This is a genomic window from Paenilisteria portnoyi (genome assembly GCF_014322795.1).
Taxonomy (GTDB): domain Bacteria; phylum Bacillota; class Bacilli; order Lactobacillales; family Listeriaceae; genus Listeria_A; species Listeria_A portnoyi.
Genome location: NZ_JAASTT010000001.1, coordinates 1 through 57671, shown reverse-complemented (window position 1 = coordinate 57671; position 57671 = coordinate 1). Strand labels below are relative to the sequence as shown.

At 42.1% G+C, this 57671-nt stretch carries 60 protein-coding genes (1 of these 60 running past the window's edge); 7 read left to right on the top strand and 53 right to left on the bottom strand.

Features of this window, described 5'->3' with window-relative positions; translation table 11 throughout:
- The 5 genes from HCJ66_RS00300 to HCJ66_RS00280 all read right to left on the bottom strand — a co-directional run.
- Positions 1-356: the 5' portion of a GNAT family N-acetyltransferase gene (locus HCJ66_RS00300; protein WP_187131353.1), read on the bottom strand. 454 nt of this gene lie to the left of the window's left edge; only the first 356 of its 810 coding nucleotides appear in the window; the start codon lies at positions 354-356; its stop codon lies off the left edge, out of view.
- A gap of 63 nt (positions 357-419) precedes the next feature.
- Positions 420-1346, bottom strand: a complete 927-nt coding sequence (locus HCJ66_RS00295; protein ID WP_187131352.1) for a manganese-dependent inorganic pyrophosphatase — start codon at positions 1344-1346, stop codon at positions 420-422.
- A 24-nt stretch (positions 1347-1370) separates the two neighbouring features.
- Positions 1371-2267 (bottom strand): deoxyribonuclease IV, encoded by an 897-nt coding sequence (locus tag HCJ66_RS00290; protein ID WP_187131351.1) that lies wholly within the window; start codon positions 2265-2267, stop codon positions 1371-1373.
- A gap of 5 nt (positions 2268-2272) precedes the next feature.
- Complete coding sequence (locus tag HCJ66_RS00285) at positions 2273-3592, bottom strand: DEAD/DEAH box helicase (RefSeq protein WP_187131350.1); 1320 nt, start codon at positions 3590-3592, stop codon at positions 2273-2275.
- Positions 3593-3788: 196 nt separating this feature from the next.
- Complete coding sequence (locus HCJ66_RS00280; protein WP_187131349.1) at positions 3789-4475, bottom strand: SGNH/GDSL hydrolase family protein; 687 nt, start codon at positions 4473-4475, stop codon at positions 3789-3791.
- A 230-nt stretch (positions 4476-4705) separates the two neighbouring features.
- Between HCJ66_RS00280 and HCJ66_RS00275 the strand changes: the two genes are divergently transcribed.
- Positions 4706-5701 (top strand): 4-hydroxy-3-methylbut-2-enyl diphosphate reductase, encoded by a 996-nt coding sequence (locus HCJ66_RS00275; RefSeq protein WP_187131348.1) that lies wholly within the window; start codon positions 4706-4708, stop codon positions 5699-5701.
- Positions 5702-5741: 40 nt separating this feature from the next.
- Here the strand turns inward: HCJ66_RS00275 and HCJ66_RS00270 are convergent, their stop codons facing one another.
- From HCJ66_RS00270 to recO, 10 genes are all read right to left on the bottom strand, one after another.
- Positions 5742-6071, bottom strand: coding sequence for a hypothetical protein (locus tag HCJ66_RS00270; protein ID WP_246438482.1), 330 nt, complete (start codon positions 6069-6071; stop codon positions 5742-5744).
- Between the two features lie 12 nt (positions 6072-6083).
- The gene (locus tag HCJ66_RS00265; RefSeq protein ID WP_187131347.1) at positions 6084-7205 is read right to left on the bottom strand and encodes a Nif3-like dinuclear metal center hexameric protein; all 1122 of its coding nucleotides are present in this window, start codon (positions 7203-7205) and stop codon (positions 6084-6086) included.
- A complete protein-coding gene (locus HCJ66_RS00260; RefSeq protein WP_187131346.1) occupies positions 7202-7897 on the bottom strand; it encodes a tRNA (adenine(22)-N(1))-methyltransferase in 696 nt (231 codons plus the stop codon). Before HCJ66_RS00260 ends, HCJ66_RS00265 begins: the two co-directional genes overlap by 4 nt.
- Positions 7898-7955: 58 nt before the next feature.
- On the bottom strand, positions 7956-9077 hold the full coding sequence (rpoD, locus tag HCJ66_RS00255) for an RNA polymerase sigma factor RpoD (protein WP_181675483.1): 1122 nt from the start codon (positions 9075-9077) through the stop codon (positions 7956-7958).
- A 177-nt stretch (positions 9078-9254) separates the two neighbouring features.
- A complete protein-coding gene (gene dnaG, locus HCJ66_RS00250; protein WP_187131345.1) occupies positions 9255-11138 on the bottom strand; it encodes a DNA primase in 1884 nt (627 codons plus the stop codon).
- Between the two features lie 6 nt (positions 11139-11144).
- Positions 11145-11588 carry a YaiI/YqxD family protein gene (locus tag HCJ66_RS00245; RefSeq protein ID WP_181675481.1) on the bottom strand — a complete coding sequence of 148 codons (444 nt, stop codon included), beginning with the start codon at positions 11586-11588 and terminating at the stop codon, positions 11145-11147.
- Positions 11589-11737: 149 nt separating this feature from the next.
- Positions 11738-12562: a pyruvate, water dikinase regulatory protein gene (locus HCJ66_RS00240; protein WP_036094160.1), complete on the bottom strand. Its 825-nt coding sequence runs from the start codon at positions 12560-12562 to the stop codon at positions 11738-11740.
- Between the two features lie 36 nt (positions 12563-12598).
- On the bottom strand, positions 12599-14668 hold the full coding sequence (gene glyS, locus HCJ66_RS00235) for a glycine--tRNA ligase subunit beta (protein ID WP_187131344.1): 2070 nt from the start codon (positions 14666-14668) through the stop codon (positions 12599-12601).
- Entirely contained in the window at positions 14661-15551 is an 891-nt protein-coding gene (gene glyQ, locus HCJ66_RS00230) for a glycine--tRNA ligase subunit alpha (RefSeq protein WP_181675479.1), read from the bottom strand. The genes glyS and glyQ overlap by 8 nt, the downstream gene beginning before the upstream one ends.
- Positions 15552-15945: 394 nt before the next feature.
- The gene (recO, locus tag HCJ66_RS00225) at positions 15946-16725 is read right to left on the bottom strand and encodes a DNA repair protein RecO (protein ID WP_181675478.1); all 780 of its coding nucleotides are present in this window, start codon (positions 16723-16725) and stop codon (positions 15946-15948) included.
- A gap of 123 nt (positions 16726-16848) precedes the next feature.
- Between recO and HCJ66_RS00220 the strand changes: the two genes are divergently transcribed.
- Complete coding sequence (locus HCJ66_RS00220; protein WP_187131343.1) at positions 16849-17544, top strand: DUF4352 domain-containing protein; 696 nt, start codon at positions 16849-16851, stop codon at positions 17542-17544.
- 57 nt (positions 17545-17601) lie between these two features.
- Here the strand turns inward: HCJ66_RS00220 and era are convergent, their stop codons facing one another.
- From era to lepA, 16 genes are all read right to left on the bottom strand, one after another.
- The gene (gene era / locus HCJ66_RS00215; protein WP_181675476.1) at positions 17602-18510 is read right to left on the bottom strand and encodes a GTPase Era; all 909 of its coding nucleotides are present in this window, start codon (positions 18508-18510) and stop codon (positions 17602-17604) included.
- A complete protein-coding gene (locus HCJ66_RS00210) occupies positions 18510-18905 on the bottom strand; it encodes a cytidine deaminase (RefSeq protein WP_187131342.1) in 396 nt (131 codons plus the stop codon). The genes era and HCJ66_RS00210 overlap by 1 nt, the downstream gene beginning before the upstream one ends.
- 15 nt (positions 18906-18920) lie before the next feature.
- The gene (locus HCJ66_RS00205; RefSeq protein WP_181675474.1) at positions 18921-19307 is read right to left on the bottom strand and encodes a diacylglycerol kinase family protein; all 387 of its coding nucleotides are present in this window, start codon (positions 19305-19307) and stop codon (positions 18921-18923) included.
- Positions 19285-19764 carry an rRNA maturation RNase YbeY gene (ybeY, locus tag HCJ66_RS00200; protein WP_187131341.1) on the bottom strand — a complete coding sequence of 160 codons (480 nt, stop codon included), beginning with the start codon at positions 19762-19764 and terminating at the stop codon, positions 19285-19287. Before ybeY ends, HCJ66_RS00205 begins: the two co-directional genes overlap by 23 nt.
- 11 nt (positions 19765-19775) lie before the next feature.
- Positions 19776-21911 (bottom strand): HD family phosphohydrolase, encoded by a 2136-nt coding sequence (locus HCJ66_RS00195; RefSeq protein ID WP_187131340.1) that lies wholly within the window; start codon positions 21909-21911, stop codon positions 19776-19778.
- 28 nt (positions 21912-21939) lie between these two features.
- Entirely contained in the window at positions 21940-22875 is a 936-nt protein-coding gene (locus HCJ66_RS00190) for a PhoH family protein (protein WP_425487913.1), read from the bottom strand.
- A gap of 274 nt (positions 22876-23149) precedes the next feature.
- Positions 23150-23596, bottom strand: a complete 447-nt coding sequence (locus HCJ66_RS00185; RefSeq protein ID WP_187131339.1) for a GatB/YqeY domain-containing protein — start codon at positions 23594-23596, stop codon at positions 23150-23152.
- A 20-nt stretch (positions 23597-23616) separates the two neighbouring features.
- On the bottom strand, positions 23617-23790 hold the full coding sequence (rpsU, locus tag HCJ66_RS00180; protein ID WP_036061859.1) for a 30S ribosomal protein S21: 174 nt from the start codon (positions 23788-23790) through the stop codon (positions 23617-23619).
- A 223-nt stretch (positions 23791-24013) separates the two neighbouring features.
- The gene (locus tag HCJ66_RS00175) at positions 24014-24757 is read right to left on the bottom strand and encodes a 16S rRNA (uracil(1498)-N(3))-methyltransferase (protein ID WP_187131338.1); all 744 of its coding nucleotides are present in this window, start codon (positions 24755-24757) and stop codon (positions 24014-24016) included.
- Positions 24758-24762: 5 nt separating this feature from the next.
- Entirely contained in the window at positions 24763-25704 is a 942-nt protein-coding gene (gene prmA, locus HCJ66_RS00170; RefSeq protein WP_187131337.1) for a 50S ribosomal protein L11 methyltransferase, read from the bottom strand.
- Positions 25705-25779: 75 nt separating this feature from the next.
- Positions 25780-26919, bottom strand: coding sequence for a molecular chaperone DnaJ (dnaJ, locus tag HCJ66_RS00165; RefSeq protein ID WP_181675467.1), 1140 nt, complete (start codon positions 26917-26919; stop codon positions 25780-25782).
- A gap of 144 nt (positions 26920-27063) precedes the next feature.
- Positions 27064-28905, bottom strand: coding sequence for a molecular chaperone DnaK (gene dnaK / locus HCJ66_RS00160; protein ID WP_187131336.1), 1842 nt, complete (start codon positions 28903-28905; stop codon positions 27064-27066).
- A gap of 54 nt (positions 28906-28959) precedes the next feature.
- Complete coding sequence (gene grpE / locus HCJ66_RS00155; RefSeq protein ID WP_187131335.1) at positions 28960-29541, bottom strand: nucleotide exchange factor GrpE; 582 nt, start codon at positions 29539-29541, stop codon at positions 28960-28962.
- Between the two features lie 14 nt (positions 29542-29555).
- Positions 29556-30593 (bottom strand): heat-inducible transcriptional repressor HrcA, encoded by a 1038-nt coding sequence (hrcA, locus tag HCJ66_RS00150; protein ID WP_181675464.1) that lies wholly within the window; start codon positions 30591-30593, stop codon positions 29556-29558.
- 135 nt (positions 30594-30728) lie between these two features.
- Positions 30729-31856, bottom strand: a complete 1128-nt coding sequence (gene hemW / locus HCJ66_RS00145; protein WP_187131334.1) for a radical SAM family heme chaperone HemW — start codon at positions 31854-31856, stop codon at positions 30729-30731.
- A gap of 85 nt (positions 31857-31941) precedes the next feature.
- Positions 31942-33765, bottom strand: a complete 1824-nt coding sequence (gene lepA / locus HCJ66_RS00140) for a translation elongation factor 4 (RefSeq protein ID WP_187131333.1) — start codon at positions 33763-33765, stop codon at positions 31942-31944.
- A 242-nt stretch (positions 33766-34007) separates the two neighbouring features.
- On the opposite strand from lepA, the gene rpsT reads away from it, so the two are divergent.
- On the top strand, positions 34008-34262 hold the full coding sequence (gene rpsT, locus HCJ66_RS00135; protein ID WP_181675461.1) for a 30S ribosomal protein S20: 255 nt from the start codon (positions 34008-34010) through the stop codon (positions 34260-34262).
- A gap of 123 nt (positions 34263-34385) precedes the next feature.
- Here rpsT and holA read toward each other — a convergent pair whose 3' ends face one another.
- From holA to HCJ66_RS00075, 12 genes are all read right to left on the bottom strand, one after another.
- Entirely contained in the window at positions 34386-35423 is a 1038-nt protein-coding gene (gene holA, locus HCJ66_RS00130) for a DNA polymerase III subunit delta (protein ID WP_187131332.1), read from the bottom strand.
- A 72-nt stretch (positions 35424-35495) separates the two neighbouring features.
- On the bottom strand, positions 35496-37733 hold the full coding sequence (locus HCJ66_RS00125) for a DNA internalization-related competence protein ComEC/Rec2 (protein ID WP_187131331.1): 2238 nt from the start codon (positions 37731-37733) through the stop codon (positions 35496-35498).
- 30 nt (positions 37734-37763) lie between these two features.
- Entirely contained in the window at positions 37764-38327 is a 564-nt protein-coding gene (locus tag HCJ66_RS00120) for a ComE operon protein 2 (RefSeq protein WP_187131330.1), read from the bottom strand.
- 70 nt (positions 38328-38397) lie between these two features.
- On the bottom strand, positions 38398-39015 hold the full coding sequence (locus tag HCJ66_RS00115; protein WP_187131329.1) for a ComEA family DNA-binding protein: 618 nt from the start codon (positions 39013-39015) through the stop codon (positions 38398-38400).
- A 104-nt stretch (positions 39016-39119) separates the two neighbouring features.
- Complete coding sequence (locus HCJ66_RS00110) at positions 39120-39851, bottom strand: class I SAM-dependent DNA methyltransferase (RefSeq protein ID WP_187131328.1); 732 nt, start codon at positions 39849-39851, stop codon at positions 39120-39122.
- A gap of 55 nt (positions 39852-39906) precedes the next feature.
- Positions 39907-40263, bottom strand: a complete 357-nt coding sequence (gene rsfS / locus HCJ66_RS00105) for a ribosome silencing factor (RefSeq protein ID WP_187131327.1) — start codon at positions 40261-40263, stop codon at positions 39907-39909.
- Between the two features lie 3 nt (positions 40264-40266).
- Positions 40267-40842 (bottom strand): bis(5'-nucleosyl)-tetraphosphatase (symmetrical) YqeK, encoded by a 576-nt coding sequence (yqeK, locus tag HCJ66_RS00100; RefSeq protein WP_187131326.1) that lies wholly within the window; start codon positions 40840-40842, stop codon positions 40267-40269.
- On the bottom strand, positions 40835-41404 hold the full coding sequence (locus HCJ66_RS00095) for a nicotinate-nucleotide adenylyltransferase (protein WP_187131325.1): 570 nt from the start codon (positions 41402-41404) through the stop codon (positions 40835-40837). The genes yqeK and HCJ66_RS00095 overlap by 8 nt, the downstream gene beginning before the upstream one ends.
- 15 nt (positions 41405-41419) lie before the next feature.
- Complete coding sequence (gene yhbY / locus HCJ66_RS00090; RefSeq protein WP_187131324.1) at positions 41420-41710, bottom strand: ribosome assembly RNA-binding protein YhbY; 291 nt, start codon at positions 41708-41710, stop codon at positions 41420-41422.
- On the bottom strand, positions 41710-42531 hold the full coding sequence (gene aroE, locus HCJ66_RS00085; protein WP_187131323.1) for a shikimate dehydrogenase: 822 nt from the start codon (positions 42529-42531) through the stop codon (positions 41710-41712). The genes yhbY and aroE overlap by 1 nt, the downstream gene beginning before the upstream one ends.
- A 19-nt stretch (positions 42532-42550) precedes the next feature.
- Positions 42551-43651 carry a ribosome biogenesis GTPase YqeH gene (gene yqeH, locus HCJ66_RS00080; RefSeq protein WP_036081700.1) on the bottom strand — a complete coding sequence of 367 codons (1101 nt, stop codon included), beginning with the start codon at positions 43649-43651 and terminating at the stop codon, positions 42551-42553.
- Positions 43648-44169, bottom strand: coding sequence for a YqeG family HAD IIIA-type phosphatase (locus HCJ66_RS00075; RefSeq protein WP_187131322.1), 522 nt, complete (start codon positions 44167-44169; stop codon positions 43648-43650). Before HCJ66_RS00075 ends, yqeH begins: the two co-directional genes overlap by 4 nt.
- A gap of 185 nt (positions 44170-44354) precedes the next feature.
- On the opposite strand from HCJ66_RS00075, the gene HCJ66_RS00070 reads away from it, so the two are divergent.
- Positions 44355-46160 (top strand): M3 family oligoendopeptidase, encoded by a 1806-nt coding sequence (locus tag HCJ66_RS00070; RefSeq protein WP_187131321.1) that lies wholly within the window; start codon positions 44355-44357, stop codon positions 46158-46160.
- Between the two features lie 204 nt (positions 46161-46364).
- Here HCJ66_RS00070 and mtnN read toward each other — a convergent pair whose 3' ends face one another.
- From mtnN to mltG, 6 genes are all read right to left on the bottom strand, one after another.
- Positions 46365-47069, bottom strand: coding sequence for a 5'-methylthioadenosine/S-adenosylhomocysteine nucleosidase (gene mtnN, locus HCJ66_RS00065; protein ID WP_187131320.1), 705 nt, complete (start codon positions 47067-47069; stop codon positions 46365-46367).
- A gap of 66 nt (positions 47070-47135) precedes the next feature.
- Positions 47136-47771: a YrrS family protein gene (locus tag HCJ66_RS00060; RefSeq protein ID WP_187131319.1), complete on the bottom strand. Its 636-nt coding sequence runs from the start codon at positions 47769-47771 to the stop codon at positions 47136-47138.
- Between the two features lie 499 nt (positions 47772-48270).
- Positions 48271-48747 carry a transcription elongation factor GreA gene (gene greA, locus HCJ66_RS00055; RefSeq protein ID WP_187131318.1) on the bottom strand — a complete coding sequence of 159 codons (477 nt, stop codon included), beginning with the start codon at positions 48745-48747 and terminating at the stop codon, positions 48271-48273.
- Between the two features lie 185 nt (positions 48748-48932).
- The gene (udk, locus tag HCJ66_RS00050; RefSeq protein WP_036079211.1) at positions 48933-49565 is read right to left on the bottom strand and encodes a uridine kinase; all 633 of its coding nucleotides are present in this window, start codon (positions 49563-49565) and stop codon (positions 48933-48935) included.
- Entirely contained in the window at positions 49562-50212 is a 651-nt protein-coding gene (locus HCJ66_RS00045) for a class I SAM-dependent methyltransferase (protein ID WP_187131317.1), read from the bottom strand. Before HCJ66_RS00045 ends, udk begins: the two co-directional genes overlap by 4 nt.
- Positions 50213-50296: 84 nt before the next feature.
- Positions 50297-51364, bottom strand: coding sequence for an endolytic transglycosylase MltG (gene mltG, locus HCJ66_RS00040; RefSeq protein WP_187131316.1), 1068 nt, complete (start codon positions 51362-51364; stop codon positions 50297-50299).
- Positions 51365-51540: 176 nt separating this feature from the next.
- On the opposite strand from mltG, the gene HCJ66_RS00035 reads away from it, so the two are divergent.
- On the top strand, positions 51541-52164 hold the full coding sequence (locus HCJ66_RS00035; RefSeq protein ID WP_187131315.1) for a DedA family protein: 624 nt from the start codon (positions 51541-51543) through the stop codon (positions 52162-52164).
- A 263-nt stretch (positions 52165-52427) separates the two neighbouring features.
- Here HCJ66_RS00035 and HCJ66_RS00030 read toward each other — a convergent pair whose 3' ends face one another.
- From HCJ66_RS00030 to alaS, 4 genes are all read right to left on the bottom strand, one after another.
- Positions 52428-52721 carry a DUF1292 domain-containing protein gene (locus HCJ66_RS00030; protein WP_036079223.1) on the bottom strand — a complete coding sequence of 98 codons (294 nt, stop codon included), beginning with the start codon at positions 52719-52721 and terminating at the stop codon, positions 52428-52430.
- 19 nt (positions 52722-52740) lie between these two features.
- A complete protein-coding gene (ruvX, locus tag HCJ66_RS00025; protein WP_181675444.1) occupies positions 52741-53157 on the bottom strand; it encodes a Holliday junction resolvase RuvX in 417 nt (138 codons plus the stop codon).
- Complete coding sequence (locus tag HCJ66_RS00020; protein ID WP_036061807.1) at positions 53154-53423, bottom strand: IreB family regulatory phosphoprotein; 270 nt, start codon at positions 53421-53423, stop codon at positions 53154-53156. The genes ruvX and HCJ66_RS00020 overlap by 4 nt, the downstream gene beginning before the upstream one ends.
- A gap of 127 nt (positions 53424-53550) precedes the next feature.
- Entirely contained in the window at positions 53551-56181 is a 2631-nt protein-coding gene (alaS, locus tag HCJ66_RS00015) for an alanine--tRNA ligase (protein WP_187131314.1), read from the bottom strand.
- Between the two features lie 402 nt (positions 56182-56583).
- Between alaS and HCJ66_RS00010 the strand changes: the two genes are divergently transcribed.
- Both HCJ66_RS00010 and HCJ66_RS00005 read left to right on the top strand, forming a co-directional pair.
- Entirely contained in the window at positions 56584-57009 is a 426-nt protein-coding gene (locus HCJ66_RS00010) for an EVE domain-containing protein (RefSeq protein WP_187131313.1), read from the top strand.
- Positions 57010-57024: 15 nt separating this feature from the next.
- The gene (locus HCJ66_RS00005) at positions 57025-57519 is read left to right on the top strand and encodes a cysteine hydrolase family protein (protein ID WP_187131312.1); all 495 of its coding nucleotides are present in this window, start codon (positions 57025-57027) and stop codon (positions 57517-57519) included.
- Positions 57520-57671 lie beyond the last annotated feature (152 nt).

Genomic DNA, 57671 nt, shown 5'->3' with positions numbered 1-57671 from the left:
TCTGAAATCACCTCTAAACGCGATTCATCCACGCCCTGCTCTCGGTAACTTTCAAAAAGCCGCTCCAAAAGTTGATTCGATATCCCCATTTTTCTAAATCTCGGCACAACCGCGAGTCCGCCAATCCACGCCATTCTAGTATTTGTAAAGTCGCGCGTTCCCGTCAATATAATCGCCGCAGCTTCGCCATCCACTTTTGCGATTAACGACTCGTGTGGTGATTGTTGCAATTTCTCCATTCTGGCAGTGAAACTCGCTTCGGTCATATCAGCCGGTACGAGATAATCTGCAAATGCCTCATTCCATAGCTCCACCTGTTCCACCAATGATAGGCTATCCAAACGATCTATCTCCAATATAATCGCCCCTTCCTATAGAAAAAGAAACAGCCTATAAAACTAAGCTGCTTCTCTATGTTACTATTTCGCAAAAATCTCTGTCAAAATTGGCACAACTTGCTTCTTACGCGATACAACACCGGCTAGCGGTGCCACATTCGTCGCAAAAACAACGCCATACGCCGCTTCGACTTTATCAGTTTTGCTACCAAGCGCAATGGCTACAGAATCATTCGTCAAAATATTGGTGATGACGAACAAATACAAATCAAGACCTTTATCAGCGATCCGTTTGCTCATTTCTGCTTCCACTTCTGTTTGGCGCACCAACACATCTTTTTCATCGACAACATTGATTTGTGCGATTTCTACTTTCGAACCGCCCATTTCGAATTCTTTGGCGTCCAGCAATAGTTCAGGAACCGTTTTAGTCGTCACATCTGCACCAGCTTTTAACATGTCCAAGCCATATGTAGCTGTTTCAACGCCTGCAATAGCTGCTAATTTTTCAGCGACTTCCTTATCTTCCGGTGTACACGTTGGTGATTGGTACAACAAAGTATCGGAAATAATCGCCGAAAGCATAAGACCCGCCGTCGTTTTCGAAATTTCGATGCCTTTTTCCTGGAATATTTTGGAAAGAATTGTTGCTGTACAACCAACTGGCTCCGCGCGGTAATACAAAGGATCTGCCGTTTCAAAATTCGCGATACGATGATGATCGATAACTTCTACTACAGTAACATCTTCAATATCAGCTACGCTTTGTTGCTTCTCATTATGATCTACTAAGCTAACCGTTTTTACTTCATTCGCAACCGTTTCAACAAGGCGCGGCGCTTCTACCTTGAAATAATCAAGGACGAAAGCCGTCTCACTATTGATTTCGCCAAGACGAACTGCTTCAATATCTTGACCTTGCGCTTTCTTTAGTTCAGCATAGGCAATCGCCGAACAAATGGTATCTGTATCCGGGTTTTTATGTCCAAAAACGAGTGATTTTGTCATGTTTTTATCTCCTTTATTAGCGCCTTATTCGGCCGCCATGATTTTCGTTAACAAATCTGGATCAAATGTTTGGCTACGTAGCATCGCAATTTCATGCTTATACGGAGCTTTCTTATTCTTCTTATCTTCACCAACGTACGGCGTTTCCAAAATTTTAGAAATGTCGTCCAGCTGTGGATGATGCACGATATAATTCAGCGCGTCAAAGCCAATATGACCGAAGCCAATATTCGCGTGACGATCTTTATGCGCGCCTCGTTCATTCTTACTATCATTGATATGTAACACTTTCAAGCGATCCAAACCAATAATTTTATCAAACTGGTTCAAAACGCCGTCAAAATCGTTCACAATATCATAACCAGCATCATGCACGTGACACGTATCAAACGTCACAGAAAGTAACTCATTATGCGTCACACCGTCCATAATCGCTGCGATTTCTTCAAACGTTCGGCCAATCTCTGTGCCTTTTCCAGCCATCGTTTCCAGAGCAACTTGCACGTTCTGATCCGGTTTCAACGATTCATTCAAGCCTTTAATAATCTGCTTGATGCCCATTTCTGCGCCTTCACCAACATGTGCGCCAGGATGAAGAACGATTTGTTTCGCGCCAAGAGCCGCCGTACGTTCCACTTCTGACTGCAAAAAAGTCACGCCGATTTCAAATGTTTCTGGTTTCACGGCATTTCCAATATTAATAATGTAAGGGGCATGCACCACGATATCCGTGATGTCATGCTCTTTCATATGCGCAAGTCCCGCTTCAATGTTCAAGTCTTCAATCGGTTTTCGTCGTGTATTTTGTGGCGCGCCCGTGTAGATCATGAATGTATTCGATCCATAAGACGCTGCTTCCTGACTTGCGGCAAGCATCATATCTTTACCGCTCATCGAAACATGTGAGCCTAATCTTAACATGCTAATTACCTCCCGCGTTTGTTCATTTTTCTTTCGCGACGTTTAATTTCATTCATTTTGTAGTTCAGTTTCTTTTTGTAGTTTGGTTTGCCTTTTTCTTTGGCTTTTTTACGCATACCGATTTCGCGTGGATCCGCTGCTTCGCGCTTCGCTTCACGTTTTTGACGACGATTACGGTCATCCGCATCAACAAATTCGCCATTTTTAAGATCGATGTGCTTGAATTCGATATTCATTTTTTCCAATTGGTTCAGTGCATCCTCATCCGATGGTTCGTAAATCGTAAGCGCGATACCAGAGTGCCCCGCGCGACCTGTACGACCCGTTCTATGGATATAAAAATCAAGATCGCTTGGTAATTCGTAGTTAATGATATGGCTGATTCCTTGAATATCAATACCACGTGCCGCTAAATCAGTCGCCACAACATATTGGTATTCCAAGCTTTCCAATTGTTTCATTGTACGTTTACGCTCGCGAGCTTCGACTCCGCCATGAATCTTAGCAACTTTCAAACCGCGTTCTGTCAAGCCTTTCGCCACTTCATCCGCCATTGCTTTCGTGTTTGTGAAAACGACTGCTAAATATGGTTGGTAAGCTACGAGCGCGTCTTTTAGAATATCGATTTTATTCTTACTACGACGGGCAATCAGTTGATGCGCCACATCCGTATTCGCCAAAGCTTGAGGCTGAATATGCTCATAACGCGGATTTTCCATGTATTTCTTCAAGAAAGGTTTCAATTTTTGCGGGATTGTTGCTGAGAAAACAAGCATTTGCAGGTTCTCAGGCATTTTGCTCGCAATTTGATCGACATCCATTAAGAATCCCATATCAAGCGTCATATCGGCTTCATCGATAACAAAGACTTGCGTTGTATGAACGAGTAGCGCTGTTTCACGAATTAAATCATTAATTCGACCAGGCGTACCAACAACAATATGTGGCTGCTGCTTCTTCAAACGATCGATCGTTCTTTGTTTATCCGTACCACCAATAACGAGTAGCGAACGAATGTCGTCATCGCTATATTTGATGAGTTTTTTGATTTCGTTATGAATTTGTGTTGCGAGCTCACGACTAGGCGCTGTAATAACTGCCTGCACGCTATCTTTGTCCGCTCTAATTTTGTTGATAATTGGCAGTAAGAAAGTATGCGTCTTCCCAGTTCCCGTTTGAGATTGCCCCACAACGCTTTCGCCTTTCATAATTGCCGGAATTAATTTCTGTTGTACCTCTGTTGGTTCATAAAAACCTAATTTATCAATGGCAAGCTGAATAAAAGGTTGAAAATGAAATTGATCAAACCTTGTTTTTTTGTTCATTTTTCCACTCCGTTCTGTTCCTAAACGTTAGTATAGCACACAATAGGGTATACAGTCACTAGTAAAGTTGGAGAATCTACTTCATAACACCGCTTCAACCTATCTAACCCAAAAAGCCTTCTCAAAAGTTAGACAAATTTCCTAACTTGTTGAGAAGACTCCATACTTTCATTTTAATTCAGCAAAATTGGACCAATTATAAACTTTTAATAAATGGCTCCATTATTTCTGCAAGATGCTGATGCCCTTGCGTATTCAAATGAACGCCATCCGGAGCACCATACTGCCTACCTTCAGAGCTACCCAAGTTAAGCGAATCAATTTCATATAAGTTCAAATGCTTAATATTATAGCGATCACAAATATCAATCTCCGCATTAACATACGCATAATCTGGGATACTGATATGATTTACGGGTGGGAAAAAGGTCCGGCTGTACATCGAGATAAAGCCGATTTTTTTATTAGGATATTTTTTAACCAAGCCTTTTAGAAGCGTATCGAGCGCACCGTAATACGTGCTATTCGCAGTATCATTTAGCGTACCGAGCTCCACATTTCTGCCATAGTCATTAAGACCTCCAAAAACAGTAATCAAATTCGCACTATCATCCATAGATATGTAACGTTCACTCATTGGTAAGGAAAGATTCGATATCGTAGAGCCACTCTTACCATAATTATTGACTTTTTTAATCTTCATGTCTTCCTGAATGTAGTCAAAATACCTTTTAGTTGCCGTTGTATTATTTGGATCTGTCAAGCTATCCCCCAAGACATTCCAAGTTGTGTTCGTCCAATCCGTTACCTCGGCCGCATTAACTTTACCTGTACCCATCGTTAAAGTTAATAGCAATGCCATTATTAATACTAGTTTCTTCATCTTTTCCACTCCTCATTATAATTTGCCTCTATAGTCGAAAATAACCATAAAAAACGATTCATTGTAGCATTAAAAAAACAATTGGACAAGGGGAATTTAGACGTTTTTCATCCAGTAGAACTCCGCTAGTTGAAACCATGCGAAATCTGGCTTATAATAGATAAGTAGTCGGCATTTTTGTTGTCCTGCCTAACTATTGCTACACCTTGAGAAATTTAGGAGGTTTAACATTGGAAATTATAAAGATTGCCCCTCGTGGTTATTGTTACGGCGTGGTGGATGCGATGGTGATTGCGCGTAATGCTTCACTCGATCCGAACCTGCCTCGCCCTATTCATATACTCGGCATGATCGTTCATAATCAACATGTCACAGAAGCTTTTGAAGATGTGGGGATTGTCACGCTTGATGGTCCAAATCGAGAAGCTATTTTAGACCAAATCGATAGTGGTACCGTCATTTTCACAGCACATGGTGTTTCGCCGGCCGTAAAAGAACGCGCCAAAGCGAAAGGTCTGACAACGCTTGATGCCACGTGCCCCGATGTGACGCGAACTTACGATTTAATTTTAGAGAAAAAGCATGAAGGTTTTCATGTCATTTATATCGGCAAAAAAGGCCATCCAGAGCCAGAAGGTGCGGTTGGTGTCGCGCCAGATATCGTGCATCTCGTTGAAAATATGGAAGATGTCGATGCGCTGTCACTTACTAACGAGAAAGTTTTTGTGACCAATCAAACGACGATGAGTCAGTGGGACGTGATGGATTTGATGGATTATATCCAGTCGGTCTATCCGCAAGCTGAGCAACATCAAGAAATTTGCATGGCGACACAAGTTCGTCAAGAAGCCGTGGCCAAACAAGCAAAAGGCGCGGATGTGACGATCGTTGTCGGCGATCCAAGAAGCAATAACAGCAATCGTTTAGCCCAAGTATCCGAAGAAAAAGCGGGTGTTCCGGCACATCGAATCGCTAACATTGAAGAGTTGAATCTTGATTGGATTAAAGACGCGAAGAAAGTAGCCGTCACTGCTGGAGCGAGTACACCAACGCAAATCATTCGGGAAGTTCTCGTTTTCCTAGACGCCTATGACCCAGAAGATGCTACAACTTGGGAGCGCAATCATGATGTTGACCCAGTCAGCATTTTACCGCGCGCCCGTAAGAAAAATATTGAAAAACAACGCGCTGCCCGTTTAGAACACTTAAAAAACGGCGGCAAGTGAAAAAAGGATTAGAGCGCGAAATATCTGCTCTAATCCTTTTTTACATGTATAGAATAATTAAACATACTACATTAGCAAACGCTGTGCAAAATGGTCCTACTGTTTTCAACGTATTTTTGATGCGAATTCCAATAATCCCATCAAAAAGTTGCACAAGAATCATCGCCATCGCGACAGCACACAGATACGCATCTACATGATAAAAGAAAGGTACAGTCGTAGCAATAAGTAAAGCCAAACTCCTCGACACAGCATACATCGCGTTTGAAAGAGTCTCCGTCGTCGCGCTCCGATATGCATCAATGGAAAAGCCGAAACTTACAGCGGCGCTAATAAAAGTCATCGCTGCACAAAAATAAAAAATCATCATGTCCATATCCTCTTAATAAAATGTAAATGGATTCGTATTTCGCTCTGATACAATGAGATCCACTTCATATCCATTCAGCTCGCTCGCCTCGTCAAATTGCTTTAATAGGCTCGCTTTCATCACTTTTTCCATATAGTGCCCAGCATCAATTGTCGGCAAATCAATCGCCATCAAGTCATGCCCTGTATGATAGTAAATATCCCCCGTAATGTAGACATCAGCCCCAGCGCGCTTGACATCATGAATAAACTTATTACCATCTCCACCAATAATCCCCACTTTTCGCACAGAACGATTCGTTTCCCCAATCACTCGCACGCTATCAATTGAAAGTTTTTCCTTCACAAAACCAATAAAAGCCTCTAAATCAATTGTTTTCGGCAAATTTCCAATCCTGCCCAATCCCATTGCAGACGTAACATTCTCAATTGGATAAATATCAATCACTGGAACCTCATATGGATGCGATAATTTCACCGCTTTGACGATTCGATCCATTTCAGAATGCGGAAAAATTGCTTCAATTTTGATTTCTTGCACCGTTTCAAGATCCCCTGGTCGCCCAATTGTGGGGTTGGCTTGATCACTAGGCAAGAACCGGCCTGTTCCTTCAATCGAGAAAGTGCACTCGGAATAACGGTCTGAAAACCGCCCTGCACCATTATTAACTAGTGCTAGACGAATAGTCTCCTCCGCAAAGTCGGGCGTATAAACCGCTATTTTGCTATAAGTTTCTGTATATGTAGGAACAATGATTTCAGTTTCGCTCAGCCCAAGCAAATCACTAATCGCGTCATTCACACCACCGTTCACAATATCTAAGTTCGTATGCGCAGCGTAAACGATAATATCATGCTTAATCAACTTTTTCACGATTCTACCTTGAGGCGTTGCGAAGTCTATTTTTTTAAGCGGTCTGAAAAGTAGCGGATGGTGCGCGATAATCATGTCCACGCCTTTTTCAATCGCTTCATCTACCACATTTTCCAGCACATCAAGCGTGAACATAATTTTGCGGATTTTACGCGCTAAATCGCCAATTTGAAGTCCAATTGGATCGCCATCCATCGCATATTTTTTCGGTGCAATACCTTCTAAAACCGCGACATACTCGTAACCATTTGCTACCTTCATCGTAACACATCCTCTATTATTTTTATTTTCACGGCTAATTCTGCCAGTCTCTCTGCATTCTTTGTATTATTAGCATCAATTTTAGCCTGAATTCCCTGCCAATTCTCCAATTCATGCCTCCACTTCGCCTGAAAAACAGCTGACTTCTCTCGCATTAAAAACGGTCCCAATAAGCGCTCTGCGTCAGAGTACGTCACAATTTCTGGGCTCGGTTCTAAAACGAGTATTTCGTAAATCTTATTATCCTCACACAAAATCGCTTCGGAAATAAGCGCCCATTGATTAGCCTCGCCCCATTCACGCAACTGGTGCGCCGCAATGTTCGGCTGTAGGACAAGACGTTTTACGCCCGCCAATTTCGTAGCCCCTGCTTCTAAAATCGAGCGAATAAGTGCTCCGCCCATGCCAGCAATAACAACGACATCAATCGCATCTTCCTGTTCAATAACCGCCAATCCATCACCTTTACGAACAGCGATTTCTCCTGTCAATCCTAGACTCCGAACTTGTTTTGTAGCCGATTGAAAAGGGCCTTCCACAACCTCACCCGCAATCGCAAACTCTACTTGGCCTTTTTGGGCTGCATAACATGGCAAATATGCATGATCGCTACCAATGTCTGCAATTCGCGACCCTGCCGGTATGTAAGATACCACTTTTTCTAACCGTTCTGATAATTGTTGTTCGTTCAAAAAAATCATCCTTTGTAAAAAAGAGAGCGCGATTGTTACGCACTCTCCTTTGAAATTTTTATTCTAAGAAATCTTTTAACTGTTTGCTACGACTTGGATGTCTTAATTTGCGTAGCGCTTTTGCTTCGATTTGACGAATACGCTCACGAGTAACGCCGAATACACGACCAACCTCTTCAAGCGTGCGCGTACGACCATCATCTAGACCAAAACGCAAACGAAGTACATTTTCTTCGCGGTCTGTTAACGTATCAAGTACGTCTTCTAACTGCTCTTTTAGCAATTCATATGCCGCATGATCCGATGGTGATGTTGCTTCCTGGTCTTCAATGAAATCACCAAGGTGCGAATCATCCTCTTCACCGATTGGCGTTTCAAGCGATACTGGTTCTTGCGCAATTTTTAAGATTTCACGGACTTTTTCTGTCGGTAAATCCATTTCTTCACCGATTTCTTCAGGTGATGGGTCACGTCCCAAATCTTGAAGTAAGGAACGTTGGACACGGATTAATTTGTTAATCGTTTCAACCATGTGAACCGGGATACGAATCGTGCGCGCTTGATCGGCAATGGCGCGGGTAATCGCTTGACGAATCCACCATGTCGCATACGTACTAAATTTGAACCCTTTGTTAAAGTCAAACTTCTCAACTGCTTTCATTAATCCCATATTACCTTCTTGAATCAAATCAAGGAATAACATACCACGACCAACGTAACGTTTCGCGATACTAACAACGAGACGTAAGTTAGCTTCTGCCAAACGTCCTTTTGCCTCAACATCGCCTTGTTCGATACGCTTCGCTAAGGCAATCTCTTCATCCGCGGAAAGTAGATTCACACGACCGATTTCCTTTAAATACATCCGCACAGGGTCATTAATTTTAACACCTGGAGGTACGCTCAAATCATTCAAGTCAATTTCAGCAGTCTCTTCTTTGATTAATTCCGCTTCATTCGGATCATCTTCCTCGTCATCATCCGAAACCTCAATCGTTAATACTGTAAGCAATTCTAAAAATTCGTCCATTTGGTCACTATCTAAAGTAAATGGCGCAAGTTTGGCAGCGATCTCGGCGTACGTTAAAGACCCCTTCTTTTTGCCATCTTCAATTAATAATTCTTTTGCTTTATCTAGATTCAAATCTTCTGGTTTCGTTTCTTGCGGTTTTTTAGCCATAGTCTGCCATGTCCTCCTTCCAAAATAACCGTCAATGATATACCTTACCTCATTGCCCAGTTTCTAAACACCTGACGCGCCCTGACTCATACTTAGAGAGCCAAATATTGCGTTAGTGCATGCTTCTATATTTGTAGGTATGCCTGTTGTAACATCTTTCTAGTGAATTGTTTTACCTTAAATATTACGTTTTAAATCAGCCCGCATCGTCGTGATAGTTCTGGCTAGTTCTAATGCCAGCGCCATCTCCCCCTGTTGCGAGGCTACTAATAACTGTTGTTCTTTTTCTTTAATATCTCGCTCAATACCTGCTTTTTTTAAGCTGAAAATATAATCTTGATACTCTTCATTGGTCACATCTGAATTCACAACCATCATTTCGAGTTCACTGACTAAATTTCGCGACACCTCATTTGGAAGCTGATCCATTAAAGCAAGCGGATTAGCATCATTCCCAGAAGCATAAAAGCCAATTAGATGCGTATACAATGCTTGATAATTATCATGATAAAAATCAATTTCCTGCTCCTGCATCATATTTCGAATCTGAATAAACGCATCACGATCTTCCAGCATGTATTTCAACAGACGTTTCTCTGAGGTCAGTCCAGCAGATGGCGCTTGATTTGGCTGCTGAAAATGAAACTCCTCGTGAACAGGTCCACCACCGCTATCATAGACTGGGTACTCTCCAAAATCCTCTGGCGGAGGCCCTCCATAATCACGCGTTTTTGGCTTCACTCTCGTCGCAACAGATTGCTGTAACTGCTGTTTCAACGCATCCATCGACAACTCAAATTCCGAGCCCAACTGTTTCAAATAAAGCTCCCGCTCCACAGCCTGATCCAGTTTGCCGATTTCAACGAGCGCTTCACCTAAATAGGCAATTTTCTCCGTTTCGTTCTGAAGATTACGATTCCGCCTCAAAAATTGCAGTTTAAAAGCCGTCCAACTCAAGCGTTGATGCGCATAGACCTCTGCAAATTTCTCTGCTCCTTCTGAACGAATAAAATCATCCGGATCTTTCCCATTCGGCAATTGCAATACAAAAACTTCTAGCCGATGTTGTTCCGCCAGTAGTGTCCCAGCTTTAAAGCTCGCCTCAATACCAGCGCGATCACCATCGTAACAAATAACGGCTCGGTTCGTGACACGCCGAATCATCTGCACATGTTCCTCCGTTAGCGAGGTCCCCATCGAAGCCACGCCATTTTGAAACTCTGCCGAAACACCAGAAATAACATCCATATAGCCTTCCAATAGCAGGATTTCCTCTTTTTTACGAATCTCCTGTCTCGCATCAGAAAAATGATATAGGATATTTCGTTTATTAAAAATCGGCGTCTCCGGACTGTTCAAATATTTCGGACCATCGTCTTGATTAAAAAGGCGCCCCGAAAAACCAACCAATTGACCGCGATCATTCTTAATCGGAAACATAATCCGATTTCGGAACCGGTCTACTATGTTACCATCATCGCGCTCCGTAAGCAAGCCACATTCCACCGCGAGCGGCAAATCAATCTCGCGCTTCTTCAAAAAAGTGGTTACCGTTAACGCATCTGCCGGTGCAAAACCAATCTCAAAATGATCTAATTCCTGTTCCGACATGCCTCGATCGAGCAAGTATTGTAAAGCCTCTTGCCCTTCCTCGGTCTCCATCAACAAATAATGATATAACTTACTCGTCAATTGATGGATTTCAATCATCTTACCTTCTTGACTATCAGGCCGATTTGCAGGCGTTCCGTCACCAGAAGATATCTCAATATCTAACGGAATATGCGCGATGTCAGCCACTTTCTTCACTGACTCAACAAACGAAAGACCATCAATCTGCATTAAAAATGAAAAAACATTGCCTCCCTTACCACACCCAAAACAATGGAAAATCTGTTTCTCAGGTGATACCGAAAAGGATGGTGTTTTCTCGCCATGAAAAGGACAAAGCCCCGTGTAATTACGCCCTTGCTTCTTAAGCTGAACATAACTTCCAACCACGTCCACAATGTCTGCTTGGGAACGTATCTCATCAATTTTCTCTTCTGGAATCCGTTGCATCTTCTATTATAACCTCGCTTTTATAAACGTATCCAGCTTCTGTAGAAAATTCTCATTATCTTGAAAACTCATCGCTCGTGGGCCTTTACTATACTTGCCTTGTCTACGTTCTTTCGCGTGCAAATACCGCATATCAAGCATCATTGCCATCTCACTTTCGCGATATTCCTCCCCGCGATTAGAAAAAGTAGCGACGTCTTTCGCAATTAACATGCTGGCAAGCCCAATATCTTGCGTCACCACGATATCGCCACTCTTCGCTAGATTAAGTATACGCATGTCCGCAGATTCCTTATCCGTATCAACAAAAACCCACACTTCACCTGCTGGCAAATTCACAGAAAAGTGATTGTATGACGCCACAAAAGTCATTGGCAAATCATATTTCTTCGCTAATTCACGTATCTCATCCTTCACAGGACAAGCATCTGCATCGATAAAAATCTTCATGTTTCTCCCTCCCCATATCTATATCATTGCTATATTTGGAGAAAACACATAATCCACACATAAAAATATATTATAGGCGATCAAAACAAGAATTTCCACCGTTTTAATCGCTATAATATATATATTCGCCATAAAATCTGATTTTCCTTCTATAATTCTAAATTTTCATCAACAATTTCACCAATATGCATTAAAATATCATTCGCCGTCTCTTCAATCGCTTTATTTGTAACATCTAAGACGTAACATCCAAGTTTATTCGTGAGTTCCGTAAAGATCTCCAGCTCCGCATCAATCCGATCGTGACTCGCATAATTACCAACCCCACTAAGTCCAATCGAAGCTAACCGTTTTTCACGAATCTGATTCAATTTTTCCTTGCTGATTTTTAAGCCAATAATCTTATTTGGGTCGATTTCGAACAATTCTTCTGGAACTTGCGCTTCTGGAACAATCGGTACATTGGCTACTTTCAAGCCTTTGAGCGCCAAATATTGCGAAAGTGGCGTTTTTGATGTCCGAGAAATCCCGATTAACACATAGTCCGCTTGCAACAGCCCGCGTGGATTACGACCATCATCATTTTCCACCGCGAATTCAATCGCAGCGACTTTCCGGAAGTAAGCTTCATCAAGCGATCGTACCATACCAGGCTCCGAAAGCGGCTTAATTTGATACGTTTCTTCCAACTGTGCCAGAAGCGGTCCAAAAATATCGATTATCGGTACGCCAAAGCTTTTCGCGGTTTTATTTAACTCCTCGCGCACTTCCTCGACAACGATAGTATGCACAATAATGCCATTGTTCACGGCCACTAAATCAACAATTTCCTCAATCATATCCGGTGTGTCTACGTGGTGAAAACGGTGAATAAACTGCGGACTCTTACCAAACTGCATCAAAGCCGCGCGCGTTACTAATTCTGCCGTTTCCCCTGTTGAATCCGAAACGACGTATACTGCTGGTTGTGTCATAGCCATTAGCTCCTTTCATTAAAAAGCTTCTCGTTCTTATTTCACGTTGATTTCTTCAATTTGGGCAAATTCCTTAATGAAGCTCGCTAGTTCAAACAATAGCGCCAAACGGTTATTTCGAACCGCTTCATCGTCACTCATAACAAGCGTATTCTCAAAATAGGCATCAATCGCTGTACGTAATGCTGCAAAAGCTCGCAATCTGTCTACGATTATTAGTGTTGGGTAATCTGCTTTCAACTTCTGAACAGCATCAAACAACTGTTGCTCCGACTCGTTTTCAAAAAGACTTGGGTCGATAATAACCTCGCCGCCTTGATGCTTTTTAGAAATATTGACAACACGTGCTAGAGCTTCCATTGTTGGACGGAACCAATCCGCATCGCGATTCTTATTCAGCAACTCCGCGCGCTCGATCAACTCCGGTACAACATTACTGCCAGCGCTAACCACCGCATCAATAATATCATGACGAATTTGTTGATCCGAAAGAATGGCACGTAGTCGATTTTGCAAGAATAATTCTACCTGCTCGAAAACTTCTTCACTTGGGATTGTATTCAGACCTTCTGCTCGCTCGATTTCTACCGTATCCGCTAATACGCTAAGCAATTTTATATCCCAGTTTTTCGCTTGAATAATACGCATAATTCCGAGCGCGCTACGACGTAAACTAAATGGATCCGCAGAACCAGTTGGTACGATATTCACGCAGAAAAATCCAGTCAATGTTTCTAGTTTATCCGCAACTGCGAGTAACGCACCGATATCGCTTTGTGGCAGTTCACCATCCGCCGATGTCGGCATGTAGTGCTCCCGAATCGCCGTCGCCACTTCTGCATCTTCGCCTTGTAATAACGCATATTTTTCACCCATGATTCCTTGTAATTCAGGAAATTCACCGACTAAATTCGTCACTAAATCAAATTTATAAATATCCGCAGCACGCGCAATCTTCCCTTTTTGCGCATCGGTCATGTGTAATTGTTCCGCAATAATCAGTGCCACTTTTTTCACACGTAGCATTTTTTCCGTCAACGTTCCTAATTTCTCATGGAAAACAATGTTATTCAGTTTTGCAACGGCTTCGTCAATCGTAATTTTCAAATCTTCTTGATAAAAGAAATCCGCATCCGATAAGCGCGCGCGTAGGACTTTTTCATTCCCTTTCGCAACAGTTTCCAGATGTTCATGGTTCCCGTTTCGAACCGTGATAAAGTACGGTCGCAATTTGCCAGCGTCGTCAACCACAGGGAAATAACGTTGGTGCTCCTTCATCGTCGTAATCAGAACTTCCTCCGGCAACTCCAAATACGCCTCGTCAAAAGTAGCGTGCAGGACTGTCGGATATTCTACTAAATTATTAACCTCTTCCAAAAGATCCGCGTCAACAGGAATCTTCCAGTTCTCTACCGCTTCGATTTCCTCAATTTGGCTCACAATCGCCGCTTTTCGTTTCGCTGCATCCGCAACTACAAACTGGCTCAAAAGTGCTTCTTCATACTCAGCTGGATTAGTAACCGTCACAGAACCGCCCAAGAAGCGATGTCCACGCGTTTCATTTCCAGTCGTCACATTCGTAATTTCAAATGGAATCACTTGATCTCCAAACAGCGCGATTAACCATTTAATCGGACGAATATATTTCAAATCATAGGCCGCCCAGTGCATACTAACTGGGAACGTCATGGAAGTAATGATTTGGCGCATCTCTGGCAATAAGTCAATCGTCGCTGCACCTTTTACTTCTTTCTCCAAATAAATATATTCCACACCATTAATTTCGCGGAATTCCAATGTTTCAGGATCGACACCTTGACCTCTCGCAAAACCTTGCGCCGCTTTTGACCAGTTACCATCCGCATCTTTCGCGATTTTTTTAGCTGGACCTTTCGACTCTTCCACACGATCCGCCTGTTTTTCAGCTAAGTCTTTCACGATCACTGACAAACGGCGAGGACTTGAGTAAACTTCCGTCGTTTTATATTCCAAATCATTCTCTGTAAGCCATTTTTCAACACGTTCTTGTAATTGTTTCACTGACGCAGTAATGTATTTTGCTGGCATTTCCTCTAAACCAATCTCCAATAAAAAATCTTTACTCATGATCTGCGCCCTCCTTTTCTTTCAACAGTGGGAATCCAAGTTTTTCACGTTCGTTATAAAAAGTTTTTGCAATACGACGCGCTAAATTCCGAATTCTAGCGATATACTGCGCGCGTTCTGTCACGGAAACAACGCCTTTTGCATCGAGCAAGTTAAAAGTATGTGAACATTTCAACACATAGTCATATGCCGGAAAAACAAGGCCCTCTTCCATTTGACGACCAGCCTCACGCTCATACGTATCAAAAAGTGATAACAACATGTCGCCGCTAGACGTTTCAAAGGCATACTTCGAGTTTTCAAATTCTGCTTGATAAAAAATATCACGATACGAAATGCCGTCCGTCCACTCCAAATCAAACACGTTCTCTTTTTCTTGAATATAAGAAGCTAAGCGCTCCAAGCCATACGTAATTTCCGATGTCACCGGAGAACATTCCAATCCACCAACCTGTTGGAAGTACGTAAACTGCGTGATTTCCATCCCATCAAGCCAAACTTCCCAACCAAGACCCGCGCAACCAAGCGACGGATTTTCCCAGTTATCCTCAACAAAGCGAATATCATGCTCCAACGCGTTAATTCCAAGCTTTTCAAGCGATCCTAAATACAACTCCTGAATATTATCAGGTGACGGCTTCATCACAACTTGAAATTGGTGATGCTGAAATAAACGATTCGGATTTTCCCCATAACGACCATCAGCAGGACGACGAGAAGGCTCCACATAACCCGCTTTCCATGGCTCCGGACCAATCGCTTTTAAAAATGTATACGGGCTCATTGTTCCCGCACCTTTTTCCACATCATAGGATTGCAACATAATACAACCTTGTTCAGACCAATAATCTTGCAACGTTCGGATCATCGTTTGTAAATTCATCAAATCCACCTCCATAAAATTAGGCATATAAAAACCCTCGCCTCTATGCCTCCTAAAAAGAAAAGCATAGGGACGAGAGTTACACTCACGCGGTTCCACCCTATTTGGACAGATTATACCCGATATAAATCGGCGACAAGCGCTCGATTTGTGTAAAGCCATGTTCTACATCCTACCCATTTTTAATACAAAAATCGGTTTGGCTTTACCTCGCAAAAGAGTATTCTCAAATCCCACCTTGATTTCATTCGTGCTCGGGAAGGCCTTCTTAAAAAGATTGACGCTCGGCTCACACCATCTCCGAACTCGCTTAGAAAAGAGCTTTTTAATACTATTTTTCCGTCGTTGCACCTATTGTATATACCTTAAAATTTACCGCATTTTGAACAAAAAGTCAATCGTCATCTTCTTTTTTCGTTGGGTCTTTTAAAAGTTCATCCCAGTTCTTCATATTATTAAGGAACTTCTTGCTCTTCAAATACAAGCCGGAATACTGTTCATAATAGGTATCAATCGCGCGCTGGACCTCTTCTTTCGTCTCTTGTTTCACATCAATATTTCCGAGCCGATCCAATTGAAAAATATAAAACAAACGCATCAACTTCACCGATTTTTCCGTCATATGAAGGCGGTACTTGTCTCGCTCAAAACAGCGGTGACACACAATGCCATTCGCATACGCCGAAAAATCAAACCGTCCTTCTGTTTGCCCACATATCGCGCATCGATCCATCGTCGGATACAAGCCCAACACCGAAAGCATCTTCATCTCAAAAATCTGCGTCAATACCTGAGGATCATATCCTTCATCAATATGGTGAATAATTTGATAAAACAGGTTGTAAAGCGGACCATTCGCCTGCTGTTCCTCCGTCGCTTTATCAAGCAATTCACACGCATACGTCGCATAAGCTGTCAGAAAAATATCTGTCTGAATCGATGAAAAAGAAGTAATCGCTTCCCCTTGTTGCAATGTTCCTAACCCACGATTCGGGTAAAAAGTGAAGACGCCGTTTGTGAATAATTGTGTCACAGCAGCCAGCCGACTCTTTGTTTTTTTCGCACCACGGGCGACTAAACCAATTTTGCCATACTCCTTCGAATAAATGACAACGATTTTATCAGATTCACGGTAATTGGTCGTTCGAATGACAATTCCTTCACATTTTTCCATCTCGATTCACTCCTTATACTCCATTATACAACACCAATTTGAAAAAAAGACAGGTTTTCGTTTATTTAATGCCTGAGCTGTTGTACAATGAAAGTATTACGATATAAAGGGAGCGTTTTTCAGATGATGGTAGCATTGATATTATTTGCTGGATTTTTCTTATTTTTATGTTTGGTCGGTCTGATTGTCGGTATTATTTTACTTATCGTTAGGAAAAATAAGATGCCTGGAGCGATTATGATGTCCTCTGCAACTTTTCTTGGAATCATTTTTTGTGGCGTTTTTGCAATTAGCTTTATTTTTAGTGGGAGTTACGCCAGTGATTCGATGATGGATAACCAGTCGATGATGTACGATGATTTAATGGATGGGTCGACCTATGACGATACAGACGGCGAGGATGACCCTTACAATGACTCTGAGGAATATTATGATGAGGATTACGATTATTTTTCGGATGAATACACCGAGTATAAAGTGGGACAAGCCGCAGAGGTAGACGATAACGTATTTGTGAATGTCACGAAAATCGAGAAATGGGCTGGTGACAAAGAGTTCCATAGTCCGATGGCTGGTTACTATGTAAAAGCAACGGTGACAATTGAAAATAAAGATGTTCGTTCGACTACTTACTACGCTGATGATTTCTTGATTTATGATAATGATGGACTAGAGGGCGATAACGCATATAAAGAAGATTGGCGCGTCGTGGTGAAACCTGGAACCAAAGTTACCAAGGAGATCTATTTCGACGTTTACGGTGATGGCCCGTTCCATATTGTCTGTTATGGTGTATCGTGGAGTGGTAGTATAAAATAAGGATACAATACGAAAAAACAGAACGGATTTTTTAGAGTCGGTTCTGTTTTTTCTCCATTAATACTCGTCGTGGTCAAAGCCGTAATCATTCAAGAAATGTTCCTTATCACGCCAGCCTTTTTGCACTTTTACCCAAATCTCTAAATAAACTTTCGATCCTAGCAAAAGTTCGATTTCCTTACGCGCACGCATGCCGATTTGTTTTAGCATTTGGCCTTGTTTGCCAATCAGAATGCCTTTTTGCGTGCTTCGTTCCACAATAATCTGCGCCATAATGTGCAGTTTATGCGTCTCAGGATTCACTTCAATCCCTTCGATAACAACAGCAACGGAATGCGGCACTTCTTCATGTGTGAACTTCAACACTTGTTCACGAATCAATTCAGAAATAATGAATCGCTCGGGATGATCTGTCACTTGGTCTGCTGGATAATACATCGGACCTTCTTGTAAATGCTTCGTCGTTTCTTCAAGCAACGTCCCCAAGTTATTCCCTTGAAGTGCCGAAATCGGAATAATCTCCTCAAAATCAAGCATTTCACTGTACTTCGCAATCAAATCCAGCAAAGCTTCTGGCTCTACTAAGTCAATTTTATTAATCAACAGGAAAACTGGTGTCTCCTCTACTCTTTTCAGTTTTTCAATAATAAATTCATCGCCGCGACCGTAACCTGCGTCCGCATCAATCACGAAGAAAATCATGTCCACTTCTCGGAACGTATTTAGCGCTACTTTCACCATGAAATCGCCTAATTTATGTTTCGGTTTGTGAATACCTGGTGTATCAATGAAAACGACTTGTGCATCATTTGTCGTATACACACCTTGGATTTTATTACGCGTTGTTTGGGCTTTATCACTCATGATTGCGATTTTTTGCCCGATAATTTGGTTCAACAAAGTCGATTTACCTACATTTGGACGGCCGACAATCGCCACAAAACCTGATTTGAAAACGTCACTCATTATTTAAGATCCCCCGGTGTAAAGGCGCCTGGCAGTAGTTCCCCAACGGTTACTTCGACAGTATCACCCTTCATATTTGTTAAAACTACTGGCATTTCTGGTGCACAGAACTCACTAATCACTTGACGACACGCGCCACATGGAGCCACTGGACCTTCTGTATCTGCCACAATCACTAATTTTTTGAAGTTGTGCTTACCTTCTGAAACTGCTTTAAAAATCGCTGTTCTCTCCGCACAATTCGTCAACCCGTAAGAAGCATTCTCGATGTTGCAACCAAGCACGACCTCATCTTCCGTCGTCACTAAAGCCGCGCCAACTTTGAATTTAGAATATGGCACATACGCGTTTTCACGTGCTCTTTTTGCCAGATCAATTAAATTATTTTCTTTCATCCTAAAAAACTCCTTTTAAAATAATTTTGGTATAAAAATAAAGAGTCCAATAACCGCCGAACAAATCGAAGCTAGTAAAACGGCTCCTGCTGCGACGTCTTTCGCTTTTTTAGCATAGGGATGGAAATCTTCTGTCGCCACATCCACCGCGCGTTCAATCGCTGTATTAATCATCTCAAATGTCAAAACGTTGAAAATCGAGAAAATTAGAAATAACCACTCTATCTTTGTTACTTTGAAAAAAACACCACAAATAATCACAATCATCCCAGCAGTAATATGGACACGCATGTGGCGTTCTTCTAAAATCGCTGTTTTAACACCTGTAACGGCATGGATAAATGATTTCCTGAAGCGTCGATTACTTGTAACCTTTACTTTATCTTTCGAGTCCATAAGCATTCAACACTTCTCTTTGTAATGAAAACATCACGTCTTCATCCTCTGGTTCGATATGATCGTATCCCAGAAGGTGCAGAAGCCCGTGTAACGCCAAGAAACCCAACTCGCGATCGAATCCATGCCCGTACTCGTCCGCTTGTTCTAACGCCCGCTCCGTGGAAATAATGATATCTCCCAATATGCGCGGCGCCTCCATATCCTCGTCCCAAGCAATCTCGGTCTCGCCATCACCCATTTCTTCTAGCGCGAACGAAATCACATCGGTTGGTTGATCTTTATCGCGATAATCACGATTAATCTCTTGAATCCGCGCATTATCAACAAAAGTTACAACCAATTCACTATCTTCTTGAATCTCCAGTCGTTTTGCCGCAAACTGTAACAAACCCTCGACCAAGTCCAGCGCATCTGGCTCCAATTCTTCGGTTTCATCTATTAAATCAAGCTCTAAAGTCATCGTCTTCCTCCTTACTTATCATCAGGATATTGAATACGTTGATGATAAATTCCATTGAGCGTCGAACATAATGTTGCACGAACGATCTCTATTTCTCGAAACGTCATATCACACGCCACAAACTGCTTATCTTGCATCCTATCCTCAATAATGCTATCTACAATCGCTTTAATTTTTTCCTTGGTAGGGGCATCACACGAACGGACAGCCGCCTCCACACTATCTGAAATATTAATAATCGCAATTTCTTTCGTTTGCGGTTTCGGTCCTGGATAACGGAAATCAGCCTCTGCGACCTCTGGATTATTCTCCTTCGCCTTGTAATAAAAATACTTCACAAGCGTTGTCCCATGGTGTTGTAACGCAATATCGATAATCGGCTGCGGAAAATGATTATCTCGCAAAATCGCGGCGCCATCCGTCGTATGCGCGATAATAATATCACGACTCTGTTCTGGCGTTAGTCGGTCATGCGGATTAATCCCGTGCAACTGATTCTCCACAAAATAAGGCGGTCGAATCGTCTTACCGATATCATGATAAAAACACCCCACTCGAACGAGCAAACTATTGCCGCCAATCGCATCCGTACATGCCTCCGCAAGATTAGCCACCATCAAACTGTGGTGATAGGTTCCCGGTGCTTTCATCATAATTTTTTTCAATAGAGGGTGATTCGGATTCGCTAGTTCCACTAAACGGCTCGTTGTAAGCATGCCAAATACTGTTTCAAATAGAGGAATCACACCAATGCCAAGCACAAACGAGCCAATGCCGCCTAGAAAAGCATAGCCAACTGGCACCCAAAATGCAAGTGTAAGCAGTCCTGTATTACTAATTAATAATAGCAAGAAAACAAAAGCCATATTTGCGAGTCCAACCACAAATCCAGAAAGTAGAATAGCAGAACGCCGACTGTAATCCCTTAAAACAACAATACTCGCCAGTCCACTGAGTAAAATAAAAGTCGAAACCGTCACGTTTACAGCAGCCGTCGCATCACTTTGAAAAACAAAGAAACTCGTCACCGATGTAAAAATCGTCATCATGAAAGCAAACTTCTCATTGAGCAGAATCTTGATAATCATCGGACCGAATGCGGCTGGGAATAAGAATGAAATATTGCTAATATCCACACCTTCCAAAAAGCGAATAATCATCAACATGAGCAATATCGCAATATACACCGATGAAAATACAAGTACATATTGGTTTTTCCGCTCTTTATCTAGATTTTTCTGCTTGTTTGTGAAGAAATAAAGCATCACACCAAGCGACAGTAATAATAGTCCAAATCCAGCATACTGCTTAATCGGCATTTTCTGGTCCAACAAATGCAGCAATGCCAGCTGCCGGTATATTTCCCGATCGATAATCTGACCTTCCTGCACAACAACCTGCCCTTGCAAAATTTTAACCGGAATCACGTTCGCCGAGGCCTCTTTGCGTCGATCTTCCGTCTGTACCGCGTTGTAAACCTCATTAGGTACAATCGCATAAGATAAAATTGCTTTGGCAACCCCTTTGTAACTCGCTGACAAATTAGATAACTCAATTGTATCGCGCGCGCTGACTTTCGTATCCGTCAAATTATCTTTGCGCACACTTTGATCCATCGCCACATCCAGAGCATTAACAACTTCCTTTTCAACCGTTTGCAGATCTTTCGCGTTCATTTGGAGTAGTGTTGCAAGCATTGCCGCATTGACACCGTCCGTAATATTCTCTGACACATCTTTTGATAGCTTCCCATTTAAAGAAGCCAATTTCTGATCAAGCGACGTCATCTTATCATTTTTGGCATCATTTATCGCTGCTTCACGGTTCACTTCCGTCACATATGCGAAAAGCGAACTAACAAGCGATTCCCGATTCTGTGCGGTCTCCCGGTTGAAAACAAACACATCAGCCACATTAGCCGCCGCTTTTGCCTGCTCTTCCGCCGTTTTTTGTATATCTTCAATTGTTTGCGGCGAACGAATCGTTTTTTGAGCCACTTCGAACAATTTCACATTATACGATTCTGGCTTCACCATTTGACAAATAAGCACGAAGGCAACAATGAATAAGACGATTAAAATGACTGGTGTTACAAATCTTTTTCCCGATCTATAATACCAATCTGTCCATTTTTTCGTAGGCTTCATATGTACCCCCTTTTCGTTTACAATCTTCTCACTTCAATTTACCTTCATAGGCTTTAATAATTTCAGCAACAAGCGGATGACGCACCACATCAAAATGCTCAAAATAAACAAAACCGATATTTTTCACATCGCGCAGAACTGTCTCCGCGTTCACAAGCCCACTCGTTGCCCCTTTAGGTAAATCAATTTGCGTCGTATCCCCATTCACAATCATCTTAGATTCAAAGCCAAGACGTGTTAAAAACATCTTCATCTGCGCCACTGTTGTGTTTTGCGCCTCATCCAAAATGACAAACGCATTATCGAGCGTCCGCCCGCGCATATAAGCAAGCGGCGCAATCTCAATCACGCCACGATCCATTAAACGCGTTGTATGCTCCACACCAAAAATATCATATAAAGCATCGTATACTGGTCGTAAATAAGGATCTACCTTCTCCTTCAGGTCACCCGGCAAGAATCCAAGACTTTCGCCAGCCTCCACAGCAGGACGCGTTAAAATAATCTTATTCACCGTTCCTTTTTTCCAAGCCGCAACTGCTTTCACCACAGCTAGATAGGTTTTCCCTGTTCCCGCCGGCCCAATTCCAAATACCACATCATATTTATCAATCGTACGCACGTATTTGCGTTGTCCAAATGTTTTAGGGCGAATCATTTTACCTTTCGCATTCACCGTAATTTCTTCATCATAGAGACTAGAAAAATATTCGACAGTCCCGTTTTGTTCCATTTTTATCGCCTGTGTGACATCCCTCTCGTCCACATGGATATCTTTTAAAATGACACTGATTAGCGCTTCCAAAACCGCCGCTCCGTGTGCCTCATTTATCTCTGTCCCTTGTAGCGTTATCGATTCCCCGCGAGTGATAATCTGCAATTCGAACGCGTCTTCAATTAAAGTAATATGTGCATCGTTATTCCCAAACAGTTCCCTAGCGTCAAAACCTTCCGCTAAGTCCATTTTTATATTCTCATGATCTGTTGGCATCCAAATAACCCCTTCACTCTAAAATTAACTTCGTGTGTCTACATTATACACGAAAGCGCAGGATTTTGGTACTATTCGGCGTGCCTATGTACGGGGGAATAGTTAACAGTGATTCGTTTTTGGTTTCCGTATGTTTGGCGGATCAATTAAGTCTCCCCGCTTTCAAAAACATCGTGTTCTAGCTGGTAAACAACATTGCTCGTTATCAGCAAAAAAAGAGCCAGCGAACTGACTCTTTTGATCTTGTTTATGAAAGATATTGTTTCACGAATTTGTTAACCACATTACCGTCTGTTTTACCTTTTACTTTAGGCATCACAGCGGTCATCACCTTACCAAAATCGGCTGGGGATGTTGCACCAACTTCATCGATCGTAACTTTTACAATTTCAGCGACTTCTTCCTCGGAAAGTTGCTTCGGCAAATAACTTTGCACGATCACCATCTCATCTTCTAACTTCTCAACAAGATCAGCTCGATCTGCCTTCTTGAATTCAGTTAAAGAATCACGACGTTGCTTCATTTCGCGGGAAAGAATGGTAATTTCGCCTTCGGGAGATATATCATCTGTACCGAGACGAATGGCTTCATTTTGCAAAGCCGCTTTCAACATGCGGATAACGGAAAGTTTTTCTTTCTCTTTCGCGCGCATCGCTTGTTTCATATCCTCATTCAGTTGGTCAAGGAGACTCATGCTTCATTTCGTCCCTTCGATTAGAATTTGCGTTTTCTTGCTGCTTCTGATTTCTTTTTACGTTTTACGCTTGGTTTTTCATAAAATTCGCGCTTTCTAACTTCTTGCATTGTACCTGTTTTGGAAACAGTACGTTTAAAGCGACGAAGAGCATCTTCAAGCGATTCGTTTTTACGAACTACTGTTTTTGACATCTCTCTTTCCCTCCCTCCGACACTTAAATGGACAAGGATGCCCTAAGCTATTTGGAAACCTCGCACAAGACTAGCCTGTGAATGATTCCAAAGTAATGCACATACTATTTGCATTCACTCACTAAAAATTATAAACTAATCCGCTGGGCGAGTCAACATGCAATCGCTAACTTTCACTAATTATTTTTGCAAGCAGTTAGCGATTTATTCTCCTATACCCATTTCAGGAAAGTTCAAACGCATAAGAGGCCGCTGCTAGAAAATAAAATGGCGCCGTTTCTGTGCGTAAAATTCGCGGTCCTAGCCCTACTTTGAGCGCTTTATTCGCTTCTAATTTATCAATCTCTTCGGTCGCAAAACCACCCTCTGGTCCAAAAATAGCAAGGACCGATTCGCCTTGTTTCATCTGTTTGAACACTGAGGCCAATGCGGCAGTCTCACCCTCTTTGGCGCTCTCTTCATAGGCAACCACGACATAATCATACTGAGTAAGCGACTGAATTAGGGCTTGGAAAGATTCTAAATGTTGAAAATGCGGTACAAAACTACGATGCGATTGTTCCGCCGCTTCCAATGCAATCTTATCTAAACGCTCCACTTTTTTCTTCGCTTTTTTGCCATCCCATTTGGAAATCGAACGTTTTGCAGGAAAAGATAGGAAATGCTTCGCTCCCAGCTCCGTCCCTTTTTGGGTAATCAGTTCCAGTTTATCGCCTTTTGGTAAACCGCTAGCAATCGTGATGTGGATAGGAAGCTCTGTCGACTCGCTCTTCCATGATAAAACAGTTAAACGTACAAAGTCATCACCTAACTCGCTAATCCCAGCAATCGCTGTACGCTCGTCTGGTGTAACAAGATACACTTGATCGTCTAGCTTCATCCGCATCACACGAACGATATGATGAAAATTATCGCCCGTTATAATCGCCGTTTCATCTTTGACTTCATCAATAAAATATCGCTGCATCCTTCTTATTCACCTCGCTTGGCGTAAATAGCTACCCAATCCGTTATTTGTTCGATGTGATATACCGTCAAACCAGCTTCAATCAGCGCTTCTTTCACGATTTCGCGCTTCGGTTCAATAATTCCTGACGCGATGAAAATACCATTTGGTTTTAATGCCGCGTGCACATCTTTTGGAAACATCAGGATAACTTCCGCTAAAATGTTCGCTACAATGACATCCGCTTTTTGATCGATGCCTTTTAATAAATCATTTTGCTGAATCGTCACGATGTCCTCACAATGGTTTTGCGCGATATTTTCCCTTGCTGCACGAACCGCTACTTCATCCAAATCCGTTGCCAAGACACTTTTCGCACCGAGTTTCGCACTTGCAATACTAAGTACCCCAGAGCCAGTTCCAACATCGATGACTTCGTCGCCAGGTTTCACGATTTTTTCAAGCGCCTGTACACACAATTGCGTCGTTGGGTGCGTTCCAGTTCCGAATGCCATACCAGGATCCAGCTCGATAATCATTTCATCCTCGTTTTCTGGCGTATAGTCCTCCCATGTTGGTACGACTGTAATCCGATCCGTGATTTTAACCGGATGATAATATTTCTTCCAAGCCGTCGCCCATTCCTCGTCATTCACCTCATTGACCTGAAAAGTTAAATCACCAAGCGGAATATCGAACTGCACCAAACCACGAATCCGCGCCTCAATCTCTGGCACCATCTTCAAAAAATCATCCGTCGTTAAGAAGTACGCCTTAATAATCACGCCTTCTGCTGGATAATCCGCCGCCTGCAAATCATAAATCTCGCCAAAACGATCTTCATGTTCGCGCGTTAAATCAGCAGAATCCTCAATCGAAACACCGCTTGCTCCTGAATCGTTCAGGGCATATGTAATCGGCTCTACTGCGTCATTTACAGAATGAATCTCAATCTCTGACCATTTCATCTTTTCTGCCTCATTTCTTCATAAAGAAGGCCCAGTATGTCTAAAAATACAATTCCTGAGCCTCTTCCTATTTTATTATCCTTTAAAAGCGCGTTTCATTTTATCGAAAAAACCTTCGCTGTTTTCATCGACTTTATCGCCAGTTGTTGTCGCAAATTCACGCAGAATGTCTTTTTGTTTCTCGTCCAGTTTTTTCGGAACGATGATTTTTACGATAACATGCTGATCTCCTGTTCCGTTGCCACGAAGATGCGGAACACCTTTGTTGCGTAAACGGAAAGTCGTGCCAGTTTGCGTACCGGCAGGGATTTTTAAGCGAATTTTGCCGTGGACTGTCGGAACGTCAATCTCATCGCCAAGCGCGGCCTGAACGAATGTTAGCGGAACTTCGACATAAATATCGGTGCCTTCACGCTCAAAGAATTCATCATGCGCAACGGAGAATACAACATATAGATCGCCGTTTGGTCCGCCATTCACGCCGCCTTCTCCTTCACCAGCAACCCGCATTTGTTGCCCATCATCGACACCAGCAGGTACTTTTAGCTTGATTTTCTTTGTTTTTGTGACGCGACCTGAACCGTGACACGTATCACATTTTTCCTTGATTTCTTTCCCAGTACCGTTACAGTATTGACACGTACGTTTGTTAACAATTCGGCCGAATGGCGTATTTTGCTCGACATTCATCGAACCTTTACCACCACAATGCGAACATTTTTCAGGATGCGTTCCTGGTTTTGCACCACTTCCATCACACGTATCACAACTTTCTTCACGCGGGATTTCAATTTCAGCATCCTTACCAAAAATCGCTTCCTTGAATTTCAACTGCATTCTATATTGCAAATCACTACCTTGACGCGGCGCATTCGGATCTTGGCGAGCCGAACCACCACCACCAAAGAACGTATCAAAAATATCTTCAAATCCACCGAAACCTTGGCCACCAAAACCGCCGCCTCCGTATGAACCGCCACCGCCAAATCCTTGGTTTGGATCGACATGTCCGTATTGGTCATACTGCGCGCGTTTCGATTCATCGCTTAGAATTTCGTATGCTTCGGATATTTCTTTAAATTTCTCATCAGCGCCAGCATCTTTATTAATATCCGGATGAAATTGCTTCGATAATTTACGATATGCTTTTTTTATCTCATCAGCCGAGGCGCCTTTGGAAACGCCAAGTACTTCATAATAATCACGTTTTGCCATTTTTTGCGTCTCACTCCTTGTTCTCTCGTATTTCTCTTAACGTATTGTAACACATGTTTTAGCGAAGTAAAACAATGATTTCCTTAAAAAACCGAGAAAAAGCCAAAGCCAGTTAGACTTTGACTCCCTTCTCACATTGATTCCTTATTTTTTCTCTTGGTCGTCGTCGTTTACTTCTTCAAACTCAGCGTCTACAACGTCGTCATTTGCTGGGCCAGCTTCTGGATTTTCACCTTGTGCTGCTTGTTGTTCTGCAGCCGCTTGCTCATACAATTTAACGGAAAGAGCCTGAACAATTTCATTTAACGCGTCTGTTTTTTCTTTGATTACGTCAAAATCTTCACCTTTAAGAGCTTCTGACAACTCATCACGAGCCGCTTCTGCTTTTTTCACTTCTTCTTCGTCTACTTTGCCTTCTAATTCTTTCAATGTTTTATCAACCGTGAATACTAATTGATCGGCGTTGTTGCGAAGTTCCGCGTTTTCTTTGTTTTTCTTATCTTCTTCTGCGTTTAATTCAGCGTCTTTCACCATTTTTTCAATCTCTTCGTCTGTTAAGCCTGAAGAAGATTTGATGACGATGTTTTGTTCTTTGCCAGTTCCAAGGTCTTTCGCGCGAACCGTTACGATACCATTTTTATCGATATCAAAAGAAACTTCGATTTGCGGAATGCCTCGTGGTGCTGGTGGTAAATCAGTTAATTGGAAACGACCAAGTGTTTTGTTATCTTTTGACATTGGACGCTCACCTTGCAATACGTGAATGTCTACTGCTGGTTGATTGTCAGCCGCTGTCGAGAATGTTTGTGATTTCGATGTTGGAATCGTTGTGTTACGTTCGATAAGTGGAGTCATCACGCCACCCATTGTTTCAATTCCTAGAGAAAGTGGAGTTACGTCTAATAGTACAACGTCTTTCACGTCACCAGTGATTACGCCACCTTGAATCGCAGCACCCATCGCTACAACTTCATCCGGGTTTACACCTTTATGTGGCTCTTTACCTAATTCTTTTTTGATTGCTTCTTGAACGGCTGGAATACGAGTCGATCCACCAACTAAGATAACTTCGTCGATATCTTTAGCCGATAGTCCCGCATCTTTCAACGCTTGACGAGTTGGTGCAATTGTACGGTCTACTAAATCGTGTGTTAATTCATCAAATTTAGCACGAGTAAGCGTTACTTCTAAGTGAAGTGGGCCAGCTTCTCCAGCTGTGATAAATGGTAGGGAAATTTGCGTGCTAGTAACACCAGAAAGATCCTTTTTCGCTTTTTCAGCAGCATCTTTCAAACGTTGTAACGCCATTTTATCTTTAGAAAGGTCAATTCCGTTGTCGCGTTTGAATTCAGCAACTAGGAAATCAATAATTTTTTGGTCAAAGTCATCCCCACCAAGCAAGTTATCGCCGGCTGTTGAGTGAACTTCGAATACGCCATCGCCAAGCTCTAGAATAGATACGTCAAAAGTACCGCCACCTAAGTCAAAAACGAGGATTGTTTGGTCTTTGTCAATTTTATCCATACCGTAAGCAAGTGCCGCTGCAGTAGGCTCATTGATGATACGTTCTACTTCAAGTCCTGCGATTTTACCAGCGTCTTTTGTTGCTTGACGTTGCGCGTCGTTGAAATAAGCAGGCACTGTAATAACCGCTTTATCAACTGTTTCACCAAGATAATCTTCTGCGTAACCTTTTAAATATTGTAAAATGATCGCGCTGATTTCTTGTGGTGAATAGTCTTTATCTTCCACTGTTTCTTTGTAATCTGTACCCATGTGGCGTTTGATTGATGCTACCGTATTTGGGTTTGTAATCGCTGCACGTTTCGCAACTTCCCCAACTTGACGTTCGCCGTTTTTGAAGCCGACAACAGATGGTGTTGTACGCGCGCCCTCTGGATTTGGAATGATTTTTGCTTCTCCGCCTTCTAATACTGCCACTGCAGAGTTTGTAGTTCCTAAGTCAATACCGATAATTTTACTCATAATTTTATTTCCTCCTATTGTTACCGATCACATTTTCGCAACCGGATTCTTGTTTTATTGGTTTACTTTTACCATCGATGGACGGATAACGCGGTCTTTCAACTTGTATCCTTTTTGCAATTCCATCGTGATTTCATTGCTTTCTTTTGAATCGTCACTATCTTGCATGACCGCTTGATGGAAGTTCGGATCGAATTGCTCACCGAGTGCCGGAATTTCTTCCACGCCTTCTTTTTCAAGCGCCGTCATAATTTGACCATAGACCATTTTCATGCCCGCCAAAAGTGCTTCCATTTGTTCCGAGTCGCTTTGCGTGTCAAGTGCTTTCTGGAAACCATCAAGCGCTGGCAAAAGTTCCTCCGCGATCGATTGTGATCGATATTTCTGATTCGCTGAACGCTCTGCGATATTGCGTTTCTTCACATTCTCAAAATCGGCCTGCAAACGCAAGTAACGATCCTCAGATGATGCTAATTTCTCTTCTAACTCAAGCAAACGCTTCTCATTTTCTGTTAATTCTTTTTCTACTTCTTCATTGTGAGCTTCCATCTTTTCTTCCACGACGTTCAAATCTTCCGCCGCTTCTTTTTCGATCTCTTGCTCTACTTTTTCTTTTTTGTTTTTTTGTTCAGACACGTTTGTCACCTCTTCTATTTTTGATTATCATGATAAAGCCTTGTTAATACAGTTGTTAAATCCCGACTTACTAAATCAACCAAGCCCATCATGCGGTCGTATTCCATCCGTGTCGGGCCAAGGAGGACAATGCCCCCCACATGTTCATTGGCAATGCTGTATGTCGCAGTAATAATACTACAATCATCCATCAAATGGTTATTAATCTCCGTACCAATCTTAACATGAAGGCCTTGAGGTATATCAGAAAAGAGCTGGTAAACATCCTTTTCCTGATCCATCAACCGCAGCAACTCGCGAACTTTGGCAAAATCGTGGAATTCTGGTTGATTCAAAATGTTCGTTTTGCCACCAAAATACACTTTTTCCTTACTAACTTGTTGGAACGAATCCTTCAAAATCGAAAGCATTAATTCGTGATTTACCACATTGCTTCGTAGTAAATCGGACACTTCTGCCGGAATCATCGAATTCATCTGATCAATCGGAAGACCAACCAAACGCTCATTTAGAATGTTGACAACCCGCTCCATATCACTCGGCGTCATCGTTTCCGGAATCGTCACCACATGATTATCAATGTGACCTTGATCCGTAATCAGAATTAACATCGCCTGGTTCCTATTAATTGGTACAAAACGGAAACCACTCAACCGGTTCTGTTTGGAAGCTGGGCCAAGTAAAATCGATGTATAATTCGTCAAATCCGACAACATGAGCGCTGATTTTTGAATAAGCTGCTCCATTTCAAAGTACGTCTCCGAAAAAAGCGATTGAATGGACATAATATCCTGCTTCTTCAATTTCTGCGGTTCGAGTAAATAATCCACGTAGAAACGATAACCTTTCTCAGAAGGAATGCGTCCTGATGAAGAATGCGTTTTTTCGATAAATCCGTACTCTTCCAGAACACTCATCTCATTGCGAATCGTCGCTGAACTAAATGGCAAGTTGTTCTCCTTCAGCAAATTCTTAGATCCAACTGGTTGCACAGTCTCGATGAAATGGTCGATAATGGCACGAAAGATTAGCAATTGCCTCTCGGTTAACATATCTATCACCTCTTTTTAGCACTCGATAGGTTTAAGTGCTAAATACAATTATAAATTTACCACTATGACCGTCTACTGTCAACAAAAAACACTCGATTTCAGACTAAAGTAGTAATTAGCCGAAATCCAGTGCTTCTATAAAAATTCTTGGAAAACATTATTCCCTAGGAACCTCCCACGTCTCGTAAGTCGAACACTTTCTGGCGTAGATTCTAGCCAGCCCTTTTCAACCGTTTTATCAATCGCCCGCGCAAAAGTCGTATCAAGTGCCTGACCAAATTTAGCTTGAAAATGCGCCTTATCAACACCCGCTACTTTTCGCAATCCGAGAAACATTTCTTCCTCCATCTTTTCTTTCAATGTCAGTTCTTTTTGTTGGAAAGTTGGCAGTTCATCCTTTTCGAGCGGTTGCATGTATTTTTTCAGTGGACCATAGTTTGCGTAACGCGTCTCACCGATGTAACCGTGAGCTCCCGCGCCGAAACCAAAATAATGCTCATTGCTCCAATAAACGATATTATGCCTACTTTCAAAACCCAGTTTCGCAAAATTGCTGATTTCATATTGCTTACGCCCGCGCTCTTCCATCGTGCTCATCAGCATCTCATACATATTAGCCTCAGCATCTTCACCAGGAAGGAGCAACTTCCCTTTTCGCATCAAATTATAGAAAATTGTCTTCGGCTCAATGATAAGGGAATACGCAGAGTAATGCGGTAAATCCAGATTCAAAGCTTTCGTCAGTGTATCCTCAAAGTCTGCTTCCGTCTGGCCCGGCAAACTAAAAATCAAGTCAATGCTTACATTCTCAAAGCCAACTTGTTTCGCATTATTCACCGATTGATATACATCATCGACCGTATGAATCCGTCCAATTTTTTTCAGCAATTCATTATTGAAGCTTTGAACTCCCATGCTCAAGCGATTCACGCCATGATCTTTCATCACTTGCAACTTGCTCAGCGACAAGTCCCCAGGATTAGCCTCGAAGCTAAATTCTGCATCCTCCGTTAGCGGAAAAAGATGTTGAACAGCCGAACAGAGCTTTACGAGTTGCGCTTCCGTCAATGTCGTAGGCGTCCCACCACCAACAAAAACCGTCTCCACCGGCTCCATCGCATGTTTCGCCGTCACCATTTCCATCTCTTTAATCAGCAAATCTACATACTCATCGACTGGTTGCCCTTCCAGAAAAACTTTATTGAAATCACAGTAATAACAAATATGTTCGCAAAATGGGATGTGAATATATATCGCGGTCATTCTTATACACTCATTTCCTTAAGGAGAAAAAGCGAACTTCTCCTGTCCAACGGGAGCAAGATAAAGTCGCTTTTTCGTCCAATCTTTATTTATCATCCATTTTCAAGATAGCCATGAAAGCTTCTTGTGGTACGTCTACCGAACCAATGGACTTCATACGTTTCTTACCTTCTTTTTGCTTCTCTAAAAGTTTCCGTTTCCGAGACACGTCCCCACCATAACATTTAGCAAGTACGTTTTTCCGAAGCGCCTTAATCGTTGAGCGCGCGACAATCTTTGTACTAATCGCTGCTTGAATCGGAACTTCGAACTGTTGTCTTGGAATCAATTCTTTCAGTTTTTCTACGATAATTTTCCCACGTTCATAAGAGAAATCACGATGGACAATAAAGCTAAGCGCATCGACTTTCTCATTATTTAACACGATATCCATCTTCACGAGTTTCGATTCACGGTAACCAATTAATTCATAATCAAACGAAGCATAACCCTTCGTACCCGATTTCAACTGATCGAAAAAGTCATACACAATCTCTGAAAGTGGCATTTCATAAATAACACTCACCCGAATATCATCTAAATACTCCATGGTCATGAAGTTTCCACGTTTATTTTGCGCAAGCTCCATGACAGCCCCCACGTAATCGTTTGGTACCATAATCGTCGCTTTCACATAGGGCTCCTCAACAGAGTCAATAACCCCTTGTTCTGGCATTTCAGCAGGATTATCAACCACCACTTTAGAACCATCTGTCAAATTCACATGATAGATAACACTTGGTGCAGTTGTAATTAAATCAATATTAAATTCCCGCTCGATACGCTCTTGAATAATTTCCATATGAAGCAACCCAAGGAACCCACAACGGAAACCAAAACCGAGAGCCTGTGAAGTCTCCGCCTCATATTGAAGTGCAGAATCATTCAATTCCAGTTTTTCAAGCGCATCACGTAAATCATTGTATTTCGCCGAGTCAATCGGATATAAACCGCAATAAACCATTGGATTTAACTTACGATAACCAGGTAAAGCTTCCGATGCCGGGTTATTCGCAAGCGTGATTGTATCCCCAACACTTGTGTCACTCACATTTTTAATCGCAGCAGTTAGATAGCCAACATCCCCAACCATAAGTTGATCTCTAGGTGTCGATTTCGGCGTAAACACACCAACTTCCGTCACCTCAAATTCACGACCATTGGCCATCATTCGGATCTTGTCTCCCGCTTTAACCGATCCTTGCATAATCCGAATATTCGCAATAACACCGCGATATGCATCAAAGACAGAATCAAAAATAAGCGCTTGTAACGGAGCATCGATATCCCCAGTTGGTGCAGGGATTTTCGCAACCACTTGCTCCAGAATATCCTCAATCCCAATACCAGATTTTGCAGAAGCAAGTACCGCATCCGATGCATCCAAGCCAATAACATCCTCAATTTCAGCACGAACACGCTCCGGTTCTGCTGCCGGAAGATCAATTTTATTAATAACAGGCATAATTTCCAAATCATTGTCTAGTGCCAAGTAAACATTGGCGAGCGTTTGAGCCTCAATACCTTGCGCCGCATCCACAACTAGAATAGCACCTTCACACGCCGCTAAACTACGCGAAACTTCATACGTGAAATCGACATGCCCTGGCGTATCAATCAAGTGAAAAATATATGTTTCGCCATCTTTGGCAGTATACGATAATTCCACAGCGTTCAGCTTGATAGTAATACCACGCTCACGCTCCAAATCCATCGAATCAAGCAATTGCGCCTTCATTTCACGATGCGTCAATGCATTCGTCATTTCGAGGATACGATCGGCAAGCGTTGATTTACCATGGTCAATATGCGCTATTATCGAAAAATTTCTTATTTTCTTTTGTCTTTCTAGCATTTCTTCTTTCTTCATTTCTCCAGCTCCCGAATTCGAACTCATCTTATTAAAACGATGGCAAGCTAAGATAGATTATATCAGTAGAGCTCGCTATTTTCAATCACTTCCGACTTTTTTCGTGAAAAAATAAATAAATTAGTAAAGTAATATTGCAATATCCGCCGTGTTTAGGTATAATAGCATTTGTTCTAGTGTAATTTTGAAGGGTATGGTATATATAAGATACTACCTCATAATTTTGGGCGGAGGTGAATGAAATGCCAAATATTAAATCAGCAATCAAACGTGTAAAAACAACTGAAACTCGCAATAGCCGTAACACATCTCAACGTACTGCAATGCGTACAGCTGTTAAGAAATTCGAGCAAGCTGCAGAAAACAATGCAGACAACGCGCAAGAATTATATGTTGCAGCTAGCAAAAAGTTGGATAGTGCGGTAAGCAAAGGTCTACTTCACAAAAACAATGCAGCACGCAATAAATCTCGCTTAGCTAAAAAATTAGCTAAATAATACGATTCTTAATCGCAAAAACATCACACACCGTGTGATGTTTTTTTGCTGTTACTGGAATCTGAAAGTGCCCGCATCATCAGGACCTCATGACTAGCAACATACACACTTCCATCCAAATATTTAATTCGATCGCTGCATTTTTCTTTGATCTTGAAGAGAAAAGAAGAACCATTCCAATTTTTGCGCTTTGTCACCATAACCCGTCTTCATTTCAAAATCCATCTGAGCTAATTTCTCTAAAATCGAGGTTAGTTCCTGATAGGCGAAACTTTTGGCTTGTCTGGCACCTATTTTAACCCTGAATGGATGCACTTTTAATTTTTGAGCTACTTGTTGCTGGCTGAATCCTTGTTTTTCTAATAATTTAATTTGTGTTAGCAGACGAAACTGACTCGCGATAAGAGCTAGTATTTTGATTGGCTCTTCTTTTTGTTTGAGTAAATCGTAATAAATGCTTAGCGCGCCACCTATGTCTAGGGCAATCATTTTGTCGAGTAGCAAAAAGATGTTCTGCTCCAAAGATCTGACAACCAGACCCTCTACGTCCGCTATATGAATCGCTCGTTCTTCCAATTTATACAACATCAGTTTATCTAATTCGTTCATAGCCGTTGTTAATTGCCCACCTGTTAATTCTATGAGTCGATCTGTTGCAACATTGTCCATTTTGAACTCATTAGCATCGCTCACACCTTGTAACCATTTGCGTAATTCTGCCTCATTTGGACGCTTAGCATCGATTATCGTCGCTTGCTTTTTAAGCAGTTTTGTTAATTTTTTTCGTTCGTCTAACTTCTCTACCCTAGCCACAAAAACCAAAATCGAATAATCTACCGGCTCATTCAAATAGTCTTCTAAACGCGCAGTCCGATGCTCAATCTTACTTTTGGTTTTCTCTGATGTCAAAAAGGACGGATTAGACGCAATAATCAAGCGGCGATCGCCAAAAAAAGGAATCGTTTCTGCCTCCTCCACAACTTGCTCGATAGCCGTTTCGTCCAAATCAAAATTAGCGTAATTAAAATCTGTATCCTCTGCATCTAAAATCCCTGCTACGAGCCGCTTCTTCGTCTCGTTAATAATATAATCTTCTGTCCCGATAATCAGATAAACTGGGGCAAACTGTTTTTTCTCTATTTTCTTCCAATCCGAAATCATGAATCGCCATCACCTTCCCACATATCTCTATCCTATCGTAAATCAAGAAAGAGCTTTACGCAAGTGGAAATTTCATTCTAATCCAAAGCTAAATCCTTTTGAAAAAGTATAGATTATTTCTCCTTGCTGGTCAGTGCGATAAATAGCGCTATTTGCAGCTTCAAGCGTTTGGAGCGTTTCGATTCGAGGATGCCCAAAGCGATTGTCCACTCCACAAGAAATAAGTGATATCACGGGTTTCACTTTATCAATAAATGCTGGTGTTGTTGAGGTTTTACTGCCATGATGTCCCACTTTCAATATATCTGCCTGGATAAGTGGGTTTTCAAGTAGAGCTTGCTCCGTCTCCATCTCAATATCTCCTGTAAATAACCACCTTTTCTTATCTAACACTGCGGCAATTACGATAGAATCATTGTTACCACCTTCGCCTCTTTCAGTTGGGCTAATAACTTGGAAAGTAGCCTCACCTTTTGCCCAGCTATAGCCAGCAAGTACGGCTTTTGCCGGAACATTTGGAAGAGCTTGCAAGGCTTTTTTCATAATGCTTTTTGTTTCGCCGCCTTCTGCATAAATGAGTTCTTTGATTTGAATCGACTTACCTACATCGATTAGCCCCTCCATATGATCTGCGTCGCTGTGTGTCACAATCAGTTTGTCTAGTTTCGAAATACCCTTGGATTTCAACACTGGTGTCACAATATTTTTTCCAACAGAGAATGGCGCTTTTCGTTCCGCCCACTTCTCTTTGTCGAAAGCCATTTGTCCGCCTACATCAATCACGTATGTGCCTTTGTTCCACGGTAACTGAATCAGAATACTATCTCCTTGTCCGATATCAATAATAGACACTTTCCCAGTGATATTGACCGTCCCTATCACAAGACATAGCGCGATTGGGAGCAAGTAACGACAAACTTTTCCAGTCTTCTCCCAACTATAGAAAAAATACAAAGTAAGTAGGAATAAAACTGCCAATACAATAGGACTCGCCCTTCCTGTCACCCACATTGTGAAGGGCATATTTTGCAAGGCAGAAGCGAGGTTTTCTGATAAACTAACTGCTATTTTCATGATAGCCGTAGGAATGAAAAGTAGGACGGGGACTATATTCAAGAAAAAGATTGCTAAAAAACTTAATGGCAGAAGTATAAACGTAAACAGTGGTACATAAATAATATTTAGAAACACACCCACAATGGAAAACTCATAAAAATGATAACTCATAATCGCGATGCCCGAGACCGTAGAAATAAGAGAGATATAGAGTGAACTCAACAAGTTAGAAGATACTTTTCGCATAATTTTCCGTCCAGATAAAATAATGGCAAACGAAACGGCATAGGAAAGTTGAAAGCCAATTTCAAACACGCAATACGGATTTAAGAGGAAAACAAAAATGAAGCTAAAACAGAGCGCTTGGAGTGATGTCACACGAATCGGCGACAATCTACCTATCATCAAACAAATGGTCATTATTCCTGCTCGCACAACAGGCGGGTTCGCTCCTGTCATTAGGCAGTATAATGGTAATAAACAAATCATGACTATCGCCGTTTTTTCAATTTGACATCCGAGACGGCGAAACAGTAGTAAGAATCCAGAAATAACTAAATTCACATGTAATCCTGATATCGCGAGAAGATGGACTACGCCTAAACGTTGATAGCTTTCATAAACAGAAGTCTCTACAGTGGTTCGATCTCCGTATATGAGCGACGCCACATAGGGGGCAATTTGCGAATCTAATCCCGTATCTATTTTTTCGAGTTGAGATTTTCGGAAGTTTTTCAAATGATGCAACCATGATGCACTTTTCTCAGTAAGTGGTTTTACAGCGTTCGCCTTTAACAGCCAGTGGACTTGCTTTCGATACAAAAATTCCTGATAATTAAATTGGTCCTTATTACGATTCTTTTCTGGCATTTCTAATGTACCACTTACTTGCAACTCGTCCCCATAATTCAACTTCATAAATCGCTGCTGTTCTTGTTCGCTGGCGATTTTATAGCTTAATTGAAAACGCTCGCCCTTGTATAAAATCTGCGCGCGAAAAGCATCTCCATCAATCACAATTCCATCATTTAAAGTAACGGTTCCGTCTATATCTCCTGCTTGAAATTGAGAATGATTCTGATCATCAAAAAACCAGAAAAAACCTCCTGCCACGAGGGTAAGGCTGAAAAAAACTACTAATTGGTTTCGCTTAAGCAAAAACGAGATTACAAGTAGGACGCCAAATAACAAAAGAGTCTTAATCGAAATAAACACACATATTACAGCGAGAATAATGGCTACAGCTATCGTCAAAAAAAGACGTTCTATAGTCCTCACCTCACTTTATTTTAAAAACTGTTGTCGTAGTTGATCTTCTAGGTGGGCAATTGTTGATGCTGGCACTTCCTCTTGTTGCAACACTTCTTGTACCGTCTGTATAACGCTTTGTTCGATTTGAGCCGCATTATTTAGCACATGCTCATCAAATGGTATTTTCTTGATAACTACATCAGCCCGTTCAAAAAGCTCCATCGCATACGGATGATTTTTGTAATCTTTCGCATAGTAAACTGCTTTAATCCCCGCTTGAATAATCGATTTGCAACATGCTATACAAGGGAAGTGCGTCACATACATTTCAGCGTTATCTGTGGAGGCGCCAAACTTCGCGCATTGTAAAATCGCGTTCATCTCTGCATGAATCGTACGTATACAATGTCCTTCCACGACATAACAGCCTTCTTCGTCACAATGGTCCCCACCAGCGATGGATCCGTTGTAGCCGCCTGCAATAATACGTTTATCCCGAACAATTGTTGCTCCAACCATGAGACGTGTACACGTGCTCCTAGAAGATATTAGATGGCTTTGCGCCAAAAAGAACTGATCCCAAGCTATTCTTTGCATATTTGTCGCTCCTTTAAGAGATTGATGCTTTTAGTATATGCTTTTCGAATTCGCTTCGTCAATAGCTTTATTATTCTACTGTAATATGCTCACTTAATCGCTCTACTGTTTTAGCTCCGATTCCCGAGACTTTGGAAAGATCGTCAATCGTTGTGAATAATCCTTCTTTTTCTCGATGATCAATGATGGCTTGCGCTTTTACAGCTCCGATGCCAGGGATAGTTTGCAAAGTCGTCACATCCGCTGTATTTATATTAACCTTTGTGCTATCCGCGCTTCCTGCTGGTGCTGATCCCGCTGTCGCGACCGGCGCTAGACCTTCTTCTCCTACTTTCCCAGCATAAATAACCATCTCATCGGTTACTTTCTGTGCCATATTAAGCAATTTCACATCTGCCTCTGCTGAAAGTCCCCCTGCTTTTAAAATCGCATCCTTTACACGACTGTCAGGCGCTAGTTCATAGACGCCAGGTTTGTTGACTGCACCTTTCACATCCACAACAAGGGATTTAGTCGAGACTATTTCTTGCTCTTTTGTAGCGCTCTTCACTGGTTCTTCTTTCGCGGCCACAGTTGCTGGAACTACTGGTTCTTCTTGATTTTGTGTAACAAAGAAGAAACCCATGGCTATGAGTATAATCGCCGCACCAATAATGTATTTCTTATATGCTTGCCATTTTTCTAACATGCTCATCACCTGCCTTTAGTATTAGTATTCGCCCTCTTTGTTCTTTTTCCTTTATCTCTTCTGCTACCTCAAAAACATAAAAAAAGAGAAATGACGGTAAAAAGTCATTTCTCGCATATGAAAAAGATTCTTTCACTAGTTTTAGTAGGCTCAAAATCCGTAAAATCAGCGCAAATTTTTATTTTACGAAATCCTGTTGCCTGTATCGCTTTTTTGTACCAATCAATTGGATAAGTCCGTTCTTTATGCAACTCATCATAACGATCGTAACTGCCGTCTGGGCCTTGTTTAAAGAAGGTTAATTCATGTTCTACAGAATGCGGAAATTCACCTTCAAAGGAATTCCAAATGCATGAAATTTCTTCGTCACTATCTCCATAGCTGTAATCTTTGAAAAGCTCGTCCATTTTGTAAATAGAATGAACATCGAATAGAAATACACCATCTGTTTTCAAGTTTTCGTAGACGCTGCGTAATGTCCCGTGCACCGCTTCTTCTGTTTCTAAATAATTAAGCGAATCGCAAAAGCATGTGACCAGATCAAACGTATCTAACTTCTCCATTTCTGACATGTCTTGTTGTAGTAATAATAGTGAAACTTCTTCATGGAACGCTTTTTCGCTGGCCACGCTCAACATTTCTTCTGATAAATCGACACCAGTGACTTCAAATCCACGTTTAGCCAAACGGACAGCCAGCTCAGCAGTCCCACAAGCGACGTCAAGCACTTTTCCGCCTTTATTCGGTAAATAGGGCGTTGCAAAAGAAAACCAGTTGTCGTACAGCTCCTCGTCCATGAGAGCATCATAGAAATTTGGAAAATATTCATAACTCATAATTTTGCCCCTCTCTCCACGAAAAAAGGAGCCTATGAAAGCCCCTCTTTGCTTTTTATACGGTAAATGCTGCGCGTACGTCTTCTAACGGCGCGTCTCCCCATAGTTTTTCAAGATTGTAGTAACTACGCTCATCTTTGTGGAAAACGTGAACGATGACGTCGCCTAAATCAATTAGGATCCATTTGGCAGCATCGAAGCCTTCTAATCGTTTCACTTCTACCTCGTTTTTGTTCGCTTGTTCTTTGATTTCTTGGGCAATGGCTTGTACTTGTTTGTCGGAGTTACCATGGCAAATGACAAAATAATCGGCAAATGCGGATAGTCCTTCCATATTCAGCGCTAGAATGTCCTCTGCGCGTTTATCGTCCGCTGCTTTTGCGGTTAACATTAATAAATCATGACTTTTCAATAGTTATACCTCACCTTCAATTTGTAAACGTGCAAAATAGTTGTAAGCATCGAATGTATCTGGAAAAATAGGTTGTCTTTTCGTAATTAAAAACGTGATTGTGTTTGACAGGGCAAATAACATGGCCTTATCTAAAGAGTCAAAGGATAGACGGCGAGCCTTGTATACGCCTGGAAAAGAACGATTCGGCTCTGTGTAGTCGGCCAGGTAGATGATTTTATCCATCGTGCTCATCGCGGCATTTCCTGTAGTATGGCAAGCAATGGCTTTCAAAACCGGTTCGTCTGTCACACCAAACTTGCTTTCTGCAAAATAGGCGCCTACGGGAGCATGCCACAGTTCTTGGTTATAGGTGAATAGTTTTGGATCCATTTTTTGTTCAACCATGACTGCCATCATAGCTTCTTTATCCGCATATTTCGCGTAATCATGTAACAGCGCCGCCAGACTCACTTGATTTCGGTCTACTTTATAATGATCGGCAAGCTCAAGCGCTGTTTTTTCAACGCCAAGTGTGTGAATAAAACGTTTTTCTGGCATCGCTTCTTTGACTGCTTCCAAAATTTCTTCTCTATTCATATAAATGATGCTCCTTTATATACTCGCTTACCTTGTTTGGAACGTAATAATCGATTGGCAAACCTGCTACCAAACGTTCTCGCAACAGGGAAGACGAGATGTCCAGTGCTGGAACCTCTATTTTTTCTATATCGTAAGGCGCTCCCCCATCGTAATGCGGTCGATTGACGCCAACAAAGTTCACAAGTTTTATCAGTTCATTAATATGATACCACTTTGGCAAATATTCAACCATGTCTCCGCCAATTATAAAGGAAAAAGCGGCATTTGGAAACTCCTTTGTCATTTCAACCATCGTATCATACGTGTAAGACTTGCCAGAGCGGTGCATTTCACGGTCGTCCACTTCAAAAAAGGGATTGCCTGTAATAGCAAGTTCGATCATTTTTAGGCGATCTGCGTTACTCGTCAGGCCACTTTCTTTCTTATGAGGAGGAACGGCATTCGGCAAGAAAATAATTTTTTCAAGACCGAGTTTAATGCGCGCTTCGTTGGCAATAATTAAATGAGCATGGTGTGGCGGATCAAATGTGCCACCTAAAATACCAATTTTTGCTTTCAAATCAGATACACCTTCTTACGGCAATTGGATTTGTTTCTTATTTTGTGATTCTTTGTAAAGAATGATGGTGCGGCCAATAACTTGCACGAGCTCTGACCCCGAACGTGAACTAATCATTTCTGCAACTTCTTCTTTTGGTTGATCGCAATTTTGTAAAATCGAAATCTTGATAAGCTCGCGAACTTCGATGGCCTCTGCAACATGCTTAATTAAATTCGGCGACACGCCACCTTTTCCAACTTGAAAAATGGCATCGATATCGTGAGCTTCTTTACGTAAAAAACGCTTTTGTATATTTGTTAACATTATTTTCCTCCTAGTTTTTTCAATACACTATTTCGCATGAGATCGCGATCTGCTTCTATCCCTGTCCATAATTCGAACGCAATCGCCGCTTGGTTAATAAACATCGATAAGCCGTTTTGTATGATAGCTCCATGTGCTTTCGCCTCTTTTAAAAATGGCGTTTCAGCGGGATTGTAGATAATGTCAGAAACGATGGTCCCTACGGTTAAATCATGTAATTGGATTGGTAAAACCGCATTTTCTTTGGTAAGTCCGGATGATGTTGTTTGGATGACGATGGTGAAATCCGCAAGTTGCGACTCGGCTTCGGCTAAACTGATAGCCCTATGCGCCGTCCCTGCAACCATTTTAACAGCTTTTTCAAGCGTTCGATTGGCAACGGTCACTGACGCATTGGTATGGTGTAAGAGAGCCTGAAAAATTGCCTTACTCGCGCCGCCTGCTCCAATAATCAAAATCTGATCGGTTTCATTGATAGTTCGAATGCTCTCTAAACCTTGTAAATAACCGATGCCATCCGTGTTGTAGCCAGTCCAATGTCCATTTCTTGCAACAACCGTATTCACAGCCCCGCATGCTTTGGCCTCGGAATCTAGCGCGTCTAAAAACGGTAGGATATCCTCTTTAAACGGACTCGTAACGTTGAATCCGCTAATTCCTAATGCCTTTAAACCTTCTATCGCTGTTGTAAAATCCTGTTTTTCTATTAAAAATGGAACATAGCTCGCATCTAGATGGTTCTGCTCCAGTAAAGCGGTGTGCATTATTGGAGAAAGCGAGTGTGCGATGGGGTTGCCGATAACGCAATATAACTCTTTCATTCAGAAGTTCGCCTCCTAGTTACACGATTGAGCGGCGAATAGTTACGCTTACGCCTTCTGGAACCCAAGCAGTTACTTTTGCACCGCCTTCTAAAACGGTAATCCAACCAAGTCCTGAGAATACGATGTCCGCCTTTTCCTTCACCGAAAATTGATACGGCACTAATTTCGGTAATGTTTCGATATCCGCTTCGCCTGGTGGTTGCAGTAGTTTTCCGGCTTGCGTTTCATATAAATTATCAGCTTTTTCAAGTTTCGTGCGGTGAATCATTAAGTTATTCGATGTATACACGACAAACGATCGTCTGCCACCACTTGTGTAATCAAATCGAGCCAAGGCGCCAAAGAATAACGTTTGTTCCTCGTTTAATTGGTACGTCACTGGCTTGATTTCTTTTTTCGGCGAGACAAGTTTTAGCGTTTTAGCATCGATAACATGCGCGATTTGGTGATGATTGATAATTCCTGGCGTATCGACAAGAACGCTGCCATCTGAAAGTGGAATTTCAATTTTATCAAGCGTTGTGCCTGGGAATTGAGATGTCGTGATAACGTCATTTTCACCAGTCGCCACTTTAATAATCCGATTGATAAGTGTTGATTTACCAACATTTGTACAGCCTACGACAAAAACGTCACGGCCTGCGCGCTCTTCTTCAATTTTTTCAAGTAACACATCAAAGGATTGTCCTTTTTCAGCGCTTACTAAGACGCAATCGGTTGGGGCCAGTCCGAGTTCACGGGCACGACCGCGCATCCACTGCGTCAAGCGTTCGCGTTTCAATGATTTTGGTAGCAAATCGGCTTTATTTCCGACAAGTAGTACCGGGTTATTCCCGACAAAGCGATGCAAACCTGGCAACCAACTGCCATCAAAGTCAAAAATATCGACAACATAGACGATCAGCGCCTGCTTTGTACCTAATTGGTTCAAAATTTTCAAGAAATCATCATCCGTCAGCGGAACATCTTGAATTTCATTATAATGCTTCAAGCGGAAACAACGCTGGCAAATAATATCTTCTTTTTCTAAGCTAGATTCCGGCGCATAGCCAGGTTGGGTTTTGTCAGTTGTTTGAATAACGGCTCCACAGCCAATACATCTTAATTCTTCGGTCACAGAGAATCCTCCCATTTTAATTCTGATTTTTTAGCTAGTCTTTTTAAAATAATGCGTTCCATGAATCGGTTAAACTTCGTCGCAAAACCGTCTGTATCTTTGACCGGGCGTACAAAAACAGTCGTTAATTTTTGACGGTTTCCTCCTAAGATGTCCGTCATGATTTGGTCGCCAATCATCACCGTTTCTTCTGGTGTCGAGCCAAGATCAGCCAGCGCTTTCTGAAACGCGGCGGCCAGTGGTTTTTTCGCCTTGGCCAAGTATGGAATTTTCGTCGCGATAGCCACTCGCTTCACGCGCTCTTCATTGTTATTCGATACGATCATCACCTTGATGCCCTCTTCTTCTAGAATCCGAAACCAGTTGTAAATTTCGTCGGTCGCATCCAACTGATCCCAAGCAAGTAACGTATTGTCTAGATCTGTTAATACCGTCGTTTTCCCCATTTTTCGCAATTGGTCCGCGGTAATACCAAATGGCGATGTTAACATTTTATCCGGTGAGAAATTTTTTAGCAAAATAGGCACCTCTTTTTATTTAATTGGTTTAAAAAGTGTCTTGACATCGGCGTTTCTCGAATGCCAAACCAGCACGCTTTCATGTAATCCTTATAAATTTTAACATCTTTCCGCTTATTTTACAAAAAAATCTGAGATAAGTGCTATAATGAAGTGGAAAATACGGAAATTATAGGGGGATTATGATGTCAAAAAACTATGCGTTAATTTGGGATTTAGATTCGATTTATTCTGGCGGAAGTGGCTCTGAAGCTTTAGCTAATGCGCTTTCTGAGACAACGAAAGATATCGCGTCATTTAAGCAAGCGGTGCAAGATTGGCCCGTTCCAGAAAATAAAGACGATGTCAGCGAATTTCTACTTTTAATCAATCAAAATGCAGATATAACGAAACAACTCATGAATGCAGCGGCTTTTCTGGAATGTTTATCCTCCGCCGACACGCGTGATTTGAAAGCTGTCGAATTGACTGGCGGTGTATACCAACAATTGGCAGAACTTGAAACAATCGAAAATGAGTGGCATGAGAAATTCGCCTTAGTTCCAGATGCATTATGGGCTTCCCTACTCACAGAGAACGGCTTGAGCGAGATTGCTTTCGTACTAAATGAAGCACGCGATAATCGTAAGAAAAAAGGGACACGTGAAGAAGAAGCAGTTATCAATGCGCTGAATGTGGACGGTTACCGCGGCTGGTCGGATCATTACGATACAGTTGTAGCAACGATTCGCGTACCAGTTGTTGTTGATGGTGAGGAAAAATTAGTTTCCGCCGGCCAAGCCTTGAACTTATTGAGCCATCCAGATCGCGCTGTGCGTGTCGCTGTATTTGAAGCCTACGGAAAAGCATGGCAGGAAAAATCACAACTATTCAGCGATACGCTAAACCATTTGGCAGGTTTCCGCCTCGCCGTTTATCGGACGCGTAAATGGGACAATGTACTCGCAGAACCACTGGCAATCAACCGCTTAGACGAAAAAACACTGGCAACCATGTGGGAAGTCATCGAAAAACATAAAGCAACGTTCGTTTCATTCTTAAATCGCAAAGCACAACTGTTTGGCATTGATAAATTAAGCTTCCATGATGTTTTCGCACCCCTGACGCTTGATTCTGAGCCGAAAAAATATACGTACCAAGAAGGCGCGGATTTCATTCTGACACAGTTTGCAAAATTCAGCCCGAAAATGGCTAGTTTTGCAAAGCACGCATTTGAACAGCAATGGATTGAGGCTGAAGATCGTGATAACAAACGTCCTGGTGGTTTTTGTACCGACATTCCACTAGAAAAAGAAAGTCGTATTTTCATGACCTACGACGGTGCCCCAGGAACGGTTGCAACGCTTGCTCACGAACTCGGCCACGCCTTCCACTCACATGTTATTCGCGATGAACCCTTCGAAAATACGAATTATGCGATGAACGTAGCTGAAACCGCATCAACTTTTGCTGAAATGATTATTGCGGATGCTTCCGTTAAAGAAGCAACTACAAAAGAAGAAAAAATCATTCTACTAGAAGATAAAATCGGACGCAGCATTGCCTTTTTCATGGACATACGCGCTCGTTTCTTATTCGAAACCCGTTTTTATGAAGCTCGTAAAGAAGGCCTCGTTTCTGCGGATCGTCTAAATACGTTAATGGAAGAAGCGCAACGAGAAGCCTTCCAAGATGCGTTATCCGAGTACCACCCGCAATTCTGGTCTTCTAAATTACATTTTTATATCGCCGATGTACCATTTTACAACTTCCCATACACATTCGGCTACCTGTTTTCATTAGGTATTTATCACCAAGCACTTGCAGAAGGAAGCGGCTACGAAGACAAATACATTGCCCTGTTGCAAGACACTGGCGCCATGACAACCGAGCAACTTGCTAAAAAACATCTTGGTATCGATTTAACAAAACCAGATTTCTGGGAAAGCGCGCTGGAGATTGCAGTTAGCGACGTCGAAGAGTTCCTAGACTTAACAAATGATTTAGTGTAACAGCAACGTCCGCTTGCTATTAGCAGACGACAGACTATAGGGAAACTATATTTCACGCAAAACCTAGCTTTATCATCAAACCTCAGCGTGTCGACAAATGCCTAGTTTCTAGCCAAAAGCGAGTACCAGCGCGGAGCGTACTAGAGTACGAGAGCACTGGAACGGAGCTTTTAACGACGAAAATAGGCGTTTGTCGACACGCTATCATGACAATTGTTCTATCATTTTCACAACACAAGCTGACGAATTCTTTGCTGCCGTCACTAAAAACTCATCAAAAGAGACACTAGCTTCACTATCTGCAACATCTGAAAGCGCTCGGATAATTAAAAACGGTACGTCAAACTGGTGCGCAACCTGTGCAATCGCGCAAGCTTCCATTTCTACCGCTTTTACCTCTGGGAAGAAAGTCGTAATCAATTCCCGTTGATCTGGTCGGTGAATAAAAGAATCCGTCGTCACCACGAGCCCGTAGACCGCCTTGTTTCCCTCTGAGAAGTTTTCTTGGTAGATTTGCTGTGCCAAACGCATCGCCTCTTCATCGCCCTGATAGAGTGCTGGCATTTGGGGAACTTGTCCGTATGTATAACCAAAAACAGTTGCATCCACATCCCCATACGCTAAATGATCTGAAATAATCACATCTCCAACTTCCAATTCCGCACCAATTCCGCCAGCTGAGCCAGTATTAATAATTAACGAAATATCATAATGGTCGCATAAAAGAGTCGTTGATAAAGCCGCATTCACTTTCCCAATGCCAGATTTCAACAAGACAATCTCTTTTCCAGCCAACGTTCCCGTGTAGAAAACCGCTCCCGCTATCGTTGTTTCCTCAAGTCCAGCCATCTGTTCCCGTAAAATTGTCACTTCTTCTTCCATCGCACCGATAATTGCTATTTTTCCCATTCTCAATCATCCCTTCCTTAAAAAAACTGTGTTCGAAGTGGATAAACCATCCGAAACACAGTCTTATCAATTTCTTTTATCATTCGTTTTGAGCACTTCTACTTTTGTCGGTTGCCATCCAGCCCCATCGACCCAAGTAATGTATACTCGGAAAGCTTTATCCGGATCAGATTTTGTTGAAACCGTTCCAATAGATTGCGTTGCAGGCTCATCACCGCGACCGACATACCAAATCGTCATGTCACCATTATCAATACCTGTCGCCTCAGAAAAAGCGTTCACTTTTTCTTCCCAATCCTCGCTATCCATTTCATAGGAGTTCACGTGATCACCTTTTTGTTCCGTCCCAACAGCTTTCCAATCTTTTGTAATGACTTCTGACACATTAGGATCATCGCTGGTTTCCGTCGTTTGCTCTTTCGGCTTCTCGGTGTCCTTTGCTTTCGAGTCATCCTTTTTCGTCTCATTCGCCTTTTGCGTTTGCTCCGTTTTTGGCTTTGTTTCTACTTTATCCGCCGAATCCTCAGCCGTTAAAAAAAAAACAAGCCATAAAACACCAACGATTGCCAAACTCATCAGTATGATTAAAATGTTCAGAGTGATACTCGTTCTTTTGTGTTTACTATTTTGCTCAGAGCGTGATGCTTCCACATGATTTTGGGCACTGCGTCGCTGCTCTTCCTTTTGTGTTTTCTTGTCCATATATGCCACCACCTTACCTAGGTCAGCGAAGCGAGAACGGTCCATCTTCGTCGTTAAAGATTCCGTTCCAGTGCTCACGTACGCAAGTACGCTCCGCACCCGGTACTCATCTTTGCCTAGAATATGAACCGTTCTCGCTTCGCTGAGGTTTTGCGTTATTTTCTTGTGTTGCGTTTATTCAAGGTTTCGTTCGGTCCATCTTCGTCGTTAAAGATTCCGTTCCAGTGCTCACGTACGCAAGTACGCTCCGCACCTGGTACTCATCTTTGCCTAGAACATGAACCGTTCTCGCTTCGCTGAGGTTTTGCGTTATTTTCTTGTGTTGCGTTTATTCAAGCTTTTTTTCGGTCCATCTTCGTCGTTAAAGATTCCGTTCCAGTGCTAGCATACGCAAGTACGCTCCGCACCTGATACTCATCTTTGCCTAGAATATGAACCGGCCTCGCTTCACTCGGGTTTTGTGTTATTTTCTTGTGTTGTGTTTATTCATTTCGATATATTAGGCGCTGATTTTTGTGATTTTGACGTTCATTTCGCCGCCTGGTGTTTGGATTGATACTTCGTCACCTTCTTTGCAGCCTAGTAGGGCTTTGGCGATTGGGGAATCATTGGAAATCAGGCCTTCGAATGGGTCTGCTTCGGCGCTACCCACGATTGTGTAGCTTTCTTCGTCGCCGTTTGGAAGCTCTTTGAAAGTAACGGTGTTTCCTAGTGCTACTTCACCGCTCATCGCGCTAGCATCGATGATTTGCGCATTGCGAATCATGTTTTCAAGGGTTGTAATGCGGCCCTCTACGAAAGCTTGCTCATCTTTTGCGGAATCGTACTCGGAGTTTTCCGAAAGATCGCCGAAACTACGGGCAATTTTAATACGTTCTACAACTTCTTTACGTTTGACTGTTTTTAAATCATTTAGTTCATTTTCTAATTTCGCTTTACCTTCTAATGTCATTGGGAATACTTTTTCTGTAGCCAAATTCTTTCTCTCCTTCATCTTTATGTTATTTGAAAAGCACGGAAGTTTGTTCTTTTCCGCGCCTCAACATGTATTTACTTTACGCCTGAAAGAGTAACACGATTCTCAGGGAATGTCCAGCAAATTTTTGTCCAATAGTGAAATTTTATCTTAATTCGCGTCTAATTACAAGTCGTAGCGTTGCATTATCGGTTCATTTCGAGTATTGTCGCCACTTTTGTCGTCATTAAATCGATGGCTACCTTGTTCTCGCCGCCTTCTGGGATGATAATGTCGGCGTATTTTTTCGTCGGTTCGATAAATTTTTGATACATCGGCTTAACCACGCCTAAATATTGTTCGATCACCGACTCCATTGTCCGGCCACGTTCGTTGACATCGCGCACCATCCGTCGCAAAATTCGAATATCATCATCTGTGTCGACGTAAACCTTGATATCCATGAGGTCGCGCAACTTCGGATCTTCCAAAATTAAAATGCCCTCTAAAATGATAACCTCTTTTGGTTCTTGGTGAATAATCTCGCTAGAACGTGTATAAAGCTCATAATCGTATACCGGTTTATCGATTGGCTCGTAGCGCAATAATTGCTTGATATGACGAATCAAAAGGTCCGTATCAAACGCTAAAGGATGATCATAATTCGTTTTTAGACGCTCCTCAAAAGCCATTTCTGCTTGGTCTTTATAATAAAAATCTTGCTCCAACATCAAAATGGAATGCCCCGTGAAATGATCATAAATCGCCTTACTCACACTCGTTTTCCCTGAACCACTACCGCCCGTCACGCCTACTACTATCGGCTTTTTCTTCGTCACTTTGCGCCTTCCTTTCTGCGACTAATCGCAAGGCCATCCCCTAAAGGAACAGTCGTCGTAATGAAATCTGGATTTTGCAAAAGCCAATCATTGAATTCCCGCATTTTTCTCGACACGCGTTGCTTTTGCTGCGCTCGCGGCGAATCGTGTAACGCCAACCCTTTAAAAAGCACATTATCGCTGTAAATGACACCGCCCGGAGCCAATTTATCGATATAAACGTTGAAAAATTTAGCATACTGAGCTTTTGCGGCATCAATGAAAATCGCGTCGAAATTCTCTTTTTCCAGCACAATCGAACTATCTTCCAAGGCATCCATGAGAAGAACCTCAATTCGGTCCTCTGCGCCAAATGCGTGAACATTGTGCCAAGCTCGGTCATAACGCACTTCATCGCGCTCCATCGTGACAATATGTACATCTGGCAACGCGTCTGCCATCCGTAAAGCAGAATAGCCAATTGCTGTTCCAATTTCCAAAATTCGCTTCGGTTGTTGAATTTGCATAATTTGTAACATAAAATGCATCGAGTCTATTTCCATGATTGGTACTTCGTGTTCCGCCGCATAAGCTTCCAATTCCATGAAGAACGGCTTGCGCTCTGGAATGTGCGAAAGCAAGTAATTATGAATTAACGTATCATTCACTGCTCTAAATCCCCCTTAACAGACTAATGATAAGCGCCTGTTCTCAAGCCTCTAAGGCCAAAAACAAACGCTTATCGTGTCTATTTATTGATTATTTGTAATATGTTCTTCTTTTAATTTGTTATGCTCTTCTAGCGTCTTAGAAAAATAAACCTGACCTGTTTTTGTATTCGCTAAAAAGTAAAGAAAATCCGTTTTTTCAGGATGCAACGTGGCTTCCATCGATGTTTCTCCACTATTCGAAATCGGACCTGGTGGCAAGCCTTTATTTTTGTACGTATTGTACGGCGAATCTACTTTCAAATCTTCATACATCGTACGCGATTTATGTTTCCCAAGCGCGTAAAGCACCGTCGGATCCGTCTGTAGCGGCATGCCCTCTTTCAGGCGATTATAAAAAACACTCGAAATTTTACTGCGATCGACATTTGCCGTTGCTTCTTTTTCGATGAGGGAGGACATCGTTAAGAAATGATGCACCGTCAATTTTTGCTTCGTAAGTTCTGGCTTATATTTAGCAATGTTGGCGTCTGTGGCTTTAACCATGTCGCTCACCATCGCTTTGATGTCCGTTTTGCCTGTAAATTCATACGTCGCTGGGTACAAATAGCCTTCTAGCGGATGCTTGATAGTTGCCGCCAAAACGTCCTTTGTGACCGTATCAGGATATGCCTTCATCAGTTCATTCACAAACGCCTTGTCGTCCATCACTTTTAAAATATCCGCTTTCTTCAATTCCGGCTTGTAAGCAACCATCCGATCCGCGATTTGATCTAAGGAATACCCTTCTGGAATAACGAGTCTGGACGGGACAATCACCTGGCCTTTTTTCAATTCATTAACCACTTGTTCCACGGTCATCGATGGACTCAATTTATATTTTCCAGCTTTTAAGTTCGTCTCATTTTTATATTTCACATAGTACGTAAAAATCATGCTACTATTAATAACGTTATTTTCTTGAAGAATATCGCCAATTTCTGATACTTTAGCGCCTTTAGGAATATCTACAATAATCGATTCCTTACTCGATGCATTGACAGCTTGGAGTTGCGAATCCACATAGAAATAGCCTCCAACCGTTAGCGCGACCAGCACCACGGCGATACTTGAAATAATAATCGTGATCATTTTGCTTTTGGATTTTTTCATCTCTAAACCTCTTTCATTCGTCTATGCAAAACATTTCTTTATCTATTATAACGGTAATCACTACCATAGTTCAACCACAATCAGCAAAAAATATAAATTCGTGACGTTTTCGACAAATTTAGCTATAATAAGGAAGCATCGTTAAACGGTTCAATCTAAACGAAAGAAGGCTATCCATGTTACATTCCATTATTGAAGCATTGCAAAATTTCGTCATGACCTTAATCGACCTATTTGGGCACTGGGGCATCTTCTGGGCGATGGTCATCGAAAGCGTCTGTATCCCGCTTCCAAGCGAAGTTGTCATGCTGTTCGGTGGTTTCATGGCCGAAGCAGGTGACCTAAACTTTTGGCTTGTGGTCTTCGCTGGTATCGCAGGAAACCTCGTTGGCTCCCTAATCGCCTACTATATCGGCAAATTCGGTGGCCGAGCCCTCGTTCTAAAATTCGGAAAATACATCTTTTTAAATGTCGGACATCTTGACCTAGCAGAAAACTGGTTTCAAAAATACGGCGCATCAGCAGTGTTCTTCGGTCGCCTCCTGCCCGTTATCCGAACTTTCATATCACTACCAGCCGGTATTGCAAAAATGAACATTTGGAAATTCATCACGTACACCATCCTAGGCTGCATCCCATGGAATATTTTCTTAACCTACTTAGGCTACAAGTTAGGCGCCAATTGGAGCGTTGTCGAAAAATACACCCGCCCAATCAGCTACGCCATGCTAGCACTCCTAGTCGTGATTGTTGTGTACTTAATCGTGAAAATAGTAAAAAAACGCAAACCAACTGCATAAAAAAGAAGAAGCTGGGAATTAGGCACTTATTCGTGCTAACTCTCAGCTTCTTTCGTTTAATCGGAAAAACCGTACTTCGTACGCAAAACCAAGTTCTTCGAACTAACACCAAACGATGCTATGAAATCGCAAAACCTCAGAGAGCGTACAAATGGGTAGATGCTAGGCAAAACCGAGCACCGAAGCGGAACGTATATTTATACGTGAGCATCGGAGCACAGGTTTTAACGACGCAGATGCGCGTTTGTACGCCCTCTGAATGATTATTCGGCGTCTTCGTCTTCTAAGAACGTCGCAAGGACCTCTTCGATCATGTCCCATTCTTCTTCTGTTTCCACAGGCTTTAACTCGCCTTGTGTGCCATCTTCATTTTCAATGAAAGAAGACGCTTGTAATTCGATTTCTTCCTCGTCTTCTGCACTTTCTGGATAATAAAGTACGTAAGATTTCTCAAACTCATCGGAGTTAAACGAGAATAAGACCGCGTAAAGCTCCTCGTTACCATCCTCGTCTACTACTGTGATATGTTCGTGATCATGTTCGTGATTTTCTGTCATAATGGACACCTCTTTTTAATTAATTATTTGAATCTAAATAAGACTGCAATATCATAACGGCTGCAAGCTTATCAATGACTTTCTTACGCTTCTTACGGCTAACATCAGCTTCAAGCAATGTCCGTTCCGCTGCGGCAGTGGTCAAGCGCTCATCCCATAAAACAACAGGAATCCCAGTGCGGCTTTCCAATACTTCCGCATACTTTTCAGATGCTTCTGCACGTTCACCAACCGTATTATTCATATTTTTTGGCCAGCCAACAACGATTTTATTAACATCGTATTCTGCGGCAAGTTCTTTCACGCGATCGTAACCAAATTGTTTCGCGCGTTCGTTTATCGTGATGGTCTCAATACCTTGTGCGGTCCAGCCTAGCTCATCACTAATGGCTACACCAACAGTCACCGAGCCAACATCTAATCCCATTGTTCTCATTTGTCACCAATCTTATTATTTTTTAGGTACGCCTTTACTAATTCTTCGATAATCTCATCACGCTCTAGACGGCGGATCAAATTACGAGCATCATTGTGGCGCGGAATATAAGCTGGATCACCAGAGAGCAAATAACCAACAATCTGATTAATCGGGTTATATCCTTTTTCCTCTAGGGCAACATACACTTTCCCCATCAGAATTTTGACATCTTCTTCAATCGAATCGTCGCCAAAACTATAAAACATTGTTTTATCAGAAGCCATTTTGATCAGCACCTCTTTCCCATTGTTATCGCTATTGTCCACATTTCATTTTACACTAAGTCTCGAAAAATAACAAAGAAGATGCTAATCCAATTGCTAATAAATACTTGCTATCTTGTTGTACAGTTTAGGATTGTTGCGCAACCCACTCTTTTACATAAGCTAATGCGCCTTCTAGTTTTTCTGGGTCTTTCCCGCCTGCTTGAGCTGTATCAGGGCGTCCGCCACCATTACCGCCGCAACGAGTTGCCACTTCTTTCAGCAATTTACCAGCGTGATAACCTTCTTTAATTAAATCTTCGGAAACAGCAGAAATTAAGCTGACTTTATCATCATGTGCTGCACCCAAAACAAGGATGCCGCTTGCTTTTGTTTCTTTCCAATTATCTAGATATTGGCGTAATTGGTTCATATCTTTCGCATTGACTTGTTTCGCGATAACGGCAACACCACCGACATCTTCTGGATTGCTAAAAATATCTGCGCTTGCTGCGTTGGATAGTTTCGCAAGTAAAGAGTCGTTTTCGCGTTTTAATTCGCGCATTTCTTGATGTAATTGTTCGATTTTTTGTGGTGTTTCTTGTGGCGATGTTTTAAGCAGATTTGCGGCTGCTTTTAGATAATGCTCTTGTTGATTTAGGAAGCGGTATGCGGATTCGCCGGTTACTGCTTCGATACGGCGAGTTCCTGCCCCGATGCCACTTTCGGAAATGATGTTGAAAAGTCCGATTTCAGACGTATTTTTAACATGGATACCACCACAAAGCTCGATGCTGTAATCGCCAATACGGACAACGCGGACAACATCACCATATTTCTCGCCGAATAACGCCATCGCGCCGAGTTCTTTTGCTTCTGCAATCGGCATTTCTTTGATGCTGACTGCGATTTGTTCCCAAATTTTACGATTGACGATGTGTTCCATTTTTTGAAGTTCTGCGTCGGTAATTTGGCCAAAATGAGAGAAGTCAAAACGTAAACGATTCGATTCTACGAGAGAGCCTGCTTGGTTGACGTGATCGCCGAGTACGTCTTTTAACGCACGATGAAGCAAATGCGTTGCGGTGTGGTTCTTCACGATGCCGCGGCGGGTGGCTTTGTCCACTTCAAGCGTTACATGATCGCCTTTGTTTAGACTTCCTTCTTCGATGCGTACTTCATGGATATTTTGCTTATTTGGTGTTTTTTGAACGTTTAGAACGGCTGCTGTGAAACCGGATTTTTTAATGGTTCCTTGGTCCGCGATTTGTCCGCCGCTTTCTGCATAAAATGGTGTTTCTTTGAAGATGACTTGCACTTTATCGCCACGTGATGCGCTTTCTGCTAAGCTACCTGATTTGATAATGTACAGCACTTCGGTCGCAACGCTTGTCGTTTCATAGCCAACAAACTCACTTTTCTCTGTCAAACTTGTTAGTAGCTCTGTTTGGACGCTCATCGATTTAACGTCAGCACGTGCGTTACGTGCCCGATTGCGTTGTTTCGTCATTTCTGCTTCAAAACCAGCGTGATCGACTGTTAAACCGTTATCTTCAGCATATTCTTCTGTCAGCTCAACTGGGAATCCGAATGTGTCGTATAATTTGAAAATGTCTGCGCCGTTCATTTGACCAGAGTCTTTAGCGGCCGCCATCATTTCTTCTAAAATCGCCAAACCTTCATTTAGCGTCTCATGGAAACGTTCTTCCTCGGTGCGTACAATTTTTTGGATGAAATCGGTTTGTTTTTCTACTTCAGGATAGTAACTATTCATAATTTTGCCGACTACAGGTACTAATTTATACATAAATGGTTCGTTAATATTGAGGTTTTTAGCGTAACGAACGGCACGACGTAGCAAGCGACGCAACACATAACCACGACCTTCATTGGATGGTAATGCGCTGTCACCGATTGCAAAAGCTACGGTACGCACGTGGTCTGCGATAACTTTAAATGCTGTATCTGTTGCAGGATTTTGACCGTATTTTTCACCAGAAATCGTCTCTACTTCACGAATGATTGGCATGAATAGGTCGGTTTCGAAGTTTGTAGGCGCATCTTGAATGATTGAAACCATCCGTTCGAGGCCCATCCCTGTATCGATGTTTTTCTTTGGAAGTGGCGTATACGTGCCATCTGCGTTGTGATTAAATTGCGAAAATACAAGGTTCCAAATTTCCAAATAACGTTCGTTTTCGCCGCCTGGATATAATTCTGGATCTGTCGTATCATTGCCATAAGCCTCGCCACGATCGTAAAAAATCTCACTATCCGGACCACTTGGACCTTCGCCGATATCCCAGAAATTGTCCTCAATCGGCACGATATGATCGTCTGTCAAGCCAACTTTTTCTTTCCAAATCGTCTTCGCTTCTTCGTCTTCTGGATAAACCGTTACGTATAATTTATCCGGATCAAAGCCAACCCATTGCGGGCTAGTCAGAAATTCCCATGCCCAAACGATGGCTTCTTCTTTGAAATATTCACCGATGGAAAAATTACCGAGCATCTCGAAAAATGTATGATGGCGCGCTGTTTTCCCTACATTTTCGATGTCATTTGTACGGATTGATTTCTGCGCATTAACGATACGTGGGTTGTCTGGAATCACGCTACCGTCGAAATATTTTTTCAATGTTGCGACACCACTATTAATCCATAGCAAAGATGCATCGTTAATCGGCACGAGCGGCGCACTTGGCTCCACTTTATGGCCTTTTTCCTGGAAAAAATCGAGGAACATTTGTCTTACTTCAGCACTTGTTAATTGTTTCATTTTATTTCCTCCTTTTTGATTGCGCGAGTATGGATACAAAACAAAAAGCCTCATATCATCTCGCAATACAGGGACGAATATGTTCGCGGTACCACCCTGTTTGCAATGATATAAGACTTGATCATTACCTCTTTAGAATCCTTAACGCGGAATAAGACGAAAAATAGGCGTGATGTGAGGTAGCACAGAAATCGCTGTCTCGTTTATGTTCTTCCAGCCATAGGAACATTTCTCTTGCAAACGGGCGTGTTTCTTTAAGCTCACACTATTTTTAGTTGTATGATACTTGAAATTATAAAGGATGTGGCGGGTTGTGTCAACGATTAATCAATGGACAATATCGTTATATCGTTTATAATAGGTGTGTAGATGGAAAACACATAACGAAAGAAGATGACTAAAATGACAAAATATTGGATTGGTGTGGCTTCCTTAGATCATGTTGAATTAGGCGTGGATGGTGGCTTTTCGCAGTTATGTCATGGTAAAGAAGCGCCACTTAAACGGATGAAACCTGGAGATTGGCTAGTTTATTATAGTCCGAAACAAACGCTTGGTAAAGATGAGAAATGCCAGTGTTTTACGGCGATTGGACGGGTAAAGGGGGAGGATATTTATCCATTTGCGATGAGTGAGACATTTGTACCTTATCGTAAAGATATTGATTTTTTCCCAGATGCAAAACAAGTGCCGCTCAGCGCGGTGTCACAGCTAGAAGCTTGGCAGAAATATCGCGCTTCCCTTCGTTACGGCCATTTTGAGATTGATAAGGATTTCTTTTTGATGTTGGCTGAGCAGATGGGTTTGCCGATGAAATATGAATCGTAAGGGGGATTCCGTGGGATGATGAGTGATGTTTTGGTTGTGATTGATATGCAAAATGGGGTGAATTCGACGGATTATCCATTAGTTCATTTGGAGCGCATGTTGGCTGGTGTGAATCAGCGGATTGCGAGTTATCGGGATGCTGGGAAACCGGTTATTTTTGTGCAGCATGTGGATGAGGAATTGGTGATTGGCAGTGATGCGTGGGCGTTGATGCCGGAATTGGACAGTCGACAGGATGATATTTATGTGAATAAGACGCATGCGAATTCGTTTTATAAGACGGATTTACCGGCGATTCTTGCTGGGTTAGATGCTCAGAAAATCGAGTTTTGCGGTGCGCAGACGGAATATTGTGTAGATACGACCGTTCGATTTGCGCATGGATTGGGATTTAATTGTTACATGGTTCGTGGATTGCATACGACTATGGATAGTGATTTGATCGATGCAAAAACGATTATGGCACATCATGAAACGATTTGGGATGGGAGATTTTTGACCTTTTTGTGAATAAAAATCGTCCTGATATATTTTGCGAAGAAGTGTATCAGGACGACCTAATTTGATAATCCCTACCTTAATAGTTGAACCAATTTCATAAGTCGCTTTTTATTCGAAATTAGACGAATCCAATTTTATGATTTTTCATTTTTAAACGTTCA

Coding starts and splice junctions, on each gene's coding strand:
- HCJ66_RS00210 (WP_187131342.1), bottom strand. CDS start 18,905: ATGAAAGAAAATAATTTAATTGATCTGGCAAAAAGAGCACGTGAAAAC.
- HCJ66_RS00115 (WP_187131329.1), bottom strand. CDS start 39,015: ATGTTAGAAAAATGGCAAGCATATAAGAAATACATTATTGGTGCGGCG.
- HCJ66_RS00220 (WP_187131343.1), top strand. CDS start 16,849: ATGATGGTAGCATTGATATTATTTGCTGGATTTTTCTTATTTTTATGT.
- hemW (WP_187131334.1), bottom strand. CDS start 31,856: ATGACCGCGATATATATTCACATCCCATTTTGCGAACATATTTGTTAT.
- HCJ66_RS00265 (WP_187131347.1), bottom strand. CDS start 7,205: ATGAAGGTAGCAAATGGTTACGAGTATGTCGCGGTTTTAGAAGGTATT.
- HCJ66_RS00185 (WP_187131339.1), bottom strand. CDS start 23,596: ATGAGTCTCCTTGACCAACTGAATGAGGATATGAAACAAGCGATGCGC.
- HCJ66_RS00070 (WP_187131321.1), top strand. CDS start 44,355: ATGTCAAAAAACTATGCGTTAATTTGGGATTTAGATTCGATTTATTCT.
- HCJ66_RS00010 (WP_187131313.1), top strand. CDS start 56,584: ATGACAAAATATTGGATTGGTGTGGCTTCCTTAGATCATGTTGAATTA.
- HCJ66_RS00270 (WP_246438482.1), bottom strand. CDS start 6,071: ATGATGATTTTTTATTTTTGTGCAGCGATGACTTTTATTAGCGCCGCT.
- HCJ66_RS00280 (WP_187131349.1), bottom strand. CDS start 4,475: ATGAAGAAACTAGTATTAATAATGGCATTGCTATTAACTTTAACGATG.
- glyS (WP_187131344.1), bottom strand. CDS start 14,668: ATGAGTAAAGATTTTTTATTGGAGATTGGTTTAGAGGAAATGCCAGCA.
- mltG (WP_187131316.1), bottom strand. CDS start 51,364: ATGAAAAAATCCAAAAGCAAAATGATCACGATTATTATTTCAAGTATC.
- ruvX (WP_181675444.1), bottom strand. CDS start 53,157: ATGAGAACAATGGGATTAGATGTTGGCTCGGTGACTGTTGGTGTAGCC.
- rpoD (WP_181675483.1), bottom strand. CDS start 9,077: ATGGCTAAAAAACCGCAAGAAACGAAACCAGAAGATTTGAATCTAGAT.
- HCJ66_RS00285 (WP_187131350.1), bottom strand. CDS start 3,592: ATGAACAAAAAAACAAGGTTTGATCAATTTCATTTTCAACCTTTTATT.
- dnaJ (WP_181675467.1), bottom strand. CDS start 26,919: ATGGCAAAACGTGATTATTATGAAGTACTTGGCGTTTCCAAAGGCGCC.
- ybeY (WP_187131341.1), bottom strand. CDS start 19,764: ATGACTTTAGAGCTTGATTTAATAGATGAAACCGAAGAATTGGAGCCA.
- rpsU (WP_036061859.1), bottom strand. CDS start 23,790: ATGTCAAAAACAGTAGTTCGTAAAAACGAATCGCTTGAAGATGCTCTT.
- HCJ66_RS00295 (WP_187131352.1), bottom strand. CDS start 1,346: ATGACAAAATCACTCGTTTTTGGACATAAAAACCCGGATACAGATACC.
- prmA (WP_187131337.1), bottom strand. CDS start 25,704: ATGAAATGGTCAGAGATTGAGATTCATTCTGTAAATGACGCAGTAGAG.
- yqeK (WP_187131326.1), bottom strand. CDS start 40,842: ATGAATAGAGAAGAAATTTTGGAAGCAGTCAAAGAAGCGATGCCAGAA.
- HCJ66_RS00175 (WP_187131338.1), bottom strand. CDS start 24,757: ATGCAGCGATATTTTATTGATGAAGTCAAAGATGAAACGGCGATTATA.
- HCJ66_RS00120 (WP_187131330.1), bottom strand. CDS start 38,327: ATGCAAAGAATAGCTTGGGATCAGTTCTTTTTGGCGCAAAGCCATCTA.
- HCJ66_RS00240 (WP_036094160.1), bottom strand. CDS start 12,562: ATGACACAACCAGCAGTATACGTCGTTTCGGATTCAACAGGGGAAACG.
- aroE (WP_187131323.1), bottom strand. CDS start 42,531: ATGAAAGAGTTATATTGCGTTATCGGCAACCCCATCGCACACTCGCTT.
- HCJ66_RS00290 (WP_187131351.1), bottom strand. CDS start 2,267: ATGTTAAGATTAGGCTCACATGTTTCGATGAGCGGTAAAGATATGATG.
- HCJ66_RS00030 (WP_036079223.1), bottom strand. CDS start 52,721: ATGACAGAAAATCACGAACATGATCACGAACATATCACAGTAGTAGAC.
- era (WP_181675476.1), bottom strand. CDS start 18,510: ATGAGTGACGTTTTCAAATCAGGTTTTGTGGCGATTGTCGGCCGTCCA.
- HCJ66_RS00245 (WP_181675481.1), bottom strand. CDS start 11,588: ATGAAGATTTTTATCGATGCAGATGCTTGTCCTGTGAAGGATGAGATA.
- HCJ66_RS00110 (WP_187131328.1), bottom strand. CDS start 39,851: ATGAGTTATGAATATTTTCCAAATTTCTATGATGCTCTCATGGACGAG.
- HCJ66_RS00035 (WP_187131315.1), top strand. CDS start 51,541: ATGTTACATTCCATTATTGAAGCATTGCAAAATTTCGTCATGACCTTA.
- HCJ66_RS00060 (WP_187131319.1), bottom strand. CDS start 47,771: ATGGACAAGAAAACACAAAAGGAAGAGCAGCGACGCAGTGCCCAAAAT.
- HCJ66_RS00190 (WP_425487913.1), bottom strand. CDS start 22,875: ATGGACTTAGCGGAAGGTTTTGACGCTAGGGAACTGTTTGGGAATAAC.
- HCJ66_RS00195 (WP_187131340.1), bottom strand. CDS start 21,911: ATGAAGCCTACGAAAAAATGGACAGATTGGTATTATAGATCGGGAAAA.
- glyQ (WP_181675479.1), bottom strand. CDS start 15,551: ATGAATTTACAAACGATGATCCGAACGTTGCAAGATTATTGGTCTGAA.
- yhbY (WP_187131324.1), bottom strand. CDS start 41,710: ATGTTAACAAATATACAAAAGCGTTTTTTACGTAAAGAAGCTCACGAT.
- hrcA (WP_181675464.1), bottom strand. CDS start 30,593: ATGTTAACCGAGAGGCAATTGCTAATCTTTCGTGCCATTATCGACCAT.
- mtnN (WP_187131320.1), bottom strand. CDS start 47,069: ATGGGAAAAATAGCAATTATCGGTGCGATGGAAGAAGAAGTGACAATT.
- HCJ66_RS00020 (WP_036061807.1), bottom strand. CDS start 53,423: ATGGCTTCTGATAAAACAATGTTTTATAGTTTTGGCGACGATTCGATT.
- alaS (WP_187131314.1), bottom strand. CDS start 56,181: ATGAAACAATTAACAAGTGCTGAAGTAAGACAAATGTTCCTCGATTTT.
- lepA (WP_187131333.1), bottom strand. CDS start 33,765: ATGAAGAAAGAAGAAATGCTAGAAAGACAAAAGAAAATAAGAAATTTT.
- HCJ66_RS00005 (WP_187131312.1), top strand. CDS start 57,025: ATGATGAGTGATGTTTTGGTTGTGATTGATATGCAAAATGGGGTGAAT.
- dnaG (WP_187131345.1), bottom strand. CDS start 11,138: ATGCAACGGATTCCAGAAGAGAAAATTGATGAGATACGTTCCCAAGCA.
- rpsT (WP_181675461.1), top strand. CDS start 34,008: ATGCCAAATATTAAATCAGCAATCAAACGTGTAAAAACAACTGAAACT.
- recO (WP_181675478.1), bottom strand. CDS start 16,725: ATGGAAAAATGTGAAGGAATTGTCATTCGAACGACCAATTACCGTGAA.
- HCJ66_RS00205 (WP_181675474.1), bottom strand. CDS start 19,307: ATGCTTATGGACTCGAAAGATAAAGTAAAGGTTACAAGTAATCGACGC.
- dnaK (WP_187131336.1), bottom strand. CDS start 28,905: ATGAGTAAAATTATCGGTATTGACTTAGGAACTACAAACTCTGCAGTG.
- holA (WP_187131332.1), bottom strand. CDS start 35,423: ATGATTTCGGATTGGAAGAAAATAGAGAAAAAACAGTTTGCCCCAGTT.